Raw genomic sequence first — 56409 nt, forward strand, 5'->3', positions numbered from 1 at the left:
AGGACACCCTCCACGAGGCGATCCGGCGGCTGGAGGTACTGCGCGACGGGCCGGCTACGGCTCGGTAGCGGTGTTGTCGCCCATGATGCGCTGACGCAGCTGTTCGGTGGCGATGCTCAGCACCAGCTTGCTGGCGCGCCGGACGATGAACTCCGGGATCGGCCCGGACGGTTCGACGGTGATGTCGAAACGCACCCGGGTGCTGTCGGGACCTTCCCGGGTCAGGGTGTATTCGACATGCTGGGCACGCTGCTGCGATGTCGCCTGCGCATCCCAGACCATCCAGTCCGGACCCCAGTGGTATTCCAGGATCTCCTTGTCCACCAGGCCAAGGATCTTGATGGTGGCCAGCACGTGATGAGGACGGCCGTCCTCATACTTGTCGAGGATTTCGATCCGCTTGTGCACCGGCGACCACGACGCCAACTCGGACACATCAGCGAGCGCGTCGAGGATTGTCTCCGGCGGCGCGTCAATCACAATTTCCCGCGATGCTCGAACAGCCACTGGACCGAGCCTAACGCCGCGTCCTGCCGGCGGCAGGATTTGGCGTCAGCGGCCCTTCTTGAGCTTGAGCACCTGGGTGCGCAGGCCGTCGGTCGCGGTCTTCATGCCGCCCTTGAGAGCGTTCTTGAGCAGGAAACCGGGGAGCGGGATCGAGGGGTCGACGGCCATGTCGAATCGGACCTTGGTCTTATCGCCCTGCGGCGTCAACGTGTACTTGGCCTCCTGCGACTTGAGTTGGCCGGCCGACACCAGGGTCCAGCCGACACTGTCGTCGGTCCAGGCGTATTCGACGACCTGCTCATCGGTCAGGCCCGCCGCCTTGATCTTCATCCGCACCCGACGCGGACGGCCGTCGTCGTAGGTGTCGAGCACCTCGGCACTCTGGTACTGCGGCGACCAGGACGGAACAGATTCGACGTCGGCGAGGACATCGAAGATCTCCTCCGCGCTCGCTTCGATGACCACCTCGCGGGAATCCTTGACTGCCATGGCTGGCACCCTAGCCAGGCGCGCGGTGCTGCGCGGGTATTTGGGCCGTCCGAGAGTCGCCCCGTCGCCGGGTGGCGGTGGCACCATGGACATCATGCATGTGACCGTCCGGATCGCCGCACCCCTGCTGGCCGCCGTGGCACTGAGCGCCGCGCCGGCCGCTCACGCCGACGACGCGAGCTACCTGGCGCGGGTCAACGCCGCCCCGGTGGCGATCCCGGTCACCGACCACGTCAAAGTGACCTCGGGGCACTACATCTGCGCCCAATTGCGGATGTATGGCCACACCGGCACGTACCGCTCCGGCATCTCCCCGGGCGATCTGGTGCGCCAGCTGACCAACACCTTCTACTACAGCCCCGAAGCCGCCGACGTTCAGATTCAGGCGGCGCAGGCCGAGATCTGCCCGGAGACGTTGCGACCCTGAGCCCGCGGTTGTTAAGGCTGAAATCGGGAGTCCGGCAACACCGCAACTGGTAACGTCCGCCCCCATGACATCCACAGTGAGTCGGTTCGCGCGCGCCGCGAGCCTTGCAGCAGTTGGGGCGGGCCTGGTGGCCGCAGGCGCCGGCGTCGCCGCCGCAGACGACCCGAACGCGGTTCCGGAACCGATTCTGACCACCCAGTGCTCAGTGGACCAGTTGTTGGCCGCGACCAAGGTCGTCGACCCGCCGGCCTACGACGAGTTCGTGACGAAGTTCAATCAAGAGCCCCAGGTGCTGAAGGACCAGATCGTCTTGCGGCTGAAGAATCTGCTGGCCAAAGACCCCGCCGGCCGACAGACCGAGGTCGATCAGCTCGCCGTGGTCTTCCCGTACTACGCGGCGCTGTTCCGTGCCCAGGAATCGGCCGCTCCGGAGATCGCCGAGCAGTGCAGCACCTTCCCGGCCGAAGACCCCTCGGTGTGGGCCCCTGCCGTCGAAGCCACTCCCACCCCGGCTCCTGAGGCGCCCAGCAGCACGGAGCCCACTGCCACGTAATGGCTGGGCAATCGCCCACCCATTGACGCTGAGGCCAGCTCACCCAACCTTTTCGGCGAGGGAGGTGCATGGGCCATGCTGTGCTGCCTCGTCGCCGGTTCTGTGATGGCGCTCGTGTTCCGGATCCGGTTGTGGCTGACGCGTCGTCGGCCGGGATCGCTGGACCAGTTCGCCCCACCGGCACGCCGATCTGCGACCGGTGAGGCCGTGCCGCCGCGTACGCCGGCGACCCCGCGAGCGCCGAGCGGACACGGCCAGCGAGCCTTGTCCGCGATCGCCGCCGGAATGCTCTCGTATCTCGCGGTCATCGCCGGTCTGCTGTCCACCGGTCTGGCGCACAGCACGGCCGACACCACGACGTGGGCAGTGCGCACGACGCTGTGGCTTACAGCGGCGGCCGCGTTGTGTGCCCTGGCGTGGCGGCAGAGCCTGGGCCGGCGGGCCCGTGCGATCACCGTCCGGGAGCGGGTGGGTGGTGCGCTGGCCGGCATCGGGGTGGCGTGGTTTGTGCTCGGCGTGGTGGACATGCATCTGTTCGGTGCTTTCGCCCTGGGGGCGCACAGCGCTCACGGCGCCATGACGGCCCACCATATCTCCACCTGGTGGGATGTCGTCTTCCACAGCAGCGGCGCAGCGCTCGCGGTCGCCGGCTGGCTGACGCTGCCGGTGCGCCCACTCGACGAGGACAACGAACCAGGCGAACTGGAGCTCACGTTTGCCACCAGTGCGGCGCAATTACAAGGGAGCGTGCCATGAGTTCGACCCCCACGGTCGCCATCAACACCACCGTCACCGAATCCACCGTCGAAGATCTGGCGGTACTGCGCTACCTGCTCGACCTGACGCTGCAACCGCTGGACCGGTTCGACGGCTTCACCGTCACCGAGCAATTTCTGTTGGGCGCGTTGCGTTATCAACTCAACAATGTCGGGTGGGCGCTGTCGTTGGCCCAACGGACCCGCACCCCGGCCTTCACCGGCTACCTTGCCGAGGCACAGCGCAACGCCATCCACAAGATGCGCGATCGCCGGGTGTGGCGCTATTGGGCCTACGAGCAACTGGCCGGATACGGCCGCTGGGACCCGGACCCGATCGCGCACGACAACGTCATGTACTCCGGCTACCTCGCCGTCATGATCGGGCTCTACGAATCACTCAACAACGACCGCAGTTTCAGCGATCCCGGCGGACTGGAGCTGCGGTGGAGTAAACGACGCAGCTACCCTTACGATTTCGGATCGCTGTGCGAAGCGATGGTGCGCAACATGCGCAAGCGGCCCCACTGCCCGCAGTACCCGTGTGAGCCGCACCTGATCTATCCGCTGTGCAACACGTTCGCGCTCAACGGCTTGCTCATGCATGACCGACTGCATGGCACCGACTGGTCTTGCGACCTCATCGATGCAGTCCGCACCAGCTACACCAGAGACGGCTGGATCCGCCCGGACGGCCGGTTCGTGGTCGCTCGCACGGCATTCGGAATGGCCCTGCCGGGCCTGATCACCGGCAACGACGCCTGGATCGCCTACTGGCTGCACAGCCTGATGCCCGACATCGCTCGCCAAACCTGGGACACGGTGAGCACCAAGCTGCTCGCGATCGGCACCGACGGCCAGATCCTCATCAAAGGCAAGGCCGAACAACTGATCGACGTCGGGAACTACAAGATGGGCAGCAGCGGCGGCGGCCCGACCCACGGAATGCTGGCCAACGCCGCAACCGAGTTCGGCGACCACGACATCGCCACCGCGGTGAACAACTCAGTGCAGCAGCGCTATCCACTGATCTATCAGCACGGCGCGGCCCGCCACAGCAATCTGTCGGTGTTGGCCAACACCTACCTGGCGCTGGCCCGATTCGGTGGGCCACAACGCATGAGCGAGTTGATCAGCCAAGACCGTGCCGAGCACTGGCGCAGGGGGCCCGTCCTGGCGCAGGCGGCCTACCCGGATGTTCTCGTGGCACGCGCGGTCAGCGACGGGTCCGCACTCGACCTCGTTCTGCGTCCCGGGGACGGTCCGGTGACGGCCACACTCGGGATCGGCAACCTCACCCCGGAGGCCGAATACGTGGTCACCGGAGGCTGCACCGCAACGCTTCGCGCCGACGCCGGTGGCGCCGCACACCTGACGGTTCCGTTGCGTGATCGCACCGAGCTGCGCATCGCCCCGAACCGGCCACCGCAGTAGGTGGTTGACAATCCCGACATCACCGAAAACACTCGGTTCCCGTGGCCGATGACGCAACGGAAACCGATGCCCGCACCAATGCCGACGCGGCGGCCTCTTTCGGCCCGCATTCGGTGTCCTGGCGGGTGTTGACCGCCCCGGCGACCGCTTTGATGATCGCTCAGATCACCAATCTGCTCGAGATTCCGCACCTGGATTTTCAGGCCGCGCTGTTCGACCATGACCCGCTGTTCCCCACCAATAAGAAGCGGCAACGGGGCAGCCGCGGAGCGGGCCGGCGCAAGGACGGTCATTTCCACGACCGGTTGCGGCGAACCCTGTCCGTTCCACTGCCCATGGTGTTCGGCGACAACGAGGCAGCCTGGAGCTGCGCCACAAGGCTTTTCAACTATCACCGGCCCATGACTGGTGTCGGCGCCGACGGCCGGACGCCGTATTCGGCAACGTCGCCCGAGTCGATGCTGTTCGCCGCGGTCACGATCTCGCATGCGGCGCTGATCGCCTACGAGCGCTTCGCGTTCGACGGCCGCCGGCCTCCGCGCCGACTCGATCAATCCGAGCGCGACCAGTACTTCGCCGAGATGTCGCAGATCGCGGTCATGATGGGCGTGCCCGCCGAGGATGTGCCGATGAGCGCTACGGAGGTCGATCAGTACTACCGCTCGATATCGGCGAAGTTCGGGACCCGGCCCGGCTGGGAATCCGCCCGGCTGCGCACCGCCGCGGCCCTGCTGTTGCCCGACTCCTGGTCCGACGTGGTGGCCACCACCAACGATGTGCTGCTGGTGCTGTCGACCCTGGTCTCCTATGCGGCCCTGCCGAAGCCGTCGCGTCGGCTGCATCGCCTGTCGGCGATCACCGACCCGGCACTGTCACTGACCCGGCTGGCCACCCTGCCCCTGTTCGCGCTGCTGCAGGTCCCGGCGGTCGAGCGAGCGGTGCTGCGTTGGTATTTGGGCGAAGCCGACCGAGCCGTGCTGGTTGAGGCCCGGCGCCAGATCCAGTCGGCATCCGCCGAGTCCCTGCGAGCGGTGAGCTGAGGTCTAGGAGCGGCCCCCGAACCCGGCACCCGGCCCGCCCTTGGCGTCCACGTCATCGAGGATCGCCTCGAACAGCACGATCCCGGGACCGGGCTGGGTGAGCGGACCGGTGGGGACGGCGCCGTCGCGGACCATCCCGACGAGTAAGTCGTCGACGGTGACCGGCGCCCCGTCATCACCGGGCAACCACCACTCCTCGTCCCCGGGATCCACGCCTGTAGGTCCGATGTCGAAACAGTTCAGTCCGGTGCCCCGGCCAAGCTTGCAGGCGTGCCGCACCGCCCCATGCTCCGTGGGGGGCTCTGGGCTCTCGGCCTCGGCGGCCGGCGGTTCGGCGGGCTCGGGGGGCGCAGGGGGCGCAGGAGGCTCGGCGGAGCCGATGCCGAAGATGCCGAAGCCTTCGTAGTCGGCGATGGAGGCCACCTTCGCCGGATCGAATTCGATCACCGCATAGTCGAGGCCCTCGTCGGCGGCCACGACGGAGCCCACGGGACCGTGGTCTTCAGCACCCTCGACCAACACCGACGAACCCGGCCCGCCGCAGTGCGCCGCGGTGAAGCCGACCAGGCTGCCGGCACCGTCGCGGCCGATGGTGGTCAGCGTGCACAACGCGTCGTCATGCAACACGATCGCCGCGCCACCGCCGAGCAGGATCTTGTCCTCCACCGCGGAGGCGTTCGGCAGCCCGGCAGCAGCGATCACGGCTACGGCGCCGATCGCCGACACTCGCCGAGCCAAGTCAGGGTGCACAGCGGCTTAGTTTATGGGGCCGCTCCGGTGGTGCCCGGCATTCCTGGGGCCGCTTCGGCTTGTGCCGAACTGTCCCCGAAACGCTGCCGACCGCGTACCGTCAGAGGTGAGCCATTTCATCGTCGGTGATGGTCCCCCCTGTTTCTCGCCGGGCGACCCCACGGGCAATTGTGATTCCTCCGCCTAGCCGCAACCGCAGCCAGACGAATCCGAACGTGGGCGTAAGCGCCGGGGATTGTGAGATATGTTGCGCAACATAGTGAAACCGGGGCCTAACTGCTGCCAACATTCGGCGCAGCTGCGATGATCACCTCGATGGGAAGCACGCGCCAGGCCCGCCCGGTCCGCGTCGCGGTGGCTCGCAAGCTCGGCCAGGATATCGACGGCGCGTGGTGGCCGCGCGTAGATCGCATCACCAATGAGCTTCCAGACCTTGTCTCGGTCCTGACACCTCTGCTCGGCGACATCACCGCCATCACCGTGAACTGGTCACCGCTGCAGCGACCACCGGACCTCAACTGGCCGGGCTGGGAGAGCAAACCCCAACACGTGATGACGATCGGCGGCGAACAGGCCCGCGTGAATCTGCTCGTCATCTCATACGCGACCCGCACCGCTCTGGCCTTGATGGTCATGCGCTGTGCTGCGAATCTGCCCATCGAGGTCGCAGATCGCGACAAGCCCGTGTGCCTGACCGCAGGCTCGGTTCTGCGGTGCGCGCGTCGGCAACAGGCGGCTGCTTGCGCGGGCTGACGCCGGCGGTCGTCTGCGGGGAGTTGGAGCGTAAAGGGATAGGTCTGGGCAGTGCCCAGCCTGAATTAGCTTCTGAAGTGGCCAGGGCCGGGATCGAACCGGCGACCTTCCGCTTTTCAGGCGGACGAGATAGCCACTGACCTGCGGTTTATCTGATTGTGTGCGTCGTATGCGCCGCATTGAGCTGTGCTGACGCATCAGGTCTGTCCGACGAGCGGACATGAACCGGACACGGTGCTCGCACTCCCGACCAGGGATTCCCCGACGGCCCGTCACTTCGTGATGCGCGCCGCGGGCTCCCGGGGAGCAGGTACCGGATGCCCAGAATCACCGGATCGACCGGCGGGCACGATACCCACGGCGGCGCAGCGGTCCACCGTTTGGCCAGCCACCACCCGAACGGCCAGCCGGAACACGGCCGGAGCCGCGGACGCCGGGAGGCCGCGAGCTCCCGAGGCCGCCAGGCCGCAGGGCGCGACAGCCGGCCGGGAGGCGGTAGCGGCGGAGGTCGTGTTCCGGCTGGGACTCCCGGGCTTGTTATATGTCCCAAAAGTGTCCGCGACGACGCCGAGTCCGGTGATGACGCGGTCTGGTCGGTCGTAGATGCGCTGCGGCTGCGGTTCCCGAGCCCCGAGATGGTCGCTTCCGCAGCGGGCCTCTTCGAGCCGGCGGCGCCGTGGGCACGCGGCAGCGACCGACTCGGCGTAGAACCGGAATCCGGGCGGATTCGGATCACGGTCGGCCCGGGCGTAGTCCGCCTGAGCTGGGCCAATCCGGTCCGCGCCGAAAGAGCAGCCGAACACGAGGTGGATCGGCACCGGTTCGACGTGGCGGTCGAGGAAGACCGCATCAAATCCGGCCGGAATGAAGTTGACCCGCCTGGCCGGTCGATCACTGAATGGTCCCGGAAGTCGCGTGCTGCGATGTGTCGCACCTTCGCCGAACTGGACTACACGCCGCTGGTGGAGTCCGGGCGGGTACCGGCGATGATCACCCTGACCTATCCCGGCGACTGGGAAGTCGTCGCCCCCGACGGGGCCAGCGTGAAGCGGCACATGATCCTGTGGCGCAAGCGCTTTCAACGTGAGTACGGCGAGCCGGCCCGCTACATCTGGAAGCTGGAATTTCAGCGGCGCGGCGCACCACACATCCACCTGTGGATGACACCGCCGATGCGGCCGGGCCGCTCGGGCCGCGGCTTCGCTCAGTGGCTCTCGGAAGTGTGGGCGCAGGTCGTCGACCATCCCGCCCCAGAGGAAAAGGCCCGCCATCGGCTCGCCGGCACCGCCATCGACGTACGCAACGGTCTGAAAGCCTGCGACCCCAAACGCCTGGCGATCTACTTCACCAAGCACTCGTCACCAAACCTGGACGGCGACAAGGAATATCAACACATCGTTCCCGAACTATGGCGGCGGCCTGGACGTGGCCCCGGCCGGTTCTGGGGCGTCTACGGGCTCAAGAAGGCCACCGCCGTCGTCGAGGTCACGCAGGATGCGTACCTGACTGCACGCCGAATCGTCCGGCGCTGGTCGCGCAGCCAGGCGGTTTACGGCAACTCGACCGACCGCTTCCCCACCGACATCGTTCCGCGAGTGGCCGTCCGCCTGGTCCCCCGGATCGACCGGGATACCGGTGCCGTGAAGCATCGACGTGTGCGGCGACGACGGACGCTCTGCAACCAAGGCGGCTTGGCCGGCGGCTACGCCCTGGTCAACGACGGACCAGGTTTCGCTGCCCAACTGGCCCGTGCAATATCCTGAATCCATCCCGCACACCACCGTTGGCGTGCGTTCAACCTGCGCCATTACCCGGAAGGTCTGGATTACGGCGGTGGCGGGGTTGCCACCGGGGTCGAACACCGAGAGGTCTCGTGACTCGGAGCGGACGCACTGTCTCGGCTGTGGGGTATAGTGAAGTCAATCGTTCGGCCCGCACCGAGACCATGTCTCGGGAGTGGGCCGGATTTCTTTTCGCTATCGTTTCTCCATGCCGGTCCAGCCGATCAAGCCCTGGCTGTCGATCACCGATCAGATCGCCAAGTTGACGCTTCGCGGCATGAATGTCGCTGACGACGCATCGGCGGCTCACTGGTTATCAGCGGTCGGCTACTACCGGCTGAGCGGGTACTGGTACCCCTTCCGAGAGCTCGACACGACTGGTCAGTCCCGCCGGCTCAGCACCTTCGTGGACGGCACGACATTCGGAGAAGTCGTCGGCCTCTACGAGTTCGATCGCCATCTGAAGACGCAAGTCCAAAGCGGATTGGAACGCATCGAAGTCGCGCTGCGGAGCCAGATCGGACACCAACTGGGCGCAATCGACCCAATGGCGCACACCGATGCCCGGCATTTCCGGCCGACCTTCGATCACGCCACTTGGCACCGGACCGCGCAACGACGCGTGGACCGCGCCCGCGGGCGCGACGAGTTCGTCGATCACCACGATGCCGTCTACGGTGGGCAACTGCCGATCTGGGTGCTGACGGACGTGTTGGACTTCTCCGACCTCTCGAAGCTGTACGCGGGCCTGAAATCCATCGACCAGAAAGCCATCGGCGACTGGTTCGGAGTAAGTCCGCACCCGTCGGCGTCTAAGAGCCAGCGCCGCCGCTGGCGCGATAACCACCCGCTGGTGAACTGGCTGGAGCACATGTCCATCGTCCGCAACATCTGTGCTCATCACGGCCGACTGTGGAATCGCCGCCTCACCCCGATCGGTACATCCTCGCGGGTGCGCCACCTGACCGACTTCGATGCACTCCCGATCGACCAGGTGCAGATCGAGCGCGTGTACGGGACGATTTGCGTCATCACCGTCTTACTGGAAGCGATCTCACCAGGGAGCCAATGGCGCACGGGCGTGGATGAATTGGTGACCACCTCGTTCGCCGATTTCCAGCTGCGTAACCCCGGCGAAATGGAATACACGGCGCGCGGCACTTGACCCCGACTGCCGCCAGCGGTGCAGACGCAACTCAAGCGGCGTGCCACCCGAACAGCGCATGATAGAGCACTGCGCGTTCAGGCGGCGGTGGCTCTGTCTCACCCGGCTGCGCCTGGACGCACCCGAGAAGAGGACTCGGCGCCGACGCCGTCTTCGGCTTGTTCCGCACGATCAGCTTGGTGAACGCCTCCACGAGCGCGAGACCGGCGCCCATAAGTGTGAAGCCGGCGGTTGCGAGGTCCGTGACCACCGCCGGCGCTCCGAACACTTCGGCGGGATCAGCGCGCCATACACCGAGCGAATCGTAATGGTCCTGCGTCATCCGGCCGTCAGCTCCAGGTAGGAGTTCGGGCATGAGATCCAGGTTCAAGGCGATGTTCACCGAGTTGCCGTAGCTGCGTCCGGGGTGCTGGTCGACGGGCAGGATGCCGTCGTGGATGTGGTTGCGGAGCACCTTACATACACCTGCATACACGTGGAGTCGTTTCACGTCGGCCATGGCGGTGGCGTCAGCGTCGTACTGTTTCTCCAGGTGGTCGTTGACGTAACCAGCCCCATCCAGCGAGAAGCGGAACTTCTTCGGGTCACGAGTGGGGTCGACCAGCAGCGGATACCGCCGACCATAGATGTCGAACGCCGCCGCGAGATAGAGAAGCTGGCGGTCGAACGCCTCGGCTGCCGTTTCGATCACGTCGGCTTGGCGCTTGCCGTTCATCGGGTTGGAGAGTGCCGCGACCATGTGGTCGAAGGCCCGAGCTGCACGAGCCAGCCGGACCCGGATCGACTTAAGTGCGGCAACGGTTTCGGCGTCCCCACCCCCTCGCCTACGGGTCTGAGCGCCAGTGCCACCGCGAACGCCCAGCCCGTCACCAGCGGGAACTCCGCCACCGGCCTGAACACGTCGACGGATGTGAGCGGCCGGGCCGGCGAGCCGCGCGGTCCCTTCTCCGTGGGACCGGAGACCAAGACCAGCGGTGCCACGGGTACCGGTACCAGCGCCACGTCGCCCGCTCACGCCACCGGCACCCGGCCGATGGGCGGCGGCATGCCGATGATGCCGATGGGTGGCATGGGCGGCGCCGGCGGCGGTGGTGGAAAGGACCGGGAGCAGGCGCAGACCACGTCGGCGGCGGGCAGCGCGGAGAGCGACCTGCTTCATGGACGGCACACGGTCGCGGAAGCAGTGCCCGGCGGCACCATCGCGCAGAAGGATCATCCGCGGCGGCGGGGCGAGGAAGCGGCGTAGCCCGTCACGGGAACGTACCACCTGTACACCCCACCGCTTCCGACACGACGCAGCGGGTAACGACTCCGCCCGCGAGCTGCTCGTTTACGGTTACCTGGAATATGTTCTCTACCAGGAGTTGACGCGTGTCCAGGTTGTCCGATCTGATCCGCCAGGCTAAGGCTGCGGACTCCCAGCTGGGTGCTGACCTGGAACGGGAGTTCCGAGCCCTCACGAAGCGTCGCTCCTTCGGACTCGTCTTCGAACGGCATCAGCCGGAAGCCGTGGAGTTGGCGGGCCGACCCGTCCGCAAGGGCGACAAGGTGCACATCCTCCCGCCGCGAGGCAGCCGAACCCGCGGCGACCAGCGGCTGTGGACGGTCACAGGGTTCGAAGGCCGGGGAGAGAACCGGACAGCGAAGCTCGTGGAGGCAGTGCAGGGAGACGAACCCGAGTCCAGCACCGTGCTGGTCGCTGACCTCGTCGTGGTCGCCGAGTTCCGGGACCACATCTACCCCGGCCTGATCGAAACCGGTCGAGTCGAACGCGGCGGGGACAAGCCCTTCCACACGGTCATCAACGCCGAGAACTTCCACGCCCTGGAGATGCTGACCTACACGCACCAGCACGCGATCGACGCCATCTACATCGATCCGCCGTACAACAGCGGGGCGAAGGACTGGAAGTACAACAACGACTACGTCGAATCCGACGACGACTACCGGCACTCGAAGTGGTTGGCGATGATGGAGCGCCGGCTTCTGATCGCCCGCGAACTGCTCAACCCCGCAGGATCAGTGCTCATCGTGACAATCGACGAGAAGGAGTACCTGCGCCTGGGGCTACTGCTGGAACAGCTATTCCAAGACGGGACCATCCAGATGGTCTCCAGCATCGTGAACCCGAAGGGCGCAGTCCGATTCAACGAGTTGACGAGAACGAACGAGTACATCTTCATGGTGATGCTCGGACGGCCGACGCTCACACCGGAGAGCTCTGGCGAATCCGAAGCCGTTAGGTGGGCGAGTCTCCGAAGATTCGAGGCGTCGTCACGTAGGAACGGTCCGCAGTCGCGCCCCGATCAGTTCTATCCGATCTACATTGGAAGCGCCTCCGGGCGAATCGAATACATTGGCGACTCGATCCCTGTAGGGGTACCCCGCGAATCGGTTCCTGACATCGACGGATGTACAACCCACTGGCCCCTCAAGCCTGATGGCGAGGAAATGATCTGGGGGCTCACGCCAGCAACCTTGCGACGGCGCCTCGACGCAGGATACGTCCGCGTGTCAACGACTCGTCGTGGGTCGACGATGTACTACCTGACCAGCGGTCAGATCAAGGCGATTGAAGATGGCAATCTCATCGTGACCGGGCGTGACAAGAGCGGAGCCGTCACCGTCGAGTCGCCGACAGGAAAACTGCGACTACCGACTACCCAGTGGGCGCGTGATTCTCACAACGCTCAGTCGAGTGGGACCGGCATCTTGTCAGCCCTGCTCCCCGGAAGAGCTTTCCCGTACCCTAAATCGCTTTATGCGGTCGAGGACTGCCTGCGACTCTTTATCGGATCGAACCCCCGGGCGACAGTCCTGGACTTCTTCGCCGGCTCGGGCACCACCGCGCACGCGGTGATGAGGCTGAACAAGCAGGACGGCGGCCGCCGGCAGTGCATCTCGGTCACCAACAACGAAGTGTCAGCCGAAGAACAGACCCGCCTGCGCACGCAAGGGCTTCGTCCCGGCGATCCCGAGTGGGAGTCGGCCGGAATCTGCGACTACATCACCAAGCCGCGAATCACCGCCGCGATCACAGGCAAGACTCCCGACGGCGAGCCGGTCAGGGGCGAGTACAGGTTCAACGACGAATTCCCGATGTCAGACGGCCTCGAGGAGAACGCGGCGTTCTTCACCCTGACCTACGAGGGGCCGCTGTCGGTGGCTCACCACCGCGCCTTCGCGAGGGTCGCGCCGATGCTCTGGCTGCGCGCCGGGGCACGAGGACCGATCATCACTGAGATCGGCGACAAGGGCTGGGACCTCACGGACGTGTACGGCGTACTCGACGACCTCGACACCGCGGCCCGCTTCGTCACCGAGGTGAAGAAGACGCCGGGTGTGGCGATGGTGTACATCGTCACCGACGACGACCTCGCCTTCCAGATGGTGTGCCGAGAACTCCCCAAGGGCGTGCGACCGGTCCAGCTCTACGAGTCGTACTTGCGGAACTTCGAGATCAACTCTGGGAGGTTCGCCTGATGGAGTACACGCTCAAGGACTACCAGGTCGGTGCGGTTGCGGGTGTGCTCGACAACCTCACCCAGGCGCGCACCCTCTACAAGCAGTTCGGCTCCAAGTCCCGGTTCGCGCTGTCGGCCGTGACCGGCGCCGGCAAGACCGTCATGGCTGCCGCCGTCATCGAGGCGCTGTTCTTCGGCAGCGACGAGTTCGACTTCGCCGCAGACCCCGGGGCGGTGGTGCTCTGGTTCAGCGACGACCCCAGCCTGAACGAGCAGTCGCGGCGGCGGATCCAAGCCGCCGGTGGCGAGCAACTCGACTCGCGACTGCGGATCATCGAGTCCACGTTCAACGAGCCGAAGCTGCGCCCCGGGAACGTCTACTTCCTCAACGCGCAGAAGCTCAGCAAGGGCAACCGGCTCGTGCGCGGTGACCGCAACGGCGACACCGACGAGATCGCACTGGTGCCGCGCCCCGACGAGGTGCAGAGCAACATCTACGACGTCATCGCCGAGACGATCGCCGATGAGCGGCTCACGCTGTACTTCGTCCAGGACGAGGCGCACCGCGGATGGAACAACTCTTCCGGCGACCGCACGACCATCGTGCAGCGTCTGGTCAACGGACACGGAACCACACCGCCGATGCCGATCGTCTGGGGCATCTCCGCGACGACGCAGAACTTCGAGGACGCGTTCAAGGACTCCCCGCAGGGGCGGGTGGCACTGCCGGCGGTAGAGGTGGACTCCGCTCTGGTGCAGGCCTCGGGACTGCTCAAGGACGACATCGTCCTGTCGATCCCCAGCGAGTCGCGCACTTTCGACACCGTGCTGCTCAAGCGTGCCGTGCGGAAGGTGATCGCCAGCACCAAGGCGTGGGCTCAGTACGCGAAGGAACAAGGAGAGACGGACCCCGTCGTGCCGCTACTGGTGGTGCAGGTGCGAGACGGGGATACCGCCGCGACCCAGACCGCGGTCGCGCGGGCTGTGGAAGCGGTCTTCGAGGAGTGGACGGACCTGCCGACGGCCTCGTTCGCGAACGTCTTCGGCGAGCACCAGGACCTGTCCGTGAACCAGGTGCCCGTCCCCTATGTGGCACCGGAGACCGTGCAGGAGCAGACGTGGATCCGCGTGCTGTTCGCGAAGACGGCGATCAGCACCGGCTGGGATTGCCCCCGCGCGGAGGTGCTCGTTTCTTTCCGGCCTGCGGTCGATCCCACCCACATCACACAGCTGCTCGGCCGCATGGTGCGTACTCCGCTGGCGCGCCGGATCCCCGGCAACCAGGTGTTGAACTCCGTGGAGTGCCTGCTGCCGTTCTTCGACCGGAAGACGGCGACCGCGGTCGCGGAGGAGCTGATGCGCGGCGCCACCGGCGGCGGTGACGGTGACTCCGGCGGTGGCCCGGGCCGGCGCGTGCTGTTCGACCCAGTGACGCTCCTACCCAACCCGGAGGTGCCCGAGGAGGTCTGGGAACGCTTCGACATGCTGCCGGCGCAGACGATCCCGAAGCGTGCCGCGAAGCCCATCAAGCGGCTCACCGCGATCGCCAAGGCACTCTCCGACGACGACCTGATCACCGACGCCGGGAAGCAAGCGCACGCACACCTGCACTCCGTCCTCGACGGGCGACGGGTGCAGTACAAGGACAAGATCGACGCGGCGGTCAAGGACGTCATGACGATGGAGGGCGAGGAGCTGCGCGGCAAGCTGCACAGCAACACCGCCATCTCCCGTAAGGCCTTCACCGACACCGCCGACCACCGTGCCATTCAGGACGCATACCGGGCCGCCGGCCGGATCTTCAGCGCCGACCTCGCGCGGACCTACGTCGGGCACCTTGCCGGCGACGACGCCGACGATGACGAGCTCCGCGACGCGACCGTCCAACTCGCAGCGCTGGCACTCGTTCCCGAGGTCGCAGAAGACATCGACGACGAAGCGAACAAGCTCGCCGCCGACTGGCTGCAACAGACGCGGGTGCAGCGCAAAGGACTGACCGACGAGCGGCAGGCCGTCTACGACGAGCTGGAGTCGATGACCACCCAGCCGCAACCGATTCTGCTCACCCAGCCTCGGACCGGGCAGGCCGACACCAAGGTGCGCGGCGCCGCCGGCAACGAGTCCGACCTCCCGACGCAGAAGCACCACTTGCTCTGCGACGAGAACGGTGACGTGCCGGCGAACCTCAACGACTGGGAGACGCTGGTCCTACAGCAGGAGATGAAGGCCGCCGGCTTCGTCGCGTGGTGGCGTAACCCGTCGCGCACCGCGCAGGACTCGTTGGCGATCGCCTACCGTGACCCGTCGAGCGGCGCGTTCAAGGCGCTGCGGCCGGACTTCCTGTTCTTCTCCCGCCGCGCTGACGGGACGATCGCCGCGAACATCGTGGACCCTCACGGGCACCACATGTCGGACGCCATGCCGAAGCTGCGCGGCCTCGCTGACTTCGCGGAGACGTTCGGCTCCGAGTACGGACGCATCGAGGCGGTCGCGAAGGTCGGCGACACGCTACGGGTGCTGGACCTGACGAAGGAGTCGGTACGCAAGGCTGTGCGGGCCGGAACGGACGCGAAGGCGCTGTACGAGTCGGACGCCGCGGTGGACTACTGACCAGAACGCACCATGGCCCGCCGCGCTGACTCCGACGAGCACTACACCCTCGACTTGTGCGACGAGGTGCTCGGCGTGCCCGGCATCCGTCAGGCGCGGTTCGACTGGCTACGCGGAGACCCCACGCCCCGACTGCCCCGCGGGATGACACTCCCCGTCGACGGGTACTGGCCGGACCTTGGGCTCGTCGTCGAGTTCCAGGAGGAGCAGCACACGCAGCCGTCCCCGTTCTTCGACCGCCGGCACACGGTCTCGGGGATGGGTCGCGGTGAGCAGCGCCGCCGCTACGACGACCGCAAGCGCACCCTCATTCCCCAGCACGGGTTGCGGCTGGTGGTGATCGAGAAGGCGGCGTTCGTGCTGAAGTCGCGGAAGATCGACCGTGACCGTGCGCGCGACCTCCAGGTTGTGCGTCGGCACCTGGCGTAGTCGGATGCATCTCCCGGTGTCGCAACGGATGCAGTGGCACCGGAGGAGACCTCGCGGTGCATGCGGGTTTCGTCCTACGGTCGCGGCATGGAACCAGGCCATGACGACCAGTTGCTCACCATCCCCGAGGCAATCAGCGCGCTCAGGATCAGCCGAACCCACTTCTTCCGCCTGAAGCGCCGCGGAGAGATCGTCGGGATCCAGCTCGGCCATCGCACCCTGATCCCCAGCCGCGAGATCACCAGGCTGATCGACGAGCGGTACCGGCCACCGGCACCCGACGGGAGCTAGCTACTCCATCGCCGCGGCCTGCACCGCGGGGTCGGCCGCGATCGCAGCTGCCAGCTCAGCGGCGGTCATCTCGTATGCCGCGGCGAGGGGAAGGAGTTCAGTGACCCTTGCCGGCCGCTCTCCGCGCTCGGTCCTGCTCAATACCGCCTTGGAGATCCTGCTCGCCTCGGCGGCCTGATCGAGCGTCAGTCCGGCCCGTTCACGTACGCGGCGTAGCACTGCACCGGCGGCAACGTCGGCCGTCGTGACTCGTTTCGGTGTCCATTGCTGTTCGTCGTCACCCACACAGCCATGCTTCAGGAGTGGGTGGCCTCGTGGTTGGGGGCGCGCCGGGCGCACATGAATCAGCGATGACGCGTTCGTCGGGCGCGAACAGTCGACCCGCGAGCAAACATCCCCCAACCCGCTACGTTGCCTGGATACGCTGCAGAAGCGGGAAGTGACGAGGCGGATGCCTGTGCTGCGGACGTGAAACCGCCGCGGCCCGGTTCGGATACCTGCTGACAGGTGCCCCGATAGGCGAGGAACTTGTTCTCGTTGACGTAGCCGTTCGCCGCGGCGGCGTTGGCGCACGAGTACTCGTTCGCCGAAGCCGTGCCCGCGTTCACGATCGGCAGTGCGGCGAACACCGTAGTTGCCAAGAGCAGTCGCGTCCCCATAGTGCGCTGAGAGTACCGCCGCCCCATCTCGCTGTCGGGCCGATTCCAACGAGCGCTCGACGCTTCGGAGTGACCCGCGGCGGGGTCAACGGGGTCACCGCGCGGGCGATTAAATCCGGAATGGGTCACTCTGGGTCATCGGAGGCCTTGCGACGGCAGTCTCCGGATACAGAAAAACCCACCGTCACCAGTGGGTTCTCTCAGTGGCCAGGGCCGGGATCGAACCGGCGACCTTCCGCTTTTCAGGCGGACGCTCGTACCAACTGAGCTACCTGGCCGGAAGGCACCAGGTGCCTCGCCGCGTAAAGCGACCCTGACGGGACTTGAACCCGCGACCTCCGCCGTGACAGGGCGGCGCGCTAACCAACTGCGCCACAGGGCCTTGCTGTTCGCTCCGTTATTACTACGATGCGAGTACCCCCAACGGGATTCGAACCCGTGCTACCGCCGTGAAAGGGCGGCGTCCTAGGCCACTAGACGATGGGGGCCAGAACCGAATCTCTTCGAGGCACTCGCAACCTTTCACGTTGGGAGCTTGGCTAGCTTAGGGCACAGGGGCCCGAATCCTCAAACCGGTCCCAAGCGGGGCGCCATCTGGCGGGCGCTATCCTGATTCGGCACGGCCCCTATAGCTCAGTTGGTAGAGCTACGGACTTTTAATCCGCAGGTCGCAGGTTCGAGCCCTGCTGGGGGCACCACACCAACGTCACGCCGACACCGCAAAACCGCGCCGAGCGATCCCCGTCTTGTGACCTTTGTCATACCGGCAGACCAGGCAGAACGGCGCTCAGGTAGGTCAGGTCGTCGAACGCGACCGCCAGCTCGTCGTCGCCGTACTCCAGGCCGCACTCGGCGTAGAGCTCGCGGACCGGGCGGCCCGTCACCGTCCAGCCGGTGTCGGTCAGGTATTCGATGACGTGGCTGCGTTCGCCGTGGTAGATCAGCTCGCCGATCTCCACGTCGGCCCCCAGCGCCGCCATCTTCTCGCGATGTCTGCGCCATTCGGGACCGGCGAACACCGACGTGTCGGCAATGAACTCGCACGCCACCCGGCTGCCCGGCGCGCTCAGCGAGGTGATGGTGTCGAACAGAGCATCCTGCGCCTCGGGCTGCAGATAGATCAGCAAGCCCTCGGCGCTCCACACGGTGGGAGCCTGCGGGTCGAATCCGGCAGCTCGCAGCGCGGTCGGCCAGTCATCGCGCAGATCGACGGCGACGGTGCGGCGGATCGCCGTCGGCTTAGCGCCCAGGTCACCCAGCGTGGTGGTCTTGAAGTCGATCACGTCGGGCAGGTCCACTTCGTAGACCACGGTCCCCGCCGGCCAGTCCAGTCGGTAGGCGCGGGAGTCGAGCCCGGCGGCGAGGATCACCGCCTGCCGGATGCCGCCGCGCGTTGCCGACAGGAAGTGCTCGTCGAAGAAGCGGGTCCGCACGGCCATGCCGTGGCCCCACTCGTCCGGGTCGTACTCGCCGCCTTCGACCACCGGGATATCGCCGTCGACCATGCGCGTGAAGAAGTCGATGCCCACGGCCCGCACCAGCGGCGCCGCCCACGGGTCGTCGATCAGGTTGTCCGGCGCCGCGGAGGCCAGGGCACGTTGGGCCGCCACCATGGTCGCGGTCGCCCCCACACTCGTGGCCAAGTCCCAGCTGTCACTGTCGGTACGCGCCATCGCAGCCTCTCTCGATTCCGGAAACTATCTAGCCAGGCTACCGACCGTCGTACACCACAGTGCCGGCGACGATCGTCACCGCCACCAGGCCGGCGTCGAGGTCGACCGGGTCACCGCTGAGCACGCACAGGTCGCCGGGCTCACCGACGGTGATGCGCCGCGATGTCGCGGGCCGATCAGCACGGCCGGTGAACCCTTCCAGGGCGGCACGGGCCGAAATCCGCTCCCCCGCCCCCAGCACGGCGCCGCTGGGCGTGGCGCGGTGCACGGCTGCACGCATGGCCGCCCACGGATCACCATCGCCGAAGGGCGTGTCGGTGGACAATGCCACCGGAATGACGTTGCGCTGCAAAGAGGCAACCCGCCACAGCTCATGGTGGCGTTCAGGTTCGACGTCGCCGAGATAGTCGTCACCTCGTTCGGCGATGAAGTTGGGCTGAGTGACGACGGTGATTCCCAGCGCGGCGAGATCGACCAGCCGGTCCTCGGGCACCACCGCCGCGTGTTCTATGCGGTCATCACGGTGCACTCCGGCGGCCTGCCACCCGGCGATGGCGACCGTGAGCTGGGCGTCGGTGACGCAGTGCACTGCGACGCCGTGGTCGCGGGTGTGGTTGTCGGACAACGCTTCTGTCAATGCATCCAGATCCAGGGTTGCGTCGTCGAGGATGATCTTGGCCGGCCCGAGGGTGACGCCGAGGGCTTCAGCGGCCCCGGCGGGTGCCATGCAGTGCAGCCGCTGCAGCAGGTCACCGGCGACGCGTGCGGCGGAGAACGCGGCGATGTCGGCGTCGCCATGGCCGGGGGTGGCGTCGGTGATTCCGGTGACACCGCGGGCCGCCAGCTGCCGGCTCAACCGGGACAGGGGCGGTTCGCGGTGCGGGAGTGCGGGAGCGGGATCGCCGTGCGCGCGCAGCAGCCGTCCGTCGGGCTGGTCGCTCATCCCGGTGCGGGCCAGACCGGCCGAGTTGAGCACCCACAGCGCGCCGCTGCGGTGCGCCACCCGCACCGGCAGGTGCGGTGAGAACCGATCCAGCAGTGCGGCGTTGAGTTCGCCGGCGACTGATTCGTGGTAGCCGTAGCCGCGCACCCAACCGTCGACACCGGGGCGCGCGGCCTTGAGTGCGCCCGCCAATTCGTCGAGGGTGCGCACCTGCGGCGGGCCGAGGCAGACCGAATCCAGCGCCGCCGCCGCCGACCGCAAGTGCACGTGGTGGTCGTGCAGTCCGGGGATGACGATGGCCTCGCGCGCGTCGAGGACGTCTTCGCCGTGGTAGGCCGTCAATGCCGGGGCGATGTCCTCGATGGTGTCGCCGAGCCGGATATCGACTTGTGTGCCGTCCAGCAGCACCGCCCGCTGGATCAGCACCGCGCCGCCAGCAGCTCGCCGATCCGGGCGTTGTCGGCCCCCAACGCCGGCCCGATGGTCTCGATGCGAGGCCGCGGCGGCGGCAGGGCCGGCACCTCACCGACCCGAGCGTGTTCTGGCAGGGCGGCGTAGGTGGCGGCGACGGCGGCCAATGCCACCGTGATCACCTCGCCCCCACCGCGGGCCATCGAATCGGCTACCGCGGCAGCGGCTTCGATGCCGGTCAGCGGGTCGGCGATGGCGTCCGCGCAGAACACCGGCTCGCCACCGTCGTCGTAACCCACCAGGCCGCCGGCAACCGCCGTGTCGTCACCGAATCCGGCGCTGGCGCTCTCGGCGCCGTGCGCGGTGATCTGCAACCACACCCGCCCGGGCCGGCCCGCCACGTCGAGGGGGCTCAGGCCGCGGCGGGCCAGTGCGGCCGGGCGCGAACCTTCCAAGACCACATCCGCGGCGGCCAGCAGCTGAGCCAGGGCGCCCGCATCGCGGTCGAAATCCAGTGCGCAGGACAGTTTCCCGCCGTTCATCCAGTCGAAGAAGGCGCTGGGGCCGGCGCGCGTTCCATCCGGGCGCGACGGACTTTCCACCTTGATCACCGTCGCCCCGGCCTGGGCCAGCAGCTGCCCGCACAGCGGCCCGGCCCACAGTGAGGTCAGGTCGATGACCAGCGCGCCGCGCAGCCCACGGGCCGGGCCCAGCTCCCCGGCTCGCCGAATCACCGGGGCAGCGGGAGCGGTCTCGCCCAGCACTGCGGCAGGCAGATCCAGCAGGCGCGCCCGCTGAACGACCTCGGCCGCCGATCGCCGCTGCGCCCATCCGGCGATCGCCGCCCACAGATCGGAGCACTCGGCTTCGATCAGAGCGGGCACCGTGTCGAGGTCGTCGGGGCGGGCGAGCGTCAGCGCCCAGCACCCGTCCGCTGCGGCCAGCAGCCGCGAGGCTCCCCCGGCCGAGATCCGCCCGGCACGCGTCCAGCCCAGCAGACCGGCCCGGCCGGCCAGCAGCTGCGCGGCGTCGGCCTCGACACCGGTCGCGGTGGTGAAGCGGCCCAGCACCTGCGTAGCGCGCTGCAGCACCGCGGCCCGGGTGAAGTCCGGGCTGCCATGTGGCTGCCCGGTCAGCCAGGCCAGCCCCGAGTCCCCCCAGGCCTTCTCGAGAGTCACGACGCGATCTCGTCGATCAGGCCCCAGTGCAGCGCGGTCGCCGCGTCGATGGTGCGGCCGGACAGGACGAGATAGGCGGTGCGCCACCGACCGATGCGGCGGGTGACGCTGACCGTGCCGCCCGCGCCTGGGATCAGCCCGAGGCTCAGCTCGGGCAGGCCCAGCACCGTGGCGGGGTGTGCGCGCACCCGGCCGCAGAAGGCGGCCATCTCCAGGCCGCTGCCCAGCACCTGGCCGTGGATCTCGGCGCGGCAGCGCTCGCCCAGCCGCGCGGTCAGCGCATCCAGCGCCAGCGCCGGGCTGTGCCGGGTGCGGGCCAGGTGAGCGCTGGGAACATCGGTGAACCCACCGAACTCGGCGAGGTCGCCGCCGCTGCAGAAGGACGGCCCGACTCCGCTGAGCACCACTTCGTCGATCGCGGGATCGGCGGCGGCCACGGCGAGCCCGTCGAGCAGCACCGCCCGGGTGGCGTTGTCGAAGGCGTTGTGACGCTGCGGCCGGTTGAAGCGCAGCCGCAGGGTGTCGCCGTCGCGGTCGAGCAGCACGGGTTCGGCGACCTCCGGCGCGGTGGCCGGGCCGCGCGCCGCCAGCCAGTCGGCGAACTCCGGGCCGGCTTGCAGTGCCGAGTAAGCCAGCGACTCGGTGACCAGCCCGGACCAGGCCGGTGCTGCCGGGTCCAGCGCGCGCAGCACGTCGTCGCAGATCGCCGCGGCGTGCGGCCGGCGCGCGCAGCGGTCGGCGATCTCTGCGAGCGCCTCGGACACCGAGTCGACTCTGATCACCCGCCGATCCGCCGTCTCGGTCTCGGACAGGGTGAAGGTGGCCTGCTGCAGCCAGTGTTCGGCGTGCGCAGTGTCGAATCGAGCACCTGTCGCGATGACGATCCCGGCGCCGGGCGCGGCGTCGGGCACAGCGGCATCCGGCAATACGTCGTCGAGGTCGACCGTGGCGATCATGTCGCACGTCAGCGTACTCAGCGGCGCGCTCGCAGCCGCCCGCACGATATCGAAAATACCCAAAACTGATAATGTCGTTCTCATGGCGGTTTCGAGGGCCGAACGGTGAGCATTTCACTGCTGCTGGAGATGGCGGTGTCCGCAGACCCGGATCGGGTGGCTGTGGTCTGCGAGGGCACGCGCCACACCACCGCCGAACTCAACGCCCTTGCCGACGCCGGGGCGGGCGTGATCGAGGAGTCCGGCGCCGCCAGCGTGGCCTACGTCGGGATGGGCGGCGACATGCTGCCGCTGTTGTTGTTCTCCGCGGCGCGCTCCGGGCGGCCGTTCGCACCGCTGAACTACCGGCTCAGCGGTCAGGCACTGCGGGAGCTGATCGAGCGACTGCCGCAGCCCCTGGTCGTGGTCGATAAGGAGTATCGCGACGTCATCGGCGACATCGGCGTCGAGGTCATAGACTCAGCCACCTTCTACGCCCGCGCCCAGACCACCACCCCGGTGGTGCAGTGGCCCGATCCCGACGACGTGGCGGTGGTGCTGTTCACCTCAGGTACCACGTCCAAGCCCAAAGCCGTTGAGCTGACCCACAACAACCTGACCAGCTACGTGACACAGACGGTCGAGTTCGGCTCCGCGGATGCGAGCGATGCCGCGCTGATCTGCGTTCCGCCGTACCACATCGCCGGTGTCGGCGCGGCGCTGAGCAATCTGTACGCCGGGCGCAAAGCGGTCTATCTCCGTCGGTTCGGCGCTGCGGAGTGGATCCGGCTGGTCAACACCGAGGCGGTGACCACCGCGACCGTGGTCCCCACGATGTTGGAGCGCATCGTCTCGGAGTTGGAATCCCGCCCGACCCCGCTGGCCAGCCTGCGCAACCTCGCCTACGGCGGCTCCAAGGTGGCACTGCCGCTGGTGCGCCGGGCTCTGGATCTGCTGCCTGATGTCGGCTTCGTCAATGCCTACGGCCTGACCGAAACCAGTTCGACGGTTGCGGTGCTGACCCCCGAAGACCACCGGACTGCCTATGCCTCCACCGAGGAAGCCGTTCGCAGGCGGTTGGGTTCGGTCGGCCGTCCGGTGCCCGGCATCGAAGCCGTCATCCGTGACGACGAGGGCCGGGTGCTCGAAGCCGGACAGCCCGGTGAGTTGTATGTACGGGGCGAACAGGTTTCGGGCAAGTACACCGGCATCGGATCGGTGCTCGACGACGAAGGCTGGTTTCCCACCCGCGACCTCGCGGTGCTTGACGAGGACGGCTACCTGTTCATCGTCGGGCGCTCCGATGACACCATCATCCGGGGCGGGGAGAACATCGCCCCCGCCGAGATCGAGGACGTATTGGTCGAGCACCCCGAGGTGCACGACGTCGCGGTGGTGGGCGCCCCCGACCCGGAATGGGGGCAGATCATCGTCGCGTGGGTGGTGCCGGCACCGGGTGTGTCGCCGGATCCCGGCGCACTGCGCGAGTATGTTCGGCAGCAGTTGCGAGGATCCCGCACCCCCGACCGGATCGTCTTCCGGTCGGAGTTGCCGACCACTCCGACCGGCAAGGTGTTGCGCCGGGAACTCGTCACTGAATTTGAAGCACTGCACACCAATGCTGAAGGGGCGCAATGATCAAGTCCGGTACCCGCCTGAAGAGCCAGGTCTGCGACACCCAGGTCATCGTCGTGAAGACCGCCGACAGCCTCGATGATCTGCGCGCCGGCGGCGCCCCGATGGTGCCGCTGGACGACACTGCTTCCAGTGAAGCAGTACTGGACCCGGACTTCTCCGGGGGTGCGGTGATGGGCAAGCGCTACGTCGACGAGGCCGGCGCCGAGGTTCTGGTGACCAAGGCGGGTGCCGGCACCTTGAGCATCGGTACCGTGCCGCTGACCATCAAGGAAGCCAAGCCGCTCCCGGCCAGCGACTGAGCGCTCAGCTCGCCGGCTCGTCGGCCGTTTCGGATTCGGGCCCGACACGCATCAGGTGCGCCAGCCGGCCGACGAACACCGGCGGATAGATCCCGACGCCGGCTCGGGTGATCCACTCGGAGGCGAACTCGGGCTCATTGATCCACTGTCCGGCGCCGAATTCGTCGTCGGTCTCCTGCAGCATGAAGATCTCGCGCGGATTGTCGAAGGCCTGAAATATCAGGATGTTTCGGATTCCGGCTGCGGTGAAGTGCTTCTCGGTGGCGTGCACGTGGGAGATCAGCGCCGAGGTGTCGCCGACTTCGGCCACCGCCGCGACGACGACGCCCGGCGGTTCGGTGAGGCTCGCCGGAGTCGGCCCCCGGGCCGGCGGAGGCGAGGTGAAACCGGAACCGCCGAAAGGACCCGGCGGTTCGGTGAGGCCCGGTTCGGTGAGGCTCGCCGGATCGGCGAGATCGATGCGCTCCACCAATGATCCGGCGAACACCGCCGGGATGTCACTGACTCCGACGGCGTCGAACCAGGCCATGAAGGCCTCATCGCGCAGCAGGTCGACCACCGGTTGCGCGGCGTGGATCGCCATCACCGCCAAGACGCGGCCTGGATCCACTGTCGAGGTATAGACGAGTACGTGATGGGCGCCCAGGCGGGCAAGGTTGTCGCGGTGGCGCTGCAGCAGCGGCCACACCCTGGCCGGATCCGGCACCCGATAGTCGGTCACCAGCACCAGTGAGCGTGCCGGTGGGTCAGGCCTCATGTCGGTCGCGCGCCGCCCGCGCCCCTCAACTGGCTGGGCTCAGGTCGGCCGCGACCGACGTACACGCCGCCGGCCCGCAACGGAAAGTCTCGATGTGGGTGTCCCGGGCCTGCAAACTCGCCGGGTCGATGCCGGCCGCGCGCAGCGCCTGCGCCTTGAAGGCGCGAGCTGCCGCGCTGAGCCGGTGGTGGCGGGCGTCGACGTCGCTGTCCAACTCGGCCGGGACGTCGCCCCACAGGGTGACCTCAGTGCTGCTGTGCTCCAGGGCGTCGATCACGCCTTGGCGTACCTGGGCGTGGCCGTCGAACATCTCGGCGCACACCGCGATGGTCTGGGGGTGCGGCCAGTGCTCCCACTGGGTGAGCACCGTCTGCAGGTCGAGCACCTTGGCCCCCAGGATCTCCAGGGGGCGGGTGTCCTCGGCGTCGTCGATCAAAACGGTGACATCCCAACCGGCCGTCGCGCGGTCGTAGAGCCAGCCGCCGGCGGCCGTCACCACGTCGACCACGCTGCGGCCCACGATGTCGAACCGGTAGCGCATGTCCTGTTCCGCGGTCACCGGCGGCCGTCCTTTTCCTGGGGAGCGAAATCGCGGGCCAGTGTTTCCGCGTACCCCGCGAACACTTCGGTCAGGGGTATTGATGGATCCAGCAGCCATGACATCTCCATTCCGTTGATAAAGGCGATAATCTCCGCGGCCTTGGCGGTCGCGTTGATGTCTGTGCGGTAGCGGCCCTCGTCCATGCCGCGCCGGATCAGGTCGGCGACGATCTCCAGCGCGCTGCGGTAGCGGTGCAGCATCCGGTCATGCAGCGGCGCCTCGGGCAGGACGTTCTCGGCGAGCAACACCGTGAAGGTGCCGACCAGCTCAGGCGCGCGGGTGAACCGCTCGGCCACCCGCTGGATCTCTTCGATGAGGTCGCCGCTGCGGTCGGCGTGGATGTCGTCGTCGGCGTCGCGGGCGTCGAGCACCGCGTGCAGCAGCTGCTCCTTGGACGCGAAGTGGTGCAACAGGCCGGCCGCGCTGACCCCGGCATTGCGGGCGATCTGCGCCAGCGAGGTGTTGCGCCACCCGTTGCGCGCCAATAGGTGTTCGGCCGCCAACAGAATCCGCTGTCTGCGGTCCTCGCCTTTGGCGAGGAGGGTGGCGTATGGCCGCGGTGACGTCACCGGTCTCCTTCGCTTAACCAACCAAGTGAACACACAGTAGGTTGGTTAGGCCGACTGTGACAAGGGTCTCATCCGACAAATTTTGGCTACGAGTTCACAACGCCAGCGACTTGGCGATGATCATCTTCATGACCTCGCTGGTCCCGGCATAGATCCGGGCCACGCGCGCGTCGGTGTACAGCCGGGCGATCGGGTACTCCATCATGTAGCCGTAGCCGCCGAACAGCTGCAGACAGCGATCGATCACCCGGGCCTGCATCTCGGTGCAGAACAGTTTGGTGCGGGCGGCGTCGGCTGCGGACAACACTCCCTCGACGTGATCGGCGACCGCCCGGTCGAGCATGCACTGGGCGGCCTCGATCTCGGTGGAGACCGCCGCCAACTCGAACTTGGTGTTCTGGAACGCCGCGACCGGCGAGCCGAACACCTTGCGGTCGCGCACGTAGTCGATGGTGGCGACCAGCGCCGAGCGGGCCTGCGCGACCGATCCGACGGCCACCGTGAGCCGCTCCTGGGCAAGGTTGTGTCCCAGGTAGCTGAAGGCCTCGCCCTCCTCCCCCAGCCGGTTGGCCGCCGGTACCCGGACGTCGGTGAAGGACAGCTCGGCTGTGTCTTGGACCTTGCAGCCCATCTTGTCCAGTTCGCGGCCGCGCTCGAAACCGGGCATCCCGTCCTCGACCACCAGCAGGGTCAGGCCGCGGCGGCGGTTGTCGGGGTCGGTCGAGGTGCGGGCCACCACGATCACCAGATCGGCCTGGATGCCGCCGGTGATGAACGTCTTGGCCCCGTTGAGGACGTAGTCGTCACCGTCTCGCACGGCGGTGGTGCGCATCCCGGCCAGGTCCGATCCGGTGCCGGGCTCGGTCATCGCGATCGCGGTCAGCAGCGTGCCGGCCGCCAGGCCGGGGAACCAGCGTGCCCGCTGTTCGTCGTTGGCGTAGTGCAGGAAGTACGGCAGGATCACCTCGAGTTGGGTGCGCACCGTGGACAGCGTGACCAGGGCACGCGCCGCCTCCTCCTGCAGTACCACGTTGTAGCGGTAGTCCTCGACGCCCGCACCGCCGTACTCCTCGGGGATGGCCATGCCCAGCATCCCCAACGAACCCAGATGCTCGAACACCTCGCGGGGCATCCGGCCGGCCTTCTCCCAGTTGGGATATTCGGGCACCACGTGCTTCTCGACGAAGTCACGGGCCAACGCCCGGAATGCCTCGTGGTCTTGCGTGAACAGGTCGCGGCGCATGAACAGTCCCCTAACCGACCAGCTCGACGATCGTGGCGTTGGCGGTACCGCCGCCCTCGCACATGGTCTGCAGTCCGTAGCGAATCCCGCGGTCACGCATGTGGTGAATCATCCGGGTCATCAACACCGCCCCGGACGCGCCGAGCGGGTGACCCAACGCGATCGCGCCGCCGAGCGGGTTGAGCCGCTTGGGGTCGGCACCAGTCTCGGCCAGCCACGCCAACGGCACCGGGGCAAAGGCCTCATTGACCTCGAATACGCCGATCTCGTCGATGCTCAGTCCGGCACGCTCGAGCACCTTGGCGGTGGCGGGGATGGGCCCGGTGAGCATCAGCACCGGGTCGGCGCCGGTGACCGCGCCGGCGGTGTAGCGCACCAGCGGGGTCAGCCCACGCCGGGCGGCTTCCTCCTCGCTCATCACCAGGAGCGCTGCGGCGCCGTCGGATATCTGTGAGGAGTTGCCGGCGTGGATCACTCCGTCCTGGCAGAAGGCCGGCTTGAGCTCGGCCAGCTTCCTGACGGTGGTGCCGCGGCGGATGCCCTCGTCGGTGTCGACCACACCGCCGTCAGTCGCCACCGGGACGATCTGATCGCGGAACGCACCGGCATCCTGCGCGGCGGCAGCCAACTCGTGGGAACGCGCCGCATATTCATCGACCTTGGTGCGGTCAAAGGCCCACCTCTGGCAGATCATCTCGGCGCCGATGCCCTGGTTGAACTGAAAACCGTCATAGCGGGCAAGCGCTTTCGGGCCGAAGGGTTCACCGGTGGCACGGGCGGCACCGAGCGGAACCCGGCTCATCACCTCCACGCCGCCGGCGACCACGATGTCCTGCTGGCCCGACATCACAGCCTGCACGGCGAAGTCCAACGCCTGCTGACTCGAGCCGCAGGCCCGATTGACCGTGGTCGCCGGGACGTGCTCTGGCCAGCCGGCCGCCAGTACCGCATACCGGCCGATGTTGGAGGACTGATCGCCCACCTGCGACACGCAACCCCACACCACGTCGTCGACGGTGCCGGGGTCGGTTCCGGTGCGCTCCATCAGTTCGTTGAGCACGATCGCCGACAGGTCCGCGGCATGCGCGCCGGCCAGCCCGCCGTTGCGCTTTCCGACAGCGGTGCGCACCGCTCCGACGATCACCGTGGGTCGCATCTGACTACTCCGATCTCGTTGATTTCGGCGGCCACCCGCCGGTGAAGCGCGGCGGGCGCTTCTCGGCGAACGCAGCATAGGCCTCCGCGGCGTCGGTGCCCGCAAAGTTCAGGATCTGGGCCCGGGCCTCATTGGCCAGGGCTTCGGGCAGGGTGGCGTCGGCGCCCTGATTGAGCAACGCCTTGGTCTGTGCCAGCGCCCGCGGTGGGCCGGCGGCCAGTCGGTCGGCGAGGTCGTCGACGAATGCGTCGATCTCGCCGGCACCCACCACCCAGGTCACCAGGTTCAGCGCCAGTGCCTCGCCGGCGTCGATGGTCTCGGCCAGCAGTGCCAGCCGCTTGGCCTGCTGCAGTCCGACGATCTTGGGCAGCAACCAGGATCCGGCCAGATCGATCGAGAGCCCGCGCTTGGAGAAGATCTGGCAGAACGTCGATTCCGGTGTCGCCACCACCAGGTCGCAGCCCAGCGCCAGGTTCCAGCCAGCCCCCACCGCGACTCCGGTCACTTTCGCGATGGTGGGAATGGTCAACTCGTGCAGGGCCAGTGCGACGTCGGAGAGCCGACGCAACTTCTCCACCGGGTGGGCGTCGTCTCCACTGCCGATGTCGGCACCCGAGCAGAAGGCCCCGCCGGCGCCGGTGATCACCAGTGCCCGCAGTGCGGGGTCATCGGCGGTTTTGCGCAGCGCGTCGCGCAGCGCGCGCCACAGCGCGGGGTTGATCGCGTTCTTGCGTGCGGGGCGGTTCAGCGTCAGTGTTCGCACGCCGTCGCGGTCGGCGCACAGCAACACCGGTTCGTCGGCAGCCATCAGCGCCCGGCCTGCCGTTGAACACCCTGGCCGCGCAGGTCGCCGATCTCCTCGTCGGTCAGACCCAGCTCGGCCAGCACCGCGTGGGTGTGCTCGCCCAGGCCCGGCACGGCACCCATCGGCGGCTGGTAGCCGGAGATCACCGGCGGCGGCAGCAGTGACGGGATCGGTCCGGCCGGGGTGTCGATGCTGCGCCAGCGGTCGCGTTCGGCCAGTTGCGGGTGGGCCAGTACGTCACTGGGGGTGTTGTAGCGGGCGTTGCCGATCCCGGCGGCGTCGGCGGCGTCCTGGATGTGGGCCAGGTCGTGACGGGCGCACCACGCGGCGATCGCCTCGTCCAGAACGCCGCGGTTCGCCACCCGGTCGGCGTTGCCGGCAAAGCGGGCATCGTCGGCGAGGTCGTTGCGGCCCAGCAGTTCCCGGGCCAGCCGCTGCCATTCGCGGTCGTTGGTGGTGCCCAGCACCACGGTGTGACCGTCGGCAGTGGGATAGGCGCCATAGGGCGCCACCGCCGGTGAGCTCATGCCCAGCGGCTGCTGGTCGATCCCGGAGTGCCGGGCGTAGGTCAGGTGGTAGCCCATCATCTCAGCCATGGTGTCGAACAGGCTCACGCTGATCGACGGCGCCGGCGAATCCGGTTGGGCCGCTGCTCCGTTGCGACCCACTAGCAGAGCCATGATCGACAGTGCCGTGTACAGGCCAGTGGTGACGTCGGCGACCGGCGGGCCCGGTTTGGCCGGGGCGCCCGGATTGCCGGTCACCGAGCACACCCCCGACTCGGCCTGCACCAGCAGGTCGTAGGCCCGCTTGTGCGACAGGGGTCCGCCGGTGCCGTAGCCGTCGATCTCGACAGCGATCACGTTCGGGTGCCGCTGCGCCATCTGCTCGGTGGACAGCCCAAGGCGCGCGGTGGCGCCCGGCGCGAGATTGGACACCAGCACGTCGGCGCGGTCCAGCAGGCGGTGCAGGACATCGCGGCCCGCTTCGCTTTTCAGGTCCAGGGTCACCGACTCCTTGCCCCGGTTGACCCAGACGAAGTGCGCCGCTTGGCCGTTGACGACGTCGTCGTAGTAGCGGGCGAAATCGCCGCCGTCGGGGTTCTCCACCTTGATGACCCGCGCCCCGAAGTCGGCCAGGGCCCGGGTACACATCGGCGCCGACACCGCCTGTTCCAGCGCCACCACGGTGATGCCGGCCAGCGGTGCGGCCATCAGTAGCTCCTCGGCAGGCCGAGCACGTGCGAGCCGAGGAAGTTCAGGATCATCTCCTGGCTGACCGGGGCAATCTTCATCAGGCGGGACTCGCGGAAGAACCGGGAGATGTTGTATTCCTCGGAGTAGCCCATCCCGCCGTGGGTCTGCAGCGCCCGGTCGGCGGCCGCGAAACCGGCATCGGCACACAGATATTTGGCCATATTGGCCTCCCGGCCGCACGACTTGCCGTTGTCGTAGAGCCAGGTGGCCTTGCGCAGGATCAGTTCGGCGGCGTCCAGGCGGGCCAGCGAGTCGGCGAGTGGGAATTGGATGCCCTGGTTCATGCCGATGGGCCGGTCGAATACCACGCGCTCGTTGGCGTACTTGACCGCACGATCCAGCGCGACCCGGCCGATGCCGAGCGCTTCGGCGGCGATCAGCATCCGCTCCGGATTCAGCCCGTGCAGGATGTAGGAGAAGCCCTTGCCCTCTTCGCCGATCCGGTGTTCGGCCGGGATTCGCAGGTCGTCGATGAACACCTCGTTGGAGGACACCGCGTTGCGGCCCATCTTGGTGATCGGGCGGATCTCGACGTGGTCGCGGTCGATGTCGGTGAGGAACAGCGTCAGCCCTTCGGTGGGCTTGCCGCCTCGCCTTTCCACATCTTCCCGTGACTCGGTGCGGGTCAGCAGCAGGATCTTCTCGGACTCAAGGGCTTTGGAGATCCATACCTTGCGGCCGTTGACCACGTAGTCGCCGCCGTCACGCTTGGCGAACGTGGTGATACGCGAAGTGTCCAGGCCCGCCGTCGGTTCGGTGACACCGAAACACACGTGCAGGTCGCCATTGACTATGCGGGGCAGGGTTTCGGCCTTCATCTCATCCGAGCCGAAGACCACCACCGGTTGCATGCCGAAGATCGACATATGGATGGAGCTGGCGGCGTTCATCCCGCCGCCCGAACGCGCCACCTCCTCGGCCAGGATGGTGGCCTCGGTGATGCCCAGTCCGTGGCCGCCGTACTCCTCGGGGATGGTCATGCCCAGCCAGCCGCCACCGGCGATGGCGTCGTAGAACTCCTGCGGGAATTCGTGCGCCTGGTCCTTGGTCATCCAGTAGTGGTCGTCGAACTTCGCCGCGAGTTCGGCGACCGACTGGCGGATCAGCTGCTGATCCTCGGTCAGTTCGAAGCTCATTCCGCCGGACATGGTCGCCTCCAGCCCATCAGCTTGTGCACGGTGTTAGCCGGAAAAGAGAATAACATTCTCGCTACTGCGTTCCTTCGGCGTACCAGGTACGGAATTCGGCGTAGTTGGGCATCTCTTCGGAGTTGGCCTTGGGGTCGATACAGACGTGGATCACCGCCGTCCCGCCGGCGGCGAACGCCCGCTCGATGGCCGGCCCGATCTGCGTTTCGTCGTCGACGAACTCCCCGCGAGCACCCATGCCCTCGGCGATCTTGTCGAACCGGACGTCCTTGCCCCAGTGCACGCCGGGCTGCGGCGAGGGCTGCTCGAACGTCCGCTTGTAGACGCCGACTTCCAGGCCCCATTGATGGTCCACGCCCACCACACAGACCAGCGGCAGGCCCAGCCGGGCCGCGGTCTCCAGCTCGGCGATGTGGAACAGAAACGCCGAGTCGCTGGTCAGCAGCATCACCGGACGCTTGCCGCCCTCGGCGACCGAGGCACCCACGGCATAGGGCAGCCCGGTGCCCAGGTGCCCGAAGTTCTGGTTCCACATCACGTCATGCGGCTTGGCCTGTGAATAGGTCCACTGGAAGATCACAGTGGCGCCGCCGTCGCGGACCATGATGCCGTCCGCGGGGAACGCCTTGGTGGCCTCGACCACGAAGCGCGCCGGGTGCACCGGGGAACGACCGGCCGGTGCGGTCTCGGCCAGTTCGGCGAGCTGGTCGGCGTCCTGTTTGATCCACCGGTCCAGGTCGGCTGACGCGGAGCGGGGACGGTCTTTGAGTGCCTCCACGAGCTGCGGCACAATGCCCCGCAGATCTCCCACCAGAGCCACGTCCACCGGCCGGTTCACCCCGATCGCCAGCGGGTCCTGCTCGACGTAGATCCACTTGCGCTCGCCGTTCTTCTCCGCCCAGTGCCGGGTGGTGCCGTAGTGCACCGGCTCGCCCAGCTCGGTCCCCAGCGCGACGCAGACGTCCGAGCCGACGACGGCCTCCACGGCCGCGGTGGAGAAGCCGTAGGGGAAGGTGCGATCTTCTAGGCCCGGGATGAACGCGGTACCGCCGGAGGTCTGGATCACCGGGCAGGCCATCAGCTCGGCCAGCTCGGCGACCGCGGCGGCGCTGCGCGAGGTGTGCACCCCGTGGCCCACCAGCAGAATCGGACTGGATGCCTGGGCGATGATCTCGGCGGCCTGCGCGACCTCGGGTGCGCCGGCCCGCTGGTTCACCAACCGGTAGCGGTGCGGCTGCGGCGGTTCGGCGACGTCGAGTTCTTCGAGGATGACGTGCGACGGGTATTCGATATAGGCCGGTCCGGGCGTGCCCGACATGGCACGACGGATGGCCTCGTGCACGATCTCATCGGTCTGGTCGGCGTATTCGATCGACGCGCTGTACTTCACCGACGGCGTGAAAAGCTCTTCCTGGCGGACGAATTGGATACGCCCGCGCCGCACCCGGCGCTCGGTGATGCGGGCACGCTGACCGCCTAAGAACACCACCGGGGAGTTCTCCACCCGCGCGCACATCATGGCGCCGGCGATGTTGGCCACCCCCGGGCCCAGGGTGCCGATGCACAGGCCCGGCCGGCCCGTCATCCGTGAGGCGGCTTCGGCCATGAATCCGGCGCTCTCCTCGTGATGCGGTGCCACCACCGACCAGCCGCGCTTTTCGGCCTCGACGAACATGTGCACGAAGTTGGGGTCGGGAATCCCGAACAGCGTGTTGACGCCTTCGGCCTCGAACAGTTCCAGGATCCGGCGATAAACGGGCACACCCACAGTCGAAACTCCTTGCTTGACTTGTTAATAACGTTGAGATAACCGACGACGGTGCGCTGCCGGGGATCCGAACAACGACCGGTTGAACGTGGCGCGCTTGAGGTAGACGTGGATGCCGCTCTCCCACGTGTAACCGATGCCGCCATGCAGTTGCAGTGCTTTGCCGACCACATCGACGGCGGCAGCGCAGGTGTAGGACTTCGCCATGGCCACGGCGGCGCCCACGTCTGATCCGTCGGATGCGTGGGCAGCCACGGCGTTGACTGCGTCGCGCACCAGGGTGCGGGCCACGGTGACTTTCACCAGCATGTCGGCGCAGGCGTGTTTGACGACCTGAAAGGAGCCGATGGGCCGGCCGAACTGTTGCCGTGTCTGTGCATAGGACACGGTTGCGGCGAGCATGGCCTCGGCCAGGCCGAGGCTGTCGCATGCCACCGCGACTGCCGCCCGCTGTTCGAGGTCTGCTGTTCTGCCGGTGAACCGCAGCACCGCGGCGTCGGGCACCTCGATTCCGTCGGCGGTGACGGTGGCGACGCGGCGGGTCTCGTCGAGCACCGGTTGATCGGTGAGCGTGAGCGTGTCGACGATGACCGCGACATCGGCCCCGGACGCGTCGGTGGCCGCCACCAGCAGCCGGTCTGCGCCGTCGGCGTCCGGCACGAATTCTGCCTGACCGCTCAGGCGCTGATCGGCGTCGAGGGTGAACGATCCCCCTATCACTGCGGCGACTCGGGCCCGTCCGCCGGCGACGTCGGCCAGCAGTCCATCCCGGATCGCACTGTCCGCCAAGCTGTTCAGCATGCCCACCGCCAGCACCGCAGAGCCCAGATAGGGTATCGGCGCCGCGGCGCGTCCCAGCTCCTGACAGATCACCGCGACTTCGGCGAAGCCGGCCCCCGCACCGCCGAGGGCTTCGGGAACCTCCAGGCCCACCCAACCGGCCTCGATGACGGTGGGCCAGTCGACTACCCGGTCACGGCCCAGTACGTCGGCGGCCAGCGCACGCAGGTCGTCGTGCAGTTCGGCGAAATCGGTGGGGGTCACGGCATGCTCGGCTCTCTGGGCAGGCCGAGTCCGCGCTCGCCGATGATGGTGCGCTGAATCTCGCTGGAGCCGCCGGGGATGGTCCATTCCCAGGACCCGATGAAGTCCAGTACCCACGATCCCGATTCCCAGCCGCTGGACAGGGGTTTGTCCAGCACGGTGTGGGCTGCCGGCCCACCGATCTCGGCACCGAAGTCGGTGAGCCGCTGCAGCAGCTCGCTGTAGAAGAGCTTCACGATCGACGCGTCGGCCGGGCCGGCGGTGCCGGCCTCGACGTCGTGCACCAGCTGACGGCACATGCCGCGCAGTCCGGTGACCTCGGTTTCCAGCTGCGCCAGCCGGTCGGCCACCACCGGGTCGTCGCTCGGGGCGGCCTGCACCAGCCACCGAAAACCGGCACAGCCCAAGCGCTCGGCGAGTTCGAACATGGTCATGCCGCGCTCGGCGCCCAGGGTCGCCTGCGCCACCTGCCAGCCGGCGTTCTCCGCCCCGATCAGGTTGGCTGCCGGGATCACCACGTCGTCGAGGAAGATCTCGCAGAAGTGCTGGTCGCCGACGGCGTTGCGGATCGGCCGCACCTGCACGCCGGGGGTGGCCATGTCCAGCAGGAAGTACGAGATCCCTTTGCGTTTGGGGGCGTCCGGGTCGGTACGTGCCAGCAGCAGACACCACTGCGCGTGGCTCGCACCGCTGGCCCACAACTTCTGGCCGTTGATGACATAGTTGTCGCCCACCCGGCGGGCGGTGGTACGCAGCGATGCCAGGTCCGAGCCGGCCTCCGGCTCGGAGAAGCCCTGCACCCAGATCTCGCCCTCGAGGATCGCCGGCAGGTGCCGGCGGCGCTGTTCGTCGGTGCCGGCGGCCAGCAGCGTCGCCGCCGCGTGGTGGATGCCGACGAAGGCCAGCACCAGCCGGGGCGCGTCGTGGGCGGCGAGTTCCTGGTACAGCACGGCCTGATCGGCCACAGACATCCCACCGCCCCACTCGCGGGGCCAGTGCGGAACCGCGAAGCCCGCGCTGTGCAGGGTGGCGAACCAGCGGCGCTGGAAGTCGACGAACTCAGCATCGCTCACCCCGGTCTGGGCGCGGCGCCAGTCTGCGGGGATGTTGTCGCGGCACCACTGGCGGACGTGCGCGCGGAAATCAGCGGTCTCCTGGGACGCCGTCATCGCAGGTTCGCCCGCTCTGCGAAGGCGAGCAGCCGCTGCCGGTGTTCGTCGGACTTCATGGTCGCCACCTCGGCGGCGAACCCTGCTTGCAGCGGCCCGGCCAGCACCTGTGACAGATACATGTTGACCACTCGCTTGGTGCCCTGCAGCGCCTCGGTCGGCTGTGCCGCCAGGCGGGCGGCCAACTGATGTGCTTGCGGCAGCAGCTCTTCGGGAGCCACCGTGCGGCTGGCCAGTCCGAGTTCGACGGCGGTGTCGGCGTCGATGCGATCACCGGTGTAGAGGTATTCGCGGGATCGCAGGATCGGGGTGATCAGCGGCCACAGGGCGGCTCCGCCGTCACCGGCGACCAAGCCGACGGCTACGTGGGGATCGGCCAGATAGGCCTGCTGCGAAATCAACACGATGTCGCAGAGCACCGCCACGCTGCAGCCCAACCCGACGGCGGGACCGTTGACGGCCGCGATGATCGGCAGCGGGAAGCGCAGCATCTCTTCGACGATCTGAGCCCCCTCGCGGATGCTCTCGTCTCGGGCGACTTCGTCGTCGAGGAAGGTGGTGATCCAGTTCAGGTCGCCGCCGGCGGAGAACGCCCGCCCGGCGCCGGTCAGCACCACGACCCGGATCGTCTTGTCGGCGGCCAATTGGCGCCAGACATTGGCCAGGCCCCAATGCAGGTTGGCGTTGACACTGTTCAGCTCGTCGGGCCGATTGATCGTGACGGTGCGGACCGGGCCGTCGCCGGTCACGGTGATCTCTTGGGGCAGGTCGTATTTCATGCGTAGAGTCCCGTCAGGCCGGTGCGGTGGGCCCTGCGGGCCAGCCGGTCGCGGGTGGCTGAGAGCCCCCACGGCAGGCGGCGCAGCGGCTGGCTGTAGCGCGACAGCCACGACAGTGCGGTCTCGTCACAGAATCCGACGGCGCCGTGCAGCTGGTGACAGATGCGGAACACCACCTCGGCGGCCTCCAGCGCCGCCGAGCGCAGTGCCAGCGCGTCATCCACCGCTTCGGGCCGCCGGGTCGCGATGCTCCACAGCGCGTACTTGGCCAGCATGTCCAGTCCGGCGCGCTCCACCTCGGCGTCGGTGAGCTGGAACTGGACACCCTGGAACGTCGACAGCGCCTGACCGAACTGTTCCCGCAACCGGACGTGGGTGATCGTGAGATCCATTGCCCGGTCGAGCATCCCCAGCAGCGTCCAACTGGGCAGCACCAGCGCCAACGCGAGGTCACCGGCGCCCAGGGTGTCGATTTCGGCCAGGGTCAGCTCGGCCACCAGCGCCGGCCCGGCTTCCGACTGCCCCACCACGGTGCTGCGCACCCCGGCCAGCGTGACCGTGGCCCAGCGCTTCGACAGGCCCGCCACCACACCGGCCGGAGCGTGGTCGGCGACCACGATCAGCCCGTCCACGTCGAGATCATCCGGTGCGGAAAGGCATTCGGCCACCGGGTACGGCAGCGCCCAGTAGCCGGCGGCCCGGCACAGCGCAACGGCGGCCTCGAGTTCGTCGGCGTCGGCGCGGGGCTTGAGCTCGTAGGCGCCCAGCCCACGCAATACCGGCTCCACCAGTTGCTCGCGCAGGCGGGGATCGGCATCGGCGCGCCGCACCAAGTCGTCGCCGCCCGCCGCTTCGAAGGCGCGACGCGCCGCCTGGCCGAATTCCTGCGCGTCCGCGCCGAGTTCGAGATTCATCGCCCCGCCGCCAGCAACGCGCGGGACAGCAGGATGCGCTGCATCTCGATGCTGCCCGACGACACCGTGGCCGCCTGCGAGTAGCGCCAGTGGTCTTCGACCTCCTGGCGATACCACTGCGCCTGCGGGGTGTCGGGGGCTTCGGCGGCGATCTCCATCAGCACCTCAGCACTTTCCTGGTCCAGCCGGGTGACCGCGATCCGGTAGGCAGCGGCGTCACCGGGGGCGATGCGGCCGCTGGCCTGCAGCGACACCACCCGGTAGGCCATCAGCCGGGCCCGCCGGCAGTGGGTGAGCATGCGCACCCAGCGGGCGGTCACCTCGGCGGGCAGGGCCTCCCAGCGCGACTCGAGGACGTGCGGCGCCGCGGCCAGCAACCGCTCACAGCGTGCGTAGCGGGCGATTCCGACTCGCTCGAAGGCCATCACGTCGCCCACGATCGACCAGCCCGCGTCGACTTCGCCGAGTACGTCGGCATCGGTGACACGCAGGTTGTCGAAGAACACCTCGTTGAGATGGTGCGGGCCCATCATGGTGCCCAGCGGCCGGACGGTGATGGCGGGATCGTCCATCGGGACCAGGAACACGGTCAGTCCCTGTTGTTTCTTGGTGACCGCGCCTTCCCCGATTCGGGTGGTGCGCACCAGCAGGAAGCACCACTGAGCCATGGTGGCGTAGGAGGTCCAGATCTTCTGGCCGTTGATCAGCCAGCCGTCACCATCGCGGCGCGCAAAGGTGCGCAGCGAGGCCAGGTCGGAACCGGCTTCGGGTTCGGAGAAGCCCTGACACCAGATCACCTCGCCTGCCGCGATCGGTGGCAGATGACGGCGCTGCTGTTCGGGGGTGCCGTGCCGCATGATGATCGGCCCGACCCAGTTCACCCCCATGTACTGCGCCCCGCGCGGTTCGTGGTGAGCCCACATCTCCTCGCGCACCACGGTCTGCTCCCATACCGAGGCGCCGGCCCCGCCGAATTCCTCCGGCCAGGACAGGCACAATAGGTCCTGCTCCGCCAGCACCCGGCAGAATCGTTGCGCCGCAGCAAGGTCTGCGGGGTCGTCGGTGAACGCGCCCGGGAAGTGCTCGGGCAGTTCCCGTTCGATCAGCTCGCGCAGCTGGATCCGCAGTTCGCCGGCACGGGGCCCCATGTCGAAGTCCAGCGTCATGCGCCACTCCTCAGCATCGCTTCGCAAGCCCCGTCCCCGGCGCTGCGCACCTGGGGGCACCCCCACTGCATCGTCGCCGGCGGCGTCATGACGCACCCTGCTCGAGTCCGAGTTCGGCGAACACCGCAGCGGTGTGCGCGCCGAGTTCCGGCGCGGGGCCGGTGACCCGGCCGGGGGTCCGCGACAGCCAGGTGGGCACCCCGGGGAAGCGCACCGGCCCGTTGGGGGTGTCCACCGTTTCGAACAGGCCCACGGCGTTGAGGTGCTCGTCGTCGAACAGGGCCCCGGGCGAGTTCAGCGGGGCCGCTGGGATTTCCAGCTCGGCGAACAGCTCGAGCCACGCGGCGGTGGTGCGCTCCTTCATGGTCTGCGCCACCAGCCCGTAGATGGTGTCGATCTGTCTGGCCCGCTGCGCCAGGGTGGCGTACTGCTCGGATGCCCAGGGCGGCTGCACCGCATCGATGAAGGCGTTCCAGTGCTTGTCGTTGTAGATCAGCGCGGCGATCTGTCCGTCACTGGTGGCATAGGGCCGCCGGTTGGGGGCCACCGTGCGCGGGTAGACGGCCGGGCCCAGCGGCGGGTCGAACATCGCGCCGTTGGCGTGCTCGACGAGCATGAACGAGGCCATGGTCTCGAACATGGCTACTTCGACTTCCTGGCCCTGTCCGGTTCGTTCCCGATGAAACAGCGCCATCATGGTGGCGTAGAGGGCGGTCAGCCCGGCGATCTTGTCGGCCATGATGGTCCCGACGTAGTCGGCGCGCCCGGTGAGTTGTTCCTGCACCGCGGGCAGTCCACATTGGGCCTGAATGGTGTCGTCGTAGGCGGGGCGGTCGGCGGCCGGACCGCGGCGCCCGTAGCCATAGCAGTTGGTGTAGACGATCCCCGGGTTGAGCGCGGCCACCTCGGCGTAGCCGAGGCCGAGCTTTGCCACCGCCTTGGCCCGCATCGAGTGAATGAACACATCGGCCCGACCGATCAACGCGGCGATCGCGGTCTGCCCGGCCGCGCTGCGCAGATCCAGCACGATGCTGCGTTTGCCCCGATTGACGTTGACGAACACCCCACTCATGTCGGGTGCGGGACCGGCCGAGATGTAGCGGGTGGCGTCGCCTTCCGGGGGCTCGACCTTGATGACGTCGGCCCCCATGTCGGCCATGATCTGCGTGCAGTACGGACCCATCACCATGGTCGTCAGATCGACCACTCGGACGCCGTGCAGCGGCCCGCGCGCCGGAGCCCTCCCACCGGCCTCACCGGCAGCCGCTGTTATTTGTTCGGACAAAATACTCCGTTCTGCGTAGTGCAGAACACTATTCCGCAGCGGTTATTCATGCGTCAAGGTCCGATTCACCCCTTACGGGGAACTATTGTCTGGACTAACTGGGCTTGATAACGTCCGGAGTCATGACTGCCTCCCTGCCGCTCCCCCGCGAGGTGGCCGGTAACCCCTCCACTGCACCCGGCTGGCGGCTGGAACGCCTCACCGAGCCGAGCCGGCTGTTCGGCGCCAACGGGCTGCGCACCGGTCCGGACGGCCGGGTCTATATCGCGCAGGTGACCGGCAGTCAGATCAGCGCACTCGATGTGAGCAGCGGCGAGCTGACCGTCGTCAGCGCACGCGGAGGCGACGTCGTCGGCCCCGACGATGTCGCCTTCGACGCCGACGGCACCCTGTACGCCACCGAGGTGATGGACGCCCGGGTCAGTGCGCTCGACGCCTCCGGCCGCAGCCGCGTACTGCGCGACGACCTGCCCTGCGCCAACGGCGTCACCGTGCACCAAGACCGGCTGTTCGTCGGCGAATGCCGCGAGGGCGGACGCCTGATGGAACTCGACCGGGCCACCGGGGCGCAACGCATCCTGGCCGAGAACCTGCCGTCGCCCAACGCCATGGAGGTGGGACCCGACGGCCTGCTGTACTTCCCGGTGATGACCGCCAACGAGATCTGGCGCATCGATCCCTTCGCCACCGATGCGGCCCCACAACGGGTCGCGGGCGACCTGGGGGTGCCGGACTCGGTGAAGTTCGACGCCGACGGATTCATCGTGTCCACCCAGGCCGCCAGCGGACAGGTGCTGCGCATCGACCCGCGCACCGGCACCTCCACCGTGCTGGCGCAGCTGCATCCCGGCCTGGACAACTGCACCATCATCGACGGGCGGCTGTTCGTCTCCAACTTCACCGGCGAGATCACCGAGATCAGCAGCGGGGGACAGACCTCCACGGTGCTGCCGGGCGGGCTGAACTGGCCGCTGGATCTCACCGTGGACGACGCCGGGCGGCTCTACGTCGCCGACGGCACCTACTTCTACGCCGTCGGCGAGGGCGGCCGGCTGGAAACCCTGGGCATGCTGTTCAGCCCCGGCTACCCCGGATTCGTACGGGGCGTGGTCGCCGTCGGTACCGGCGAATTCGTCGTCACCACCTCCGGCGGCCAGGTGACGCGCTATCTGCCGGCGCAGTCGTCCAGCGAGGTGCTCGCCGACGGCCTCGACCAGCTCTACGGGGTGACGGTGGGCCCCGCCGGTATCGCGGTCACCGAGTTCGGCACCGGCCGGGTGCTGGGGGTGCGCGCCGGCGCGGTGGACGTGCTGGCCCGCGACCTGGCCGGTCCGGTCGGGATCGAGAGCGCCGGTGACGGGACCTATCTGGTGGCCGAATCCGGCGCCGGTCGGGTAGTGCGCATCAGCGGTTCGGAAGTCCAGCCGGTGATCGAGGGACTCGTTCGGCCGCAGGGGATCACGCGGGCAGGCCGCACGCTGTACGTCGTCGACGCCGGCACCCGCCAAGTGCTGGCCGTCGACCTCGACACCGGGACTCAGCAGGTGATCGCCGAGGGGCTGCCGATCGGTCCGCCGCCGGGCGTGACACCCAAGCCGCTCAACGGAATGCCGCCGTTCTCCGGCCCCCAGGGCCCGTTCGCCGGCATCGCCCGCAGCCGCAACGGCACCCTGTTCGTCTCGGCAGACGGTGATGGCAGCGTGCTGGCTCTGCACCCGGTCGGCCCGTGACCGACCACCGCTACCTGAAGGTCGCGCGGACGCTGCGCAAGGAGATCGCCGACGGCGTCTATCCGATCGGCTCGCAGCTGCCCACCGAACACGAACTGTGCGAACGGTTCACCGTCAGTCGCTACACGGTCCGCGAAGCGCTGCGGCGGCTGCGCGAGGACAACCTGGTGGTCTCGCGTCCCCGCGCGGGCACCGTGGTGATCCCCCGCACCGCGACCAACTGCTATGCCCAAGACGTGGTCTCGATCGATGACCTGGTGGCGTTCGCGGCCGGCGCCCAGTTCGAGATCGACTCCAATGCCATGGTCACCCTCGACGCGGATGCCGCCGCCCGCACCGGTCTGCCGGTGGGCACCGAGTGGCTGGCGGTGCGGGGCAACCGCCGCGCCCAGGGCCAGGCCGCACCGATCTGCGCGACCGAGTACTACATCAATCGCGCGTTCGCCGGAGTGGGCCGATTGCTGCAGCGGCATACCGGCCCGATCTTTCCCCTGATCGAGGATGTGTTCGGGGTCAGCGTCGTCGAAGTCCGCCAGCACATCCGGGCGGTGATCCTCTCCTCCGAACTCAGCACCGCGCTGGCCGTCGAGCCCGGCACCGCGGGGTTGCAGATGCAGCGCAGCTACACCACCTCCGAGGGTGAGATCGCACAGGTCACGGTGAACACCCATGCCGGCGACGACTACCGCTACTCGATGACTCTGCACCGGGTGCCGGGACCGAGCGGCCCGTGACAACCCGCCTCACCGCCGAACAGGCCGCCGACGCTTACGCTGCGGGCCTGTGGGTTTCGACCACACTGGCCGATACGTTGCGAGAGGCCGCCGAGCAGAACCCCGACCGGGTCCTGCTGATCGACGGTGACACCCGCTTGACCTGCCGGGAGCTGCACGCCCGGGCGGCGACCCTGGCCGGTGCACTGCTGGCGCGGATGCCCACCGGCAGCGTGGTGTCGTTCATGCTGCCGAACTGGCATGAGGCCGCCGTGGTGTATCTGGCCGCGACGCTGGCCGGCATGGTGGTCAACCCGATCCTGCCGTCGCTGCGCGATGCGGAACTTGCCTTCATCGTGGCCGACTCGGACACCCGAATGCTGTTCATACCCGGGCAGTTCCGCGGTCACGACTACGCGGCGATGCTGACCCGGGTGACCGCGTCGCTGCGCGAGGCACCCGAGGTGGTGGTGGTTCGCGGGCCCGCGAGCAGCCACACCGACTACCGCACCCTGATGCACGGCGCCGGGCAGCCCACTGCGCTGCCCAAGGTGGATGCCGACGCCGTCCGGTTACTGCTGTATACATCGGGCACCACGGGGCATCCGAAAGGTGTTCTCCACACTCATAACTCGATCAACGCCTTGATCCGCCAGCTGGGCCGGCACTGGATGATCGAACCGGGCTCCACTTTTCTGGTGCCCTCCCCCATCGCCCATATCGGCGGATCGATCTATGCGTTCGAGGCCCCGTTGCTGCTGGGCGCCACCGCGGTGTTGATGGATGTCTGGAACCCCGACGCGGCGATAACGCTCATGCTCACCGAGCACTGCACCCACGTGGCGGGGGCGACGCCGTTTCTGACCCAGTTACTTGCCGCCGCCCGCGATACCGGCACCCGCCTGCCCGATCTCAAGCTGTTCATCTGCGGCGGCGCGTCGGTTCCGGCATCGTTGATCCGCGAAGCGGCCGGCTACTTTCACACCGCCGTTATCACCCGGGTGTACGGATCCAGCGAGGTTCCAGTCAGCACGGTCGGGTCGCTGGACTCCGATGACCTCGCCCACGCCGCCGAGACCGACGGGCGGGCCGGGATCGCCGACATCAAGCTGGTCCCGCACCCCGCTGCCCCGCCGGGCGATGGAGAGATCTATGTCCGCGGGCCGCAGATGCTGGTGGGCTACCAACGCCGCGACGACGAACACGGCTGCTTCGACGAACTGGGCTACTTCGCCACCGGCGATCTGGGCCGGTGGGTCGATGGCGACTATCTGTTGGTCACCGGGCGGCTCAAGGACGTGATCATCCGCAACGGCGAGAACATCTCCGCACGGGAAGTGGAGGACATCCTGATCGGGCATCCGCAGATCGCCGAGGTCGCCGTGGTCGGGATCCCCGATGCGCGCACCGGCGAGCGCGCCTGCGCGGTGATCGTGCCGGCCGGCCCGGCCCCACCGGATGTCGCCGAGCTGCGCGCCATGCTGACCGAACACGGCGTGGCACTGTTCAAAACCCCCGAACAGGTGTTGATCTGGGATGCGTTGCCCCGCAACGACGCCGGCAAAGTGGTCAAACAGCAGATCCGGGCGGAGCTGTCCCGCGCAGAGGTAGGTGAGTAGATCATGCAGGTGGCGATAGTGACCGGAGCCAGCAGCGGAATCGGGTTCGGCTGCGCGGCAAAGCTTGCCGAGTCCGGTATGGCGGTGTTGGCGACCGGCCGTGATGAGGGGCGCCTGGCCGGGTTGACGCAGACACTGACGGCCGCGGGTGTCGATCCCGACCGGATCGCCACGCTGGCGGTCGATCTGACCACCGACGCCGCACCACAGCAGATCGTCGACGCCGCCCTGTCCCGGTGGGGGCGGGTGGATTACCTGATCAACAATGCCGGGATCGGCAGCCCCAAGCCGTTGCACGAAACCGACGACGAGACCCTGGACCACTTCCTCAACCTCATGCTGCGGGCACCGTTCCGGCTGGCGCGGGACGTGCTGCCGCACCTGCAGCCCGGGTCGGCGATCATCAACATCACCTCCACCTTCGCGGTGGTGGGCGGGCTGCGCGGCGGGGCGTACTCGGCCGCCAAGGGCGGGCTGACCGCGCTGACCACCCACATCGCCTGCCAGTACGGCGCCCAGGGCATCCGGTGCAACGCCGTGGCCCCCGGTGTCACCGTCACCCCGATGGTCGAACAACGCCTGACCGACAACCGGTTCCGCAAGCTCAACACCGAGATGACGCCGTCTCCGCGGCTGGGCCGGGTGGATGACATCGCGGCAACGGTGGCCTTCCTGTGCTCGGAGGCCGGCTCGTTCATCAACGGGCAGACCATCGTCGTCGACGGCGGGTGGAGCTCGACCAAATACCTGTCCGACTTCGGCCTCGACTCCGACTGGGTGGCACCGTGAACCTGTTCACGCTGCTGGACCAGGCCGCGTCCCGGTTCGGTGAGCGGGGTGCGGTCTATCTCGGCGAGCGCCGACTGCACACCTGGAGCGAGCTGGCCGATCGCGCACGACGGTTGGCCACATCGCTGCGCGGGGCGGCGGGAGCCGGCGCGCGGATCGCGATCGCCAGCGAGAACCGGCCGGAGATCATCGAGCTGATGTTCGCCACCTGGGCCGCCGACTGCGTGGTGGTTCCGCTCAACTACAAGCTGCACCCGCGCGAGATGGCGCAGATCATCGACGACGCCGGTGCCGCGCTGGTCTTCGCGTCACCGAAGCTGGCCGAGGGGCTGACCGCCGCCGTCGCCGCCCCCGTCGAGACCATCGGCGGTGCCGCATATCTGGACCGGTTCTCGGGTCCGCCCACGGCAGAGGCCAACCCGGATCCGTCGCGGCTGGCGTGGCTGTTCTACACCAGCGGCACCACCGGGCGCTCGAAGGGCGCCATGCTCACCCACCGCAACCTGATGGCGATGACGGTGGCGCATCTGGCCGACTTGGATGACCCCGACGCCGACTGCAGCCTGATCCACGGCGCGCCGATGTCGCACGGATCGGGGCTCTACATCGCGCCCTACGTCGCGCGCGGAGCCCGCCAGGTGGTGCCGGCATCGGGCTCGTTCGACGCCTCGGAGTTCCTCGACCTGTGCGACCACCATCCGGGGGCCTCCGCGTTCCTGGCGCCGACCATGGTGGGCCGCCTGGTGGCCACCGGCCGGCAACGGCCGGCCAACCTGCGCACCATCGTCTACGGCGGCGGGCCGATGTATCTCGAGGACCTGAAGCGGGCGATGACCGCCTTCGGCCCGGTGTTCGCCCAGCTCTACGGCCAGGGCGAGGCACCCATGACGATCACCGGCCTGGCGCGCGCCGATCACCTCGGCGACGACGCGACCCTGAGCTCGGTCGGCTGGCCGCGCACCGGGGTCGAGGTCGCGGTGCTGCGCGACGACGGCACCCGAGCACCCGCCGGCGAGGTCGGGGAGATCGTCTGCCGCGGCGATGTCGTCATGGCCGGCTACTGGAACAACCCGGACGCCACCGCTGACGCCATCCGGGATGGCTGGCTGTTCACCGGCGACAAGGGTTCATTCGATGCCCGCGGCTGTCTGACCCTGCGGGACCGCTCGAAGGATGTGGTGATCAGCGGGGGCAGCAACATCTACCCGCGCGAAGTCGAAGAGGCACTGCTGAGCCATCCCGGCGTCATCGAGGCCGGCGTGGTGGGCGCACCCGACCCCGAGTGGGGCGAGATCGTGGTCGCCTTCATCGTCGGCAACGCGTCCGTCGCCGAGTTGGACAGTCACCTGCTGGAACGCATCGCACGGTTCAAACGGCCCAAGCGCTACGAGTTCGTCGACGCGCTGCCCAAGAACAGCTACGGCAAGGTGCTCAAACGCCAGCTGCGCTGCCTACTGGGGTGAGGCGGGCGTCGGTGCGCCGCCGCCGCACCACCGCTCGGCCCCCGCGCGCGGCCGCGGTGGTCACACCCCGGGAGCGGTTGCGCTCTCCTGGTGCGGTGGTGGTGACGAAGTCGAACTCGCGCAACAGGGTGCGCAGCGTCACCAGCATCTCCATGTTGGCGAATGCCGCTCCGACACAACGGTTCACCCCGCCGCCGTAGGGAACCCAGAAGGTGGTGTCGGGCGGGTTGCCCACGAACCGGTCCGGGTTGAACAGCTCAGGATCCTCGTAGTGCTCCGCAGAGAGGTGCAGCATCCGGAAGGGCACCACCACCATGCGTCCCTCGGGGATCACCCACGGCCCCAGCCTGATCCGTGCGTGGGTGAGGCGCCCGGTTCCCTCGACCACCGGACGGGTCCGCTGCACTTCCCACACCACGGCCTGCAGCAGCTCCGAGCCGCCGGCGTCGGCCTCTGCCGCCAGACGCTCCAACAGGTCCGGGTGACGGCGAATGCGCTCCACCGCCCACGCCAGAGTGGTCGCCGTCGTTTCGTGGCCCGCAGCCAGCAGAGTAAGCAGCTCGTCGGCGATGTGCGCGTCGCTGATGGGTTCCCCATCGTCGTAGCGCGCCGCCAACAGCAGGGACAGCACGTCGGTGCGCTCGGCGAAATCGGGGTCCTGGCGTGCTCGGGCGATCAGTCTTTCGATCAATGCGTCGTATCGCCGCCGGTAGAAGCCGTAGCGCCCCCCGGGGCTGAGCGGACCGTAGTCGCGGCGGATCCGCGGCGGCAGTACCGCCAACCGTGACCCCAGCTCCACCAGTGAGGGCAGGATCTTGCGCAGTTCGTCGAACTCGGCGCCCTCAGCACCGAAGACCGCCCGCAGGACCACGTTGAGGGTGATGCGCATCATCGACGGCTGGGTGGCGAACTCCCGCCCCTCGGGCCAGGTCGCAACCTCGCGGAGCGTCTCCTCCTCGACGATCGACTCATATCCGGTCATCCGTCTGCCGTGGAACGGCGGCACCAGCAGCTTGCGCCGGCGAAGGTGCTCGGCGCCCGCCAGGCTGAACGTCGATCCGGGTCCCAGCACCGCCCCCAGATTGTTGGCCCGGGCCGCCAGGTCGCTGCTGGTGGTGAACAGGTTCTTCGCCAACGCCGGGTCGCTGATCACTACCGCTTGCCCGACGACCGGCAGGCGCACCGTGAACGCACCGCGGTAGCGGCGGTGCACCGCCCGGAAGGCGCCCTTGCGGCCGAAGAGGAAGAGCAGCACCGTCAAGAAGGTGGGGATGGGCACCACCGGCGGCAGCAGCACCGGATCACTAGTCTTCTCGGCCACTCCAACACCTTTCGAACACCCCGCGGTACATGCGCGTACCACGCTGCCCTATGGCGTCGGCCGACTCAACCCTTAGATTCCCCGAGAACATAAGCGCCCGGCCATGCCGGGCCGTCTCGCTACGTGACCTGCGACTTCATCTGGTCTAGGTTCACCAGGATCGGCCATCCGCACACCGAGAGCGCATTGCCGTGACCGGTTTCGTGGATGTCGAACGCCGACTGGATCGCCGAATGGAAGCCCTGCACGTCCATGGTCTGGTTGACCGCACGTTTGGCCTGACGCAGCGCGAACGACGGCATGGTGGCGATGTGTTCGGCGAGTTGGCGGGTCTCGGCATCGAGCTGCTCACGTGGGACCACGCGATTGACCATGCCGGTCTGCTCGGCTTCCTGCGCGGTCATCGCCCGGCCGGTGAACAGCAACTCCTTGGCCTTGCGCGGACCCAATTCCCAGGTGTGCCCGTGGTATTCGACCCCGCCGATGCCCATCAGCACCACCGGGTCAGAGAACTGGGCGTCGTCGGCGGCGATGATCAGATCGCACGGCCAGCACAGCATCAGCCCACCGGAGATGCAGCGGCCCTGCACCGCTGCGATCGACGGCTTGGGCACATTGCGCCACCGCAAGGTGTACTCCAGGTAGCGCTTGCATTCGTGCTTGTAGATGAACTCCAGGGTGATCTTGTCCGGCACCGGGCCGCCGCCCTTGATGTCGTGGCCGGCCGAGAAGTGTTTGCCGTTGGCGCGCAACACGATGACGGCGACGTCGTCGTCATCGGCGGCGCGGGTCCAGGCCGCGTCGAGCTCGTCGAGCAGCTCGGTGTTCTGGGCGTTGGCGGCGTCGGGCCGGTTCAGGGTGATCGTCGCGATCCGGTCGGCGACCTCGTAGTCGATGTACATGCGCGTCCTTCAGCAGTTGCGGGAATCAGTGGCGGGCAGTGGCTGGACATGCGGCCGGCAAGGCGTCGATGGTCATTGCCGGGCTGGGCGCGGATGTGGCCGCGCGGGCCCCGCAACGCCGCGGATTGCGACTGCGACGACACCGCGCGAGAAGCGCCTTCTCATTCTGGGAAAGTTACCATCTTCTCAAACGGGATGGCAGCGTCGCGAAAGGCGACATGGATCCGGGCCTGTTCTCCGGTAGGGTGCATTCGTGTTCTCCCAAAAAGGCAACCGTTGGAGCCGCTGGTGAGTAACCCGGAAGAAGAGCCCGTCTGGAAGCAGCGGGCGGTCGAGCGGTCGATCAAGACCGCACGACTGCGGGCCGCCCAGCGCGTTCAGCGCTTTCTGGACGCAGCCCAGGCCATCATCATCGAAAAGGGCAGCACCGACTTCACCGTCCAAGAGGTCGTCGAGCGCTCCCGCCAGTCGCTGCGCAGCTTCTACCTGCAGTTCAACGGCAAGCACGAGTTGCTGCTGGCACTCTTCGAAGACGCCTTGGTGCGCACGTCCGACCAGATCCGTGCCGCCACCGAGGGCCACACCAAGCCGCTGGAGCGCCTGAAAGTCGCCGTCGAACTGCTCTTCGAGTTGTCTCGCCCGGACCCGTCGGCCAAGCGGCCGCTGTTCACCGACTTCGCGCCGCGGCTGCTGGTCTCGCACCCCACGGAAGTGCGGGTGGCCTTCACCCCGCTGCTGACCCTGCTCACCGAGCTGATGGAGGCCGCCGACGAGGCCGGCGAACTCCGCGAGGGCGTCAACGCCCGCCGCATGGCGGCCATGGTCATGCAGACGGTCATGTTCGTGGCCCAGTCCAGCGCCGAAACCGACGACCCGGCGGCCAACCCCATCAGCGCCGATGAGGTCTGGGACTTCTGCGCCCACGGCCTCGCCAAGTAGCCCCGCCCTTTTGGCGCGAGCGTGCGCGTTTGCACGCGACACGCCGCGCAATAGTGACATTCAACGCACCCTCGCGCCGCCAGTACCACCGCCGCAGGCCCCGAGGGTTCCTCCGGGCTTCCCTCTCCGTATTGGCATATGCTCTAATCGAGAATGTGATTTCCACATGGTGCGTGCCTGGCCGAAAGGCCGGCGCCGATGCGTAAGCCCCTCGCTCCCGACGTCACCAACTGGCCCGACGAGAACCTCGCTCTGATCGGCAGTCAATGCGCGGAATGCCAAGCAACGGTATGGCCCCGCCAGGATCACTGCCCGCGATGCAGCGGACCCCAGATGCAGGATCTCCTGCTGCCCCGCCAAGGCACCTTGGAAGCCTGGACCACTCAGGGATTCGTCCCGAAGCTGCCCTACGCCGGCGGTGAGACCGCTGAGGGCTTCACTCCGTACGGGGTCGGACTGGTCCGACTCGGCGATGTGGTCCAGGTCGAGGCCCGGCTGACCGAATCCGACCCCGCCAAGCTGCAATTCGGCATGAACGTCGAACTGACCATGGTGCCGTTCTATGTCGACGACGACGGGACCGAGATCCTCACCTGGGCATTCCAGCCCGTCTAAGGAGACCTGGAAAATGACCGTAACGAACAACGATGTGGCGATCATCGGCGTCGGACTGCACCCCTTCGGCCGATTCGACAAGTCCGCGATGCAGATGGGCGCCGAGGCTATCCACCTGGCCCTGGCCGACGCCGGCGCCGAGTGGCGCGACATCCAGTTCGGCGTGGGCGGCAGCTACGAGATCTCCAACCCCGACGCGGTGACGCGCCTGGTCGGTCTCACCGGCATTCCGTTCACCAACGTCTTCAACGCCTGCGCCACCGCGGCCACCGCGACCCAGGTCTGCGCCGACAACATCCGATCGGGCAAGTACGACATCGGCATCGCGATCGGCATGGACAAGCACCCCCGCGGCGCGTTCACCGACGACCCGGCCAAGCTCGCACTGCCGGCCTGGTACGCCGAGAACGGCCAATTTGTCACCACCAAGTTCTTCGGCATGAAGGCCAACCGCTACCTGCATGACCACGGCATCTCGCAGCGCACGCTGGCCAAGGTTGCCGCCAAGAACTTCCGCAACGGCGCGTTGAACCCCAACGCATTCCGGCGTAAGCCGATGTCCGAGGACGCCATCCTGGAGTCGCCGGCGCTGAACTACCCGCTCACCCAGTTCATGTTCTGCGCCCCCGACGAAGGCGCGGCCGCGGTGATCATGTGCCGCGCCGACATCGCACACCGCTTCAGCGGCAAACCGGTCTACCTGCAGGCCACCGAGATCCGCACCCGCCGCTACGGCGCCTACGAAGTGCACGCCACCTCCGCCCCGATCGAGGAGGATGTGGCGCCGACGGTCTACGCCGCGCGCGCCGCATTCGAGAAGGCCGGCATCACACCCGACGACGTCGATGTGGTCCAGTTGCAGGACACCGACGCCGGCGCCGAGATCATCCACATGGCCGAGTGCGGTTTCTGCGCCGACGGCGACCAGGAGAAGCTGCTCGCCGACGGGGCGACCGAGATCAGCGGGTCGCTGCCGGTCAACACCGACGGCGGGCTGATCGCCAACGGCGAGCCTATCGGCGCGTCGGGGCTGCGCCAGATCCACGAGCTGGTGCTGCAACTGCGCGGCCAGGCCGGTGACCGTCAGGTGCCCGGCGGCCCGAAGGTGGGGTTCGCACAGGTCTACGGAGCTCCCGGCACGGCGTCGGCATCGATCGTCACGATCTGAGGCAATCGCCAACACGTCAGCGACCGCGACCTGATCTCCTCGACACCAGTCGGAATGCCAGGTATCGCCTCACGCGGGTGGTCGGCGCATATCCTCAAGCAACGATGACAAGTGCAGATCACCTGCCCGACTCCCTCGTCGGGGCGCTGAGCAAGGCTCGGGTTCCGGCGGAGAACCATGAGTTCATCCGGCGTCTGACCACCGCGGTGGGGATAGCCGGATACCAGGCGGTGGCGAATGTCGATAAGCCGTACGTACGAGCCAGGCGGCAAGATGGCTTGCCGGATCTGCATATCTACTACGGCTATACCAACGGGTTCGCTTCCGAGGAAGAAGTCATCCGGTTCGCGGGCAGCGCCGCCGGTCGAGGTACCAGTTCACGTAAGGGAACCTGGTATGTAGCGCACCCGACGAATCAGGTGCGCAGCGGCAGCAAACGGTCTGCCGATGTTCGACGCGAGTCTGGATTCTGCAGCACGTGCTTCGTCCAGTTGCCGCTCACCGGCGTCTGCGGCGAGTGTGGCTGACGCCCCAGACCCGCCAACGTAAGCGCGCTACTCCCCCAACCCCGGCGGCGGTGAGTACACCGGCTCATATCCGGCGATGCGGATCGGGCTGCCCACCAGGCGGAAATCGCCTGCGGTGACCACCATTTCCGGGTGCTCCTTAAGCGCTTCGGGCAATGTCCGCACCGCCGCCGCGGGAATACCCAACGGACGAAGCCGCGCCTCCCAGCCCGCCGCGGTGTCGCCGGCCAACGCGGCGGTGACCACCGCCAGCACCTCGTCCCGGCGGGCCACCCGCTCGGCCATCGCCGCGAAACCGTCGATTCCGGCCTCCGTGGCGAACGCCTTCCAGAAGCCGTCATGGGTGACGAACAACGCCAGGTATCCCTCGGCTGTGGGAAACAGCTGGGCCGGTACGTAATACGAATGCGCACCGTTCGGGTACCGCTTGGGTTCGACACCGTCGTTGAGGTAGGCCGATGCGCGGTAATTCAGTTGCGACAGCATCACATCCAGCAGCGATACCTCCACCTGCCCGCCACGGCCGCTGACGATCTGCGCCAGCAGACCCAATGCCGCGGTCAGCCCGGTGGAGTTGTCCGCCGAGGAGTAGCCCGGCAGGGTCGGCGGCGCATCCGGATCGCCGGTCATCGCAGCAACCCCGGTGGCCGCCTGGATCACGTAGTCGAAGGCGGGTTCGTCACCGCCGTCCAGGCCGAACCCGGTCAGCGCAACACAGACGATCCGCGGATTGAACCGTGACAGTGCGTCATAGGTGAGTCCGAGTCGCCGGATCACCGCGGGCTTCATATTGACCAGCAGCGCATGGGAATCGGCGACCAGCTCGCCCAGCTTCGCCTGCCCGGCCTCGGAGGCCAGATCCAGCTGGATGCTGGTCTTGTTGCGGTTGAGGCTGGCGAAGTAGCTCGGGCCGACCTGGCGGGAGATCTCCCCGCCCGGTGGTTCGATCTTGATGACTTCGGCACCGAGGTCGGCCAGCAGCATGGTGGCGTACGGGCCGGCCAACATCACCCCCACCTCGAGGATGCGGATCCCCGACAGCGGTCCGCTCACCTAAACCTCCTTAGCGAGCGCGGCGATCACTTCACGGGTGCGGTACTTGGAGGCGATCAGTTCGTCGCGGGTGTCCCCGATCGGCAGCAACCGCACCGACAGGTCGGTCACGCCGGCGTCGGCAAACTGCTTGAACCGCTTCAGGATCGACTCCTCGTCGCCGGCCGCGCACAGATCACCCACATTGCGGGCCGAGCCGCGGTCCAGCAGCCGCTGGTAGTTGGGTGAGGTCTCCGCTTCGGCCAGGATGCGGTTGGCGCGTTCCTTGGCGGCCTCGATCTCGGAGTTGGCGCACAGGGTGACGGGGATGCCGGCGACGATGCGCGGTTGCGGCTTGCCCGCGGCGGCCGCCGCCTTGTTGATCTTCGGGGCGATGTGCTCGGCGATCGCCTTCTCATCGGCCATCCACAACGACGTGCCGTCGGCATGCTCGCCGGCGATCTGCAGCATCACCGGGCCAAGAGCGGCCACCAGCACCGGCATGGGGGTCTCTGCGCCCAGCGCGGTCGGGTTGTGCACGGCGAAGTGCTCGTTCTCCACGTCCACCGGCCCTGGGCCGGCCAGCGCGGCGTTGAGCACCTGCAGGTAGTCGCGGGTGTAGGCGGCAGGCTTGTCGTACGGCAGGCCGAGCATGTCCCGGATGATCCAGTGGTGCGACGGTCCAACCCCCAGCGCCAGCCGTCCACCGGAGATGGCGTGCACCGAAAGCGCTTGGCGGGCAAGGGCGATGGGGTGCTGTGCCTGCAGGGGCACCACGGCGGTGCCGAGTTCGATCCGGGTGCTGTGCGCGGCCATCAGCGCCACCATGGTGAGCAGATCGAAATCGTCGGGCACCTGCGGCATCCACGCGGTGGCCAGGCCCGCCGTGTCGGCCCACTCGATGTCGGAGATCAGCTTGGCGACCTTGCGCGCCATGTCGCCGCGTTCGGCGCCGATCATCACTCCAAGTCGCATGGCTAGCCCGCCTCCGCCTTCTCGATCACCTCGCGCACCCCGGTCACCAGGTCCTCCAGCGGAGTTCCGGTGGGAAAGACCGCTGCGGCACCGGCTTCCAACAGCTTGGGTACATCACCCTGCGGGATGGTGCCGCCGACCACGACGGCGATGTCGCCGGCGTCCGCGGCGCGCAGCGCCTCAACGATTCGGCCGGTCAGCGCGACGTGCGCGCCGGACAGGATGCTCAGGCCCACCACCGCCACGTCCTCCTGCAGGGCGGTGGAGACGATGTCCTCGACGCGTTGCCGGATACCGGTGTAGATGACCTCGAACCCGGCATCACGCAGGGTGCGGGCGACGATCTTGGCTCCGCGATCGTGGCCGTCGAGGCCTGGTTTGGCGACCAGGACACGGGCCGGGACGCCGGCGGAGGGAGATTGCGGAGAGGTCATCAGTACACCACCGGTTGCTGGAACTCGCCCCAGACGTTCTTCAGCGCCGAGACCATCTCACCCACCGTGCAGTAGGCGTTGGCGCAGTCGATCAGGGGATGCATGAGGTTGACGTCGCCCTCGGCGGCGCGCGACAGCGCCGCGAGTGCGGCGGCGACGTCGTCGGCGTTGCGCTCGGCCTTGACCCGCGCCAGTCGCTTGAGTTGGACGTCACGGCCTTCGGCGTCCAGTTCGTAGGTGGCGATCTCCGGTGGCGGCTCGTCGCTGGTGAACTTGTTGACGCCGACGACCGGCCTAGTGCCCGACTCGATCTCGTGGTGGATCTTGAACGCCTCGTCGGCGATCAGGCCCTGCAGGTAGCCGTCTTCGATGGCGCGAACCATGCCGCCGTGGTTCTCCAGGTCGGCCATGATCTCCATGATGCGTTCTTCGGTGGCGTCGGTGAGCGCCTCGACGAAGTAGGAGCCGCCGAGCGGATCGGCCACCCGGGTCACCCCGGTCTCATACGCCAGGATCTGTTGGGTGCGCAGCGCCAGCGTCGCGGATTCCTCGCTGGGCAGGGCGAAGGGCTCGTCCCAGGCGGCGGTGAACATCGACTGGACCCCGCCCAGCACCGCGGCCATCGACTCGTAGGCCACCCGAACCAGGTTGTTCTGGGCCTGCGGGGCGAACAGTGACGCGCCGCCGGCCACGCAGCCGAAGCGGAACATCGATGCCTTGTCGGCCTGGGCGCCATAGCGTTCCCGCACGATGGTGGCCCACCGCCGTCGGCCGGCCCGGTACTTGGCGATCTCCTCGAAGAAGTCGCCGTGGGTGTAGAAGAAGAACGAGACCTGCGGGGCGAACTGCTCGATGCTCATCCGGCCGCGCTCGACGACGGTGTCGCAGTAGGTGACGCCGTCGGCGAGCGTAAAGGCCATCTCCTGTACGGCGTTGGCGCCGGCGTCGCGGAAGTGCGCACCGGCCACCGAGATCGCGTTGAAGCGTGGCACTTCGGCGGCGCAGAACTCGATGGTGTCGGCGATCAGCCGCAGCGACGGTTCCGGCGGCCAGATCCAGGTGCCGCGGGAGGCGTACTCCTTGAGGATGTCGTTCTGGATGGTGCCGGTGAGCTTGGCCCGCGGTACCCCGGAACGCTCGGCGGCCGCCACGTAGAACGCCAGCAGGATGGCCGCGGTGCCGTTGATGGTGAAGCTGGTGCTGATCTTGTCCAGCGGGATGGAGTCGAACAGGATCTCGGCGTCGGCCAGGGTGTCCACCGCGACACCGACCCGGCCGACCTCCTCGCTGACTTCGGGGTCGTCGGAGTCATATCCACACTGCGTCGGCAGGTCCAGCGCCACCGACAGTCCGGTGCCGCCCTGGCTCAGCAGGTATTGGTATCGGCGGTTGGACTCCTCGGCGGTCCCGAAGCCGGAGTACTGACGGAACGTCCATAACCGTCCGCGGTAGCCGGATTCGAAGTTTCCGCGCGTGAACGGGTACGTGCCGGGGGCCGGCGGCTCTTCACGCCGGTCTTCGGGACCGTACACCGGTTTCAGCGGGATACCTGAGGAGGTCTGCACTGGGTCGCTCATCGATGGATACGGTACTTGCAAGAAATGAGAATGCCAATACCACCCCGCGCGACGTGCGCGAATGCCTGCAGCTACCCGGCGAGGTTGAAGTTGCCGCTGGCCCCGTAGACCGACAGCGAGACCAACAGCGTCACCGAGACGACGACGATCAGCGAGGTCCGCACCGCGTTGCCCACCGCGACGCCGACCCCGGCCGGGCCGCCGGCGGCGAAATAGCCGAAGTAGGTGTGGATCAACAAGATGGTGATGGCCATCAAAAAGGCCTGCAGGAACGACCACAGCAGGTCGATGGGGTTGAGGAACGTACGGAAGTAGTGGTCATACAGTCCGGCCGACTGCCCGAACAAGAACACCGTGGTGAAGCGGCTGGCCATGAACGACAGGATCACCGCGATGGCGTACAGCGGAACGATCGCGACCAGTCCCGCGACGATCCGGGTGCTGACCAGGTAGGCGATCGGTCGGATGGCCATCGATTCCAGCGCGTCGATCTCCTCGTTGATCCGCATGGCCCCCAGCTGTGCGGTGACCCCGGCGCCGAAGGTGGCGGCCAGGCCGATGCCGGCGACCACCGGGGCCGAGATGCGCACGTTGATGAAGGCCGCCAGGAATCCGGTCAGGGCCTCGATGCCGATGTTGCCCAATGAGCTGTAGCCCTGCACCGCCAGCGTGCCGCCGGCGGCCAGGGTCAGGAAGCCGACGATCACCACGGTGCCGCCGATCATCGCCAGCGTGCCGGTGCCCATGCTGATCTCGGCGAT

Annotated in this window: 55 protein-coding genes, 5 tRNA genes and 1 pseudogene (2 of these 61 only partly in view); 26 read left to right on the forward strand and 35 right to left on the reverse strand. The window is 67.8% G+C overall.

What is annotated here, in order from left to right; translation table 11 throughout:
- Positions 1-68: the final stretch of a pyridoxal phosphate-dependent aminotransferase gene (locus AWC18_RS06595; protein WP_085138155.1), read on the forward strand. It extends 1123 nt beyond the left edge of the window; 68 of the gene's 1191 nt are visible here — the last part of the coding sequence; its start codon lies off the left edge, out of view; its stop codon occupies positions 66-68.
- Here AWC18_RS06595 and AWC18_RS06600 read toward each other — a convergent pair.
- Together AWC18_RS06600 and AWC18_RS06605 are read right to left on the reverse strand one after the other, a co-directional pair.
- Entirely contained in the window at positions 55-507 is a 453-nt protein-coding gene (locus tag AWC18_RS06600) for an SRPBCC family protein (RefSeq protein WP_064998727.1), read from the reverse strand. The two genes, AWC18_RS06595 and AWC18_RS06600, sit on opposite strands and share 14 nt — an antisense overlap.
- Before the next feature lie 45 nt (positions 508-552).
- Positions 553-996: an SRPBCC family protein gene (locus AWC18_RS06605; RefSeq protein ID WP_064998726.1), complete on the reverse strand. Its 444-nt coding sequence runs from the start codon at positions 994-996 to the stop codon at positions 553-555.
- Between AWC18_RS06605 and AWC18_RS06610 the strand changes: the two genes are divergently transcribed.
- The 5 genes from AWC18_RS06610 (at position 995) to AWC18_RS06630 (ending at position 5205) form a co-directional block, all read left to right on the forward strand.
- Complete coding sequence (locus AWC18_RS06610; RefSeq protein WP_234806443.1) at positions 995-1423, forward strand: DUF732 domain-containing protein; 429 nt, start codon at positions 995-997, stop codon at positions 1421-1423. The two genes, AWC18_RS06605 and AWC18_RS06610, sit on opposite strands and share 2 nt — an antisense overlap.
- 64 nt (positions 1424-1487) lie before the next feature.
- Entirely contained in the window at positions 1488-1976 is a 489-nt protein-coding gene (locus AWC18_RS06615) for a DUF5078 domain-containing protein (protein WP_085138157.1), read from the forward strand.
- A gap of 105 nt (positions 1977-2081) precedes the next feature.
- Positions 2082-2732, forward strand: coding sequence for a hypothetical protein (locus AWC18_RS06620; RefSeq protein WP_133054985.1), 651 nt, complete (start codon positions 2082-2084; stop codon positions 2730-2732).
- Complete coding sequence (locus tag AWC18_RS06625) at positions 2729-4165, forward strand: linalool dehydratase/isomerase domain-containing protein (RefSeq protein ID WP_064998722.1); 1437 nt, start codon at positions 2729-2731, stop codon at positions 4163-4165. Before AWC18_RS06620 ends, AWC18_RS06625 begins: the two co-directional genes overlap by 4 nt.
- Positions 4166-4206: 41 nt before the next feature.
- Positions 4207-5205, forward strand: coding sequence for an oxygenase MpaB family protein (locus AWC18_RS06630; RefSeq protein ID WP_085138159.1), 999 nt, complete (start codon positions 4207-4209; stop codon positions 5203-5205).
- Positions 5206-5208: 3 nt separating this feature from the next.
- On the opposite strand, the gene AWC18_RS06635 is transcribed toward AWC18_RS06630, so the two are convergent.
- A complete protein-coding gene (locus AWC18_RS06635; RefSeq protein WP_234784514.1) occupies positions 5209-5955 on the reverse strand; it encodes a serine protease in 747 nt (248 codons plus the stop codon).
- 315 nt (positions 5956-6270) lie between these two features.
- Here AWC18_RS06635 and AWC18_RS06640 point away from each other — a divergent pair, with 315 nt between their 5' ends.
- On the forward strand, positions 6271-6708 hold the full coding sequence (locus tag AWC18_RS06640; RefSeq protein WP_082961170.1) for a DUF5994 family protein: 438 nt from the start codon (positions 6271-6273) through the stop codon (positions 6706-6708).
- Between the two features lie 78 nt (positions 6709-6786).
- On the opposite strand, the gene AWC18_RS06645 is transcribed toward AWC18_RS06640, so the two are convergent.
- Positions 6787-6851: transfer RNA gene (locus AWC18_RS06645), tRNA-Phe, on the reverse strand.
- 174 nt (positions 6852-7025) lie between these two features.
- Between AWC18_RS06645 and AWC18_RS06650 the strand changes: the two are divergent.
- Together AWC18_RS06650 and AWC18_RS06655 are read left to right on the forward strand one after the other, a co-directional pair.
- Positions 7026-8471 (forward strand): annotated as a pseudogene (locus tag AWC18_RS06650) (rolling circle replication-associated protein).
- Positions 8472-8697: 226 nt separating this feature from the next.
- Complete coding sequence (locus AWC18_RS06655; RefSeq protein ID WP_085138160.1) at positions 8698-9654, forward strand: Abi family protein; 957 nt, start codon at positions 8698-8700, stop codon at positions 9652-9654.
- A gap of 31 nt (positions 9655-9685) precedes the next feature.
- Here AWC18_RS06655 and AWC18_RS06660 read toward each other — a convergent pair whose 3' ends face one another.
- Positions 9686-10369 (reverse strand): hypothetical protein, encoded by a 684-nt coding sequence (locus AWC18_RS06660; RefSeq protein ID WP_133054986.1) that lies wholly within the window; start codon positions 10367-10369, stop codon positions 9686-9688.
- 195 nt (positions 10370-10564) lie between these two features.
- Between AWC18_RS06660 and AWC18_RS06665 the strand changes: the two genes are divergently transcribed.
- The 5 genes from AWC18_RS06665 to AWC18_RS06685 all read left to right on the forward strand — a co-directional run bounded on the left by AWC18_RS06665 (position 10565) and on the right by AWC18_RS06685 (position 16448).
- Entirely contained in the window at positions 10565-10900 is a 336-nt protein-coding gene (locus tag AWC18_RS06665; protein ID WP_234806445.1) for a hypothetical protein, read from the forward strand.
- Between the two features lie 125 nt (positions 10901-11025).
- On the forward strand, positions 11026-13137 hold the full coding sequence (locus AWC18_RS06670; protein WP_085138162.1) for a site-specific DNA-methyltransferase: 2112 nt from the start codon (positions 11026-11028) through the stop codon (positions 13135-13137).
- Positions 13137-15728, forward strand: a complete 2592-nt coding sequence (locus AWC18_RS06675; protein WP_085138163.1) for a DEAD/DEAH box helicase family protein — start codon at positions 13137-13139, stop codon at positions 15726-15728. Before AWC18_RS06670 ends, AWC18_RS06675 begins: the two co-directional genes overlap by 1 nt.
- Positions 15729-15740: 12 nt before the next feature.
- Complete coding sequence (locus AWC18_RS06680) at positions 15741-16157, forward strand: hypothetical protein (RefSeq protein ID WP_085138164.1); 417 nt, start codon at positions 15741-15743, stop codon at positions 16155-16157.
- A gap of 87 nt (positions 16158-16244) precedes the next feature.
- Positions 16245-16448, forward strand: coding sequence for a helix-turn-helix domain-containing protein (locus tag AWC18_RS06685; RefSeq protein WP_085138165.1), 204 nt, complete (start codon positions 16245-16247; stop codon positions 16446-16448).
- Here AWC18_RS06685 and AWC18_RS06690 read toward each other — a convergent pair whose 3' ends face one another.
- From AWC18_RS06690 to AWC18_RS06705, 4 genes are all read right to left on the reverse strand, one after another.
- Complete coding sequence (locus AWC18_RS06690; RefSeq protein WP_085138166.1) at positions 16449-16733, reverse strand: helix-turn-helix domain-containing protein; 285 nt, start codon at positions 16731-16733, stop codon at positions 16449-16451.
- Between the two features lie 578 nt (positions 16734-17311).
- Positions 17312-17385: transfer RNA gene (locus AWC18_RS06695), tRNA-Phe, on the reverse strand.
- 30 nt (positions 17386-17415) lie between these two features.
- Positions 17416-17489, reverse strand: a tRNA-Asp gene (locus AWC18_RS06700).
- A gap of 33 nt (positions 17490-17522) precedes the next feature.
- Positions 17523-17595: transfer RNA gene (locus tag AWC18_RS06705), tRNA-Glu, on the reverse strand.
- A 134-nt stretch (positions 17596-17729) separates the two neighbouring features.
- On the opposite strand from AWC18_RS06705, the gene AWC18_RS06710 reads away from it, so the two are divergent.
- A tRNA-Lys gene (locus AWC18_RS06710) sits at positions 17730-17805 on the forward strand.
- Positions 17806-17865: 60 nt separating this feature from the next.
- On the opposite strand, the gene AWC18_RS06715 is transcribed toward AWC18_RS06710, so the two are convergent.
- The 4 genes from AWC18_RS06715 to AWC18_RS06730 are packed head-to-tail and all read right to left on the reverse strand — an operon-like array spanning position 17866 to position 22268.
- Positions 17866-18780, reverse strand: a complete 915-nt coding sequence (locus tag AWC18_RS06715; protein ID WP_085138167.1) for an SAM-dependent methyltransferase — start codon at positions 18778-18780, stop codon at positions 17866-17868.
- Positions 18781-18817: 37 nt separating this feature from the next.
- On the reverse strand, positions 18818-20149 hold the full coding sequence (locus AWC18_RS06720; RefSeq protein WP_085138168.1) for an amidohydrolase family protein: 1332 nt from the start codon (positions 20147-20149) through the stop codon (positions 18818-18820).
- Positions 20143-21312, reverse strand: coding sequence for a CoA transferase (locus AWC18_RS06725; RefSeq protein ID WP_085138169.1), 1170 nt, complete (start codon positions 21310-21312; stop codon positions 20143-20145). Before AWC18_RS06725 ends, AWC18_RS06720 begins: the two co-directional genes overlap by 7 nt.
- Positions 21309-22268 carry an enoyl-CoA hydratase/isomerase family protein gene (locus AWC18_RS06730; protein WP_085138263.1) on the reverse strand — a complete coding sequence of 320 codons (960 nt, stop codon included), beginning with the start codon at positions 22266-22268 and terminating at the stop codon, positions 21309-21311. The genes AWC18_RS06725 and AWC18_RS06730 overlap by 4 nt, the downstream gene beginning before the upstream one ends.
- A 105-nt stretch (positions 22269-22373) precedes the next feature.
- Here AWC18_RS06730 and AWC18_RS06735 point away from each other — a divergent pair, with 105 nt between their 5' ends.
- Together AWC18_RS06735 and AWC18_RS06740 are read left to right on the forward strand one after the other, a co-directional pair.
- A complete protein-coding gene (locus AWC18_RS06735) occupies positions 22374-23885 on the forward strand; it encodes a class I adenylate-forming enzyme family protein (RefSeq protein ID WP_085138170.1) in 1512 nt (503 codons plus the stop codon).
- A complete protein-coding gene (locus AWC18_RS06740; RefSeq protein WP_085138171.1) occupies positions 23882-24184 on the forward strand; it encodes a hypothetical protein in 303 nt (100 codons plus the stop codon). The genes AWC18_RS06735 and AWC18_RS06740 overlap by 4 nt, the downstream gene beginning before the upstream one ends.
- Positions 24185-24188: 4 nt before the next feature.
- On the opposite strand, the gene AWC18_RS06745 is transcribed toward AWC18_RS06740, so the two are convergent.
- The 15 genes from AWC18_RS06745 to AWC18_RS06815 all read right to left on the reverse strand — a co-directional run bounded on the left by AWC18_RS06745 (position 24189) and on the right by AWC18_RS06815 (position 39781).
- A complete protein-coding gene (locus tag AWC18_RS06745; RefSeq protein ID WP_085138172.1) occupies positions 24189-24941 on the reverse strand; it encodes a fatty-acid--CoA ligase in 753 nt (250 codons plus the stop codon).
- A 25-nt stretch (positions 24942-24966) separates the two neighbouring features.
- Positions 24967-25482 (reverse strand): hypothetical protein, encoded by a 516-nt coding sequence (locus AWC18_RS06750; RefSeq protein ID WP_207553307.1) that lies wholly within the window; start codon positions 25480-25482, stop codon positions 24967-24969.
- A 14-nt stretch (positions 25483-25496) separates the two neighbouring features.
- Complete coding sequence (locus tag AWC18_RS06755; protein WP_085138173.1) at positions 25497-26111, reverse strand: TetR/AcrR family transcriptional regulator; 615 nt, start codon at positions 26109-26111, stop codon at positions 25497-25499.
- Positions 26112-26205: 94 nt separating this feature from the next.
- Positions 26206-27354, reverse strand: coding sequence for an acyl-CoA dehydrogenase family protein (locus tag AWC18_RS06760; protein ID WP_085138174.1), 1149 nt, complete (start codon positions 27352-27354; stop codon positions 26206-26208).
- 10 nt (positions 27355-27364) lie between these two features.
- A complete protein-coding gene (locus AWC18_RS06765; protein ID WP_085138175.1) occupies positions 27365-28510 on the reverse strand; it encodes a thiolase family protein in 1146 nt (381 codons plus the stop codon).
- Positions 28511-28514: 4 nt separating this feature from the next.
- Entirely contained in the window at positions 28515-29318 is an 804-nt protein-coding gene (locus AWC18_RS06770) for an enoyl-CoA hydratase/isomerase family protein (RefSeq protein WP_085138176.1), read from the reverse strand.
- Positions 29318-30529 carry a CaiB/BaiF CoA transferase family protein gene (locus AWC18_RS06775; RefSeq protein WP_085138177.1) on the reverse strand — a complete coding sequence of 404 codons (1212 nt, stop codon included), beginning with the start codon at positions 30527-30529 and terminating at the stop codon, positions 29318-29320. Before AWC18_RS06775 ends, AWC18_RS06770 begins: the two co-directional genes overlap by 1 nt.
- Positions 30529-31719: an acyl-CoA dehydrogenase family protein gene (locus AWC18_RS06780; RefSeq protein ID WP_234784513.1), complete on the reverse strand. Its 1191-nt coding sequence runs from the start codon at positions 31717-31719 to the stop codon at positions 30529-30531. Before AWC18_RS06780 ends, AWC18_RS06775 begins: the two co-directional genes overlap by 1 nt.
- 61 nt (positions 31720-31780) lie before the next feature.
- Positions 31781-33487, reverse strand: a complete 1707-nt coding sequence (locus AWC18_RS06785; RefSeq protein ID WP_064998707.1) for a thiamine pyrophosphate-binding protein — start codon at positions 33485-33487, stop codon at positions 31781-31783.
- Between the two features lie 24 nt (positions 33488-33511).
- Positions 33512-34531, reverse strand: coding sequence for an acyl-CoA dehydrogenase family protein (locus tag AWC18_RS06790; protein WP_234806446.1), 1020 nt, complete (start codon positions 34529-34531; stop codon positions 33512-33514).
- Positions 34528-35700 (reverse strand): acyl-CoA dehydrogenase family protein, encoded by a 1173-nt coding sequence (locus AWC18_RS06795; RefSeq protein WP_085138179.1) that lies wholly within the window; start codon positions 35698-35700, stop codon positions 34528-34530. Before AWC18_RS06795 ends, AWC18_RS06790 begins: the two co-directional genes overlap by 4 nt.
- Positions 35697-36479: an enoyl-CoA hydratase/isomerase family protein gene (locus AWC18_RS06800; protein ID WP_085138180.1), complete on the reverse strand. Its 783-nt coding sequence runs from the start codon at positions 36477-36479 to the stop codon at positions 35697-35699. Before AWC18_RS06800 ends, AWC18_RS06795 begins: the two co-directional genes overlap by 4 nt.
- A complete protein-coding gene (locus AWC18_RS06805; protein WP_085138181.1) occupies positions 36476-37393 on the reverse strand; it encodes an acyl-CoA dehydrogenase family protein in 918 nt (305 codons plus the stop codon). The genes AWC18_RS06800 and AWC18_RS06805 overlap by 4 nt, the downstream gene beginning before the upstream one ends.
- A complete protein-coding gene (locus AWC18_RS06810) occupies positions 37390-38559 on the reverse strand; it encodes an acyl-CoA dehydrogenase family protein (RefSeq protein WP_085138182.1) in 1170 nt (389 codons plus the stop codon). Before AWC18_RS06810 ends, AWC18_RS06805 begins: the two co-directional genes overlap by 4 nt.
- An 85-nt stretch (positions 38560-38644) precedes the next feature.
- Positions 38645-39781, reverse strand: a complete 1137-nt coding sequence (locus AWC18_RS06815; protein WP_085138264.1) for a CaiB/BaiF CoA transferase family protein — start codon at positions 39779-39781, stop codon at positions 38645-38647.
- Between the two features lie 185 nt (positions 39782-39966).
- Between AWC18_RS06815 and AWC18_RS06820 the strand changes: the two genes are divergently transcribed.
- Genes AWC18_RS06820 through AWC18_RS06840 form a run of 5 tightly spaced genes read left to right on the forward strand, consistent with a single transcriptional unit; the run spans position 39967 to position 46158 of the window.
- Positions 39967-41574 carry a Vgb family protein gene (locus AWC18_RS06820; RefSeq protein ID WP_085138183.1) on the forward strand — a complete coding sequence of 536 codons (1608 nt, stop codon included), beginning with the start codon at positions 39967-39969 and terminating at the stop codon, positions 41572-41574.
- Complete coding sequence (locus tag AWC18_RS06825; RefSeq protein ID WP_085138184.1) at positions 41571-42308, forward strand: GntR family transcriptional regulator; 738 nt, start codon at positions 41571-41573, stop codon at positions 42306-42308. The genes AWC18_RS06820 and AWC18_RS06825 overlap by 4 nt, the downstream gene beginning before the upstream one ends.
- Complete coding sequence (locus tag AWC18_RS06830) at positions 42305-43906, forward strand: AMP-binding protein (protein ID WP_085138185.1); 1602 nt, start codon at positions 42305-42307, stop codon at positions 43904-43906. The genes AWC18_RS06825 and AWC18_RS06830 overlap by 4 nt, the downstream gene beginning before the upstream one ends.
- Positions 43907-43909: 3 nt before the next feature.
- On the forward strand, positions 43910-44695 hold the full coding sequence (locus AWC18_RS06835) for an SDR family NAD(P)-dependent oxidoreductase (RefSeq protein WP_085138186.1): 786 nt from the start codon (positions 43910-43912) through the stop codon (positions 44693-44695).
- Positions 44692-46158 (forward strand): AMP-binding protein, encoded by a 1467-nt coding sequence (locus tag AWC18_RS06840; RefSeq protein ID WP_085138187.1) that lies wholly within the window; start codon positions 44692-44694, stop codon positions 46156-46158. The genes AWC18_RS06835 and AWC18_RS06840 overlap by 4 nt, the downstream gene beginning before the upstream one ends.
- Here the strand turns inward: AWC18_RS06840 and AWC18_RS06845 are convergent.
- Positions 46127-47479 carry a cytochrome P450 gene (locus AWC18_RS06845; RefSeq protein ID WP_085138188.1) on the reverse strand — a complete coding sequence of 451 codons (1353 nt, stop codon included), beginning with the start codon at positions 47477-47479 and terminating at the stop codon, positions 46127-46129. The genes AWC18_RS06840 and AWC18_RS06845 overlap by 32 nt on opposite strands.
- Positions 47480-47598: 119 nt before the next feature.
- Entirely contained in the window at positions 47599-48381 is a 783-nt protein-coding gene (locus AWC18_RS06850; protein WP_085138189.1) for an enoyl-CoA hydratase, read from the reverse strand.
- A 288-nt stretch (positions 48382-48669) separates the two neighbouring features.
- On the opposite strand from AWC18_RS06850, the gene AWC18_RS06855 reads away from it, so the two are divergent.
- The 4 genes from AWC18_RS06855 (at position 48670) to AWC18_RS06870 (ending at position 51630) form a co-directional block, all read left to right on the forward strand.
- Positions 48670-49320, forward strand: coding sequence for a TetR/AcrR family transcriptional regulator (locus AWC18_RS06855; RefSeq protein ID WP_208858328.1), 651 nt, complete (start codon positions 48670-48672; stop codon positions 49318-49320).
- Positions 49321-49518: 198 nt separating this feature from the next.
- On the forward strand, positions 49519-49935 hold the full coding sequence (locus AWC18_RS06860) for a Zn-ribbon domain-containing OB-fold protein (protein ID WP_085138190.1): 417 nt from the start codon (positions 49519-49521) through the stop codon (positions 49933-49935).
- A gap of 13 nt (positions 49936-49948) precedes the next feature.
- Positions 49949-51103, forward strand: coding sequence for a thiolase family protein (locus AWC18_RS06865; RefSeq protein WP_064998693.1), 1155 nt, complete (start codon positions 49949-49951; stop codon positions 51101-51103).
- Positions 51104-51207: 104 nt separating this feature from the next.
- Entirely contained in the window at positions 51208-51630 is a 423-nt protein-coding gene (locus AWC18_RS06870) for a hypothetical protein (RefSeq protein ID WP_085138191.1), read from the forward strand.
- 27 nt (positions 51631-51657) lie between these two features.
- Here the strand turns inward: AWC18_RS06870 and AWC18_RS06875 are convergent, their stop codons facing one another.
- The 5 genes from AWC18_RS06875 to AWC18_RS06895 all read right to left on the reverse strand — a co-directional run.
- Positions 51658-52683, reverse strand: coding sequence for a CaiB/BaiF CoA transferase family protein (locus tag AWC18_RS06875; RefSeq protein ID WP_085138192.1), 1026 nt, complete (start codon positions 52681-52683; stop codon positions 51658-51660).
- Complete coding sequence (locus AWC18_RS06880) at positions 52684-53637, reverse strand: LLM class F420-dependent oxidoreductase (protein ID WP_085138193.1); 954 nt, start codon at positions 53635-53637, stop codon at positions 52684-52686. It lies immediately after the preceding gene.
- A 2-nt stretch (positions 53638-53639) separates the two neighbouring features.
- Entirely contained in the window at positions 53640-54071 is a 432-nt protein-coding gene (locus AWC18_RS06885; RefSeq protein ID WP_085138194.1) for a cobalamin B12-binding domain-containing protein, read from the reverse strand.
- On the reverse strand, positions 54071-55648 hold the full coding sequence (locus AWC18_RS06890; RefSeq protein ID WP_085138195.1) for a methylmalonyl-CoA mutase family protein: 1578 nt from the start codon (positions 55646-55648) through the stop codon (positions 54071-54073). Before AWC18_RS06890 ends, AWC18_RS06885 begins: the two co-directional genes overlap by 1 nt.
- 71 nt (positions 55649-55719) lie before the next feature.
- Positions 55720-56409, reverse strand: partial view of an ABC transporter permease gene (locus AWC18_RS06895; RefSeq protein WP_208858333.1) — the 3' portion only. Its footprint extends 96 nt past the window's final position; the window shows 690 of its 786 coding nt (coding positions 97-786); its start codon lies beyond the right edge, outside the window — the gene reads right to left on this strand; the stop codon is at positions 55720-55722.

Origin of the sequence: Mycolicibacter nonchromogenicus (assembly GCF_002101775.1) — a bacterium.
Taxonomy (GTDB): domain Bacteria; phylum Actinomycetota; class Actinomycetes; order Mycobacteriales; family Mycobacteriaceae; genus Mycobacterium; species Mycobacterium nonchromogenicum.

Bases quoted from the DNA above. Each gene is read 5' to 3' on its own strand.
- AWC18_RS06610 (WP_234806443.1), top strand. From the start codon at position 995: ATGGCTGGCACCCTAGCCAGGCGCGCGGTGCTGCGCGGGTATTTGGGC.
- AWC18_RS06605 (WP_064998726.1), bottom strand. From the start codon at position 996: ATGGCAGTCAAGGATTCCCGCGAGGTGGTCATCGAAGCGAGCGCGGAG.
- AWC18_RS06615 (WP_085138157.1), top strand. From the start codon at position 1,488: ATGACATCCACAGTGAGTCGGTTCGCGCGCGCCGCGAGCCTTGCAGCA.
- AWC18_RS06620 (WP_133054985.1), top strand. From the start codon at position 2,082: ATGGCGCTCGTGTTCCGGATCCGGTTGTGGCTGACGCGTCGTCGGCCG.
- AWC18_RS06625 (WP_064998722.1), top strand. From the start codon at position 2,729: ATGAGTTCGACCCCCACGGTCGCCATCAACACCACCGTCACCGAATCC.
- AWC18_RS06640 (WP_082961170.1), top strand. From the start codon at position 6,271: ATGGGAAGCACGCGCCAGGCCCGCCCGGTCCGCGTCGCGGTGGCTCGC.
- AWC18_RS06655 (WP_085138160.1), top strand. From the start codon at position 8,698: ATGCCGGTCCAGCCGATCAAGCCCTGGCTGTCGATCACCGATCAGATC.
- AWC18_RS06660 (WP_133054986.1), bottom strand. From the start codon at position 10,369: ATGAACGGCAAGCGCCAAGCCGACGTGATCGAAACGGCAGCCGAGGCG.
- AWC18_RS06675 (WP_085138163.1), top strand. From the start codon at position 13,137: ATGGAGTACACGCTCAAGGACTACCAGGTCGGTGCGGTTGCGGGTGTG.
- AWC18_RS06680 (WP_085138164.1), top strand. From the start codon at position 15,741: ATGGCCCGCCGCGCTGACTCCGACGAGCACTACACCCTCGACTTGTGC.
- AWC18_RS06685 (WP_085138165.1), top strand. From the start codon at position 16,245: ATGGAACCAGGCCATGACGACCAGTTGCTCACCATCCCCGAGGCAATC.
- AWC18_RS06715 (WP_085138167.1), bottom strand. From the start codon at position 18,780: ATGGCGCGTACCGACAGTGACAGCTGGGACTTGGCCACGAGTGTGGGG.
- AWC18_RS06730 (WP_085138263.1), bottom strand. From the start codon at position 22,268: ATGATCGCCACGGTCGACCTCGACGACGTATTGCCGGATGCCGCTGTG.
- AWC18_RS06740 (WP_085138171.1), top strand. From the start codon at position 23,882: ATGATCAAGTCCGGTACCCGCCTGAAGAGCCAGGTCTGCGACACCCAG.
- AWC18_RS06745 (WP_085138172.1), bottom strand. From the start codon at position 24,941: ATGAGGCCTGACCCACCGGCACGCTCACTGGTGCTGGTGACCGACTAT.
- AWC18_RS06750 (WP_207553307.1), bottom strand. From the start codon at position 25,482: ATGCGCTACCGGTTCGACATCGTGGGCCGCAGCGTGGTCGACGTGGTG.
- AWC18_RS06760 (WP_085138174.1), bottom strand. From the start codon at position 27,354: ATGCGCCGCGACCTGTTCACGCAAGACCACGAGGCATTCCGGGCGTTG.
- AWC18_RS06765 (WP_085138175.1), bottom strand. From the start codon at position 28,510: ATGCGACCCACGGTGATCGTCGGAGCGGTGCGCACCGCTGTCGGAAAG.
- AWC18_RS06770 (WP_085138176.1), bottom strand. From the start codon at position 29,318: ATGGCTGCCGACGAACCGGTGTTGCTGTGCGCCGACCGCGACGGCGTG.
- AWC18_RS06775 (WP_085138177.1), bottom strand. From the start codon at position 30,529: ATGGCCGCACCGCTGGCCGGCATCACCGTGGTGGCGCTGGAACAGGCG.
- AWC18_RS06780 (WP_234784513.1), bottom strand. From the start codon at position 31,719: ATGTCCGGCGGAATGAGCTTCGAACTGACCGAGGATCAGCAGCTGATC.
- AWC18_RS06795 (WP_085138179.1), bottom strand. From the start codon at position 35,700: ATGACGGCGTCCCAGGAGACCGCTGATTTCCGCGCGCACGTCCGCCAG.
- AWC18_RS06800 (WP_085138180.1), bottom strand. From the start codon at position 36,479: ATGAAATACGACCTGCCCCAAGAGATCACCGTGACCGGCGACGGCCCG.
- AWC18_RS06805 (WP_085138181.1), bottom strand. From the start codon at position 37,393: ATGAATCTCGAACTCGGCGCGGACGCGCAGGAATTCGGCCAGGCGGCG.
- AWC18_RS06810 (WP_085138182.1), bottom strand. From the start codon at position 38,559: ATGACGCTGGACTTCGACATGGGGCCCCGTGCCGGCGAACTGCGGATC.
- AWC18_RS06820 (WP_085138183.1), top strand. From the start codon at position 39,967: ATGACTGCCTCCCTGCCGCTCCCCCGCGAGGTGGCCGGTAACCCCTCC.
- AWC18_RS06835 (WP_085138186.1), top strand. From the start codon at position 43,910: ATGCAGGTGGCGATAGTGACCGGAGCCAGCAGCGGAATCGGGTTCGGC.
- AWC18_RS06850 (WP_085138189.1), bottom strand. From the start codon at position 48,381: ATGTACATCGACTACGAGGTCGCCGACCGGATCGCGACGATCACCCTG.
- AWC18_RS06860 (WP_085138190.1), top strand. From the start codon at position 49,519: ATGCGTAAGCCCCTCGCTCCCGACGTCACCAACTGGCCCGACGAGAAC.
- AWC18_RS06865 (WP_064998693.1), top strand. From the start codon at position 49,949: ATGACCGTAACGAACAACGATGTGGCGATCATCGGCGTCGGACTGCAC.
- AWC18_RS06870 (WP_085138191.1), top strand. From the start codon at position 51,208: ATGACAAGTGCAGATCACCTGCCCGACTCCCTCGTCGGGGCGCTGAGC.
- AWC18_RS06880 (WP_085138193.1), bottom strand. From the start codon at position 53,637: ATGCGACTTGGAGTGATGATCGGCGCCGAACGCGGCGACATGGCGCGC.
- AWC18_RS06885 (WP_085138194.1), bottom strand. From the start codon at position 54,071: ATGACCTCTCCGCAATCTCCCTCCGCCGGCGTCCCGGCCCGTGTCCTG.
- AWC18_RS06890 (WP_085138195.1), bottom strand. From the start codon at position 55,648: ATGAGCGACCCAGTGCAGACCTCCTCAGGTATCCCGCTGAAACCGGTG.